Source organism: Actinoplanes sp. NPDC051537, from assembly GCF_055586105.1.
On sequence record NZ_JBVJIU010000015.1, the window covers coordinates 220937 to 278396 of the forward strand.

A 57460-nucleotide genomic window follows, 5' to 3' on the forward strand; every position below is an offset into this window, starting at 1 on the left:
ACGGGGTGGGGAACGGTCACAGAGACAGTGAGTGGCCACACTGAGCCCGGCCACGCAGCGCCCGGGCCATGGCCGCCCAGCCCAGCCAGGGCGAGACGGTGGGTGACGCTTTGAGACCGGTCATTCAACGCCCGGGCCGCGCTGAGAGTGAGCGCCCCAACTCAAGCCGGACCACGCGGCGCCCGGGCCATGGCCGCCCAGCCCAGCCAGGCGAGACGGTGGGTGGCCGCACTGAGCCCGGCCGCACTGAGCCCGGCCGCACTGAGCCCCGGCCACACGGCGCCCCGGTCGCCCAGCACTTCGCAGCCCAGCCACCGCGATCCGCGCCGCCCCTGTGGGCAGCCGGCAAAAAGTGTCGTAGCCGGCCGTTAGCGTTGCCCCACCCAGTGAACGGGGTGGGGAACGGTCACAGCGGCAACCGGGGTGGCAGAGAGCCGACGCTACCCCGCGATCGCGTTGTGCACGGCCACGCGGTGAACGTCGGGGTTGGACCACGACCAGTTGGGGTGGGCGCGGTTCGTCAGCAGGACCACCACCATGCGGCGGGCGGGCACCACCAGCAGCGACGTCCCCGTGAAGCCGGTGTGGCCGAAGCTGGTCGGGGACGCCAGTTTGCCCATGAACCAGGGCTGGTTCATCTCCACGCCGAGGCCGTGGTCGGCCGAGCGGCCGGGGCGTTCGGCGTCGATGGCCGGCTTGCCCTTGTTGACGTCGGTGAGCATCTGCTTGACCACGTCCGCCGACAGGATGCGGCGGCCGTTGTGGGTGCCGCCGTTCAGGAGCATCTGGCCGATCACGGCCACGTCCTGGGCGGTGGCGAAGACGCCGGCGTGGCCGGCCACGCCGCCGAGGATGTTGGCCACGTCGTCGTGGACGGTGCCGCGCAGCAGGCCGCGGGAGGTACGGGCGTCGGTGGCCACCAGGCGCTGCTTGGCCGACGCGGGCACCCACTTCAAGGGCTGGAAGCCGGTGCTCTCGAGGCCCAGTGGCGTCGTGAGGTTGTCGCGCAGGGCCTTGTCCAGGGACTTGCCGGTCATCTTCTCGACCAGGCGGCCCAGCACCATGAGGCCGACGCTCGAGTAGCGGAACGTGGTTCCGGGCACGCCGCCGGCGACCAGGGGCGTGGACATGACCGACTTCCAGCGGGCGGCGTTGGTCGCCATGCCGGTGACCTTGGCGCCGACCGGGAGCGCGGAGGTGTGGGCCAGGAGCATGGCGACGGTGACCCTGTCCTTGCCGGCGCCGGTGAAGTCGGGCAGGTACCGCTGGACCGGGGCGTCCAGCGCGACCTTGCCCTGGTCGACCAGCTGCAGGGTCAGGATCGCGGTGTAGACCTTGGTGAGCGAGGCCAGGTCGAAGATCGAGTCGGTACGCATGGCCACGCGCTTGGCGGCGGGCAGGTCCACGGGGCCGGCGCCGTAGCGCAGGGCGTGGCCGACCGACGTCGTGAACTGTGGCTTGCCGTCCTGGGCCACGAGGGCGACCGCCCCGGCGTACCCGGGATGCTTGGGGTTGTCCTTGGTCGGCTTGAGGTATTTGGTCAGCGTTTCGGTGACTCGGACGCCGTACGGGAACGCGTTGGCCTTCGCCGAGGAAGCCGGGGACGCCGAGGAAGCCGGGGACGCCGATGAGGAGGACGGCGCCCGTAAGGCTGAGGGGGGCGTGGAGGCGAGCGGCTCGGTGTCCCCGACCGGCGAGGCCCAGGTCGGCGCCGCGGAACCGCCCGATCGGCCGCATCCGGTGAGCACGGCGGCGGACGCGGCGAGACCGCTGCTCAGCAGCGTGCGGCGGGCGAGAGTCACGGCGACGATGATGACATGGCGCGGCGGTTCTGTCCTCTCGTGCCAGGATGAAGCCATGGTCAACAGTCCGGTGGCGTTCGTGCTCGGTGGCGGCGGTGTGCTCGGCGCGGTCGAGGTGGGCATGCTGCGTGCGCTGTTCCGGGCCGGCTTCCGCCCCGATGTCGTGGTCGGCACGTCGATCGGCGCGGTGAACGGCGCCCTGGTCGCGGCCGACCCGAGCGAGGCCATCACCGACCGGCTGGTCCGGCTCTGGACCTCGCCCGAGGCGGCCACGGTCTACGGCGACTCGATCGGCCGGCAGATGCGCCGGTTCGCGGCCCGCACCCACCTGCACTCGCCGCTGCCGCTGCGCCGCCTGCTGGAGAGCGAGCTCGGCGAGCACACCACGTTCGCCGACCTGAAGATCCCGTTCCGCTGCTGCGCGGCCAGCATCGAGCGCGCCGCCGAGCACTGGTTCGACAGCGGCCCGCTGGTCGACGCCGTGGTGGCCTCGTCGGCCGTGCCCGGCCTGCTGCCGCCCATGGAGATCGGGGGAGAGCACTATGTGGACGGTGGGATCGTCAACTCGATCCCGATCGGGGAGGCCGTCCGGGTCGGCGCCAAGCTGATCTTCGTGCTCCAGGTGGGCCGGATCGAGCGTCCGCTCACCGTGCCCCGCCGGCCGTGGGAGGTGGCTCAGGTGGCGTTCGAGATCGCCCGGCGGCACCGGTTCGCGCGCGAGGTTGCCTCGCTGCCCGACGATGTACGCGTGCACGTGCTCCCCAGCGGCGGCGGCGAGGGCCGCGACGACAGCCCGTGGGCGTACCGCGACATGGCCGCGGTCGGCCGCCGGATCAGCCGCGCCTACACCGCGTCCCGCCGATATCTGCACGCCAACGTGAACCCGCTGCCGGGCGGGCACTGATGCCGCTGCCGCCGGTCTGGGTCCGCCGGCTGATCCTCGCGCCGGCGGTCGTGCTGCTCGCGGTCGGCCTGCTCACCACGCTGCCGGTCTGGCTGCTGCTGGCGCTCGCCGCCTCGCCGCTGGTGCCCGGCCACCTGCGGGTGCCCCGGCTGGTCTTCCTGGCGATCGTCTACGTGGTATGGGACGCGGCCGCCCTGGTCGCCCTGGCCGTGCTGTGGGTGGCCTCCGGCTTCGGCTGGAAGATCCGCAACCCGGCCTTCCAGCGCGCCCACTACGTGCTGACCGGCCGGTTCCTGGGCGTGCTGTTCTGGCTGGCCCGCTGGTCGCTGCACCTGACCGTGGACGTGGTCGGCACCGACCCCGACACGGCCATCCCGGGCCGTCCCGAGATCGTGGTGAGCCGGCACGCCGGCCCCGGCGACTCGTTCATCCTGATCCACGGGCTGGTCAACTGGTTCGACCGCGAGCCGCGGATCGTGCTGAAGGCGACCCTGCAGTGGGACCCGACGATCGACGTGCTGCTCAACCGGCTGCCGAGCCGGTTCATCTCGCCCGGGCGGTCGGCCGCGAAGAACCTCGAGCAGGAGGTCGGCGAGCTCGCCGACGGCCTGGACGACAACGACGCCTTCGTGATCTTCCCGGAGGGCGGCAACTTCACGCCCCGCCGGCGGATCAAGGCGATCGCCTGGCTGCGGGCCCGCGGACTGTCCGACATGGCCGAGCGGGCCGAGAACCTGCGTAACCTGCTGCCGCCGAAGCCGGGCGGCCTCTCCGCGGCGATCGACGCGGCGCCGGACGCCGGCGTGATCTTCGTGGCGCACACCGGGCTCGACCGGATGATGACAGTCGCCGACATGTGGCGCGAGCTGCCGATGGACAAGCAGCTGATCATGCGGTTCTGGAGCGTGCCGCCCGAGGAGGTGCCGGCCGACGAGGAGGAGCGAGTGGTCTGGCTGTACGACTGGTGGGCCCGGATCGATTCGTGGATCGAGGAGAACCGGCCGGCGGCCCGTCCGCTGAGCACGGACTGGACCGCCCGCCGGCGAACTCAGGAGCCGAGCGAGCTGTAGAAGCTGTCCGGCGCCTCGGTGATCTCACTGGCGGCCGGCGCGGTGATGGTCACCGGCTTGCCCCAGTTCGCGTACGTCACCTGCAGCGGCTCGCCCTGGGGCAGGTCGATGGTGAGCGTGGAGAGCCGGCCCTGGTCGTCGAGCGTGGCCGTGAACGGCACGTTCTGGACCGGTGCGGCCGAGGCCGCGGAGGCCGCGACGGTGATCTGGCCGAGGCCGGCGAGACCGGCCGCCTTCGACAGGTCGACCGAACCGGAGTAGTTCGTGTCGCTGGTCGCCTTGACGTCGGTGGTGGCCTTGATCAGGTCGGCGGTGCCGACCGGATCGATCTGGCCGGGCCGCAGGCCGATGTTCGCGTTCGCCGGCAGGCGGGAGCCGTCCAGGTGGGTCCAGGTGCCGGCCTTGGTGATCCCGGGCACCTGGGCGTACAGGTCCTGCCCGATCAGCAGGGTCTTGATGTTGATCTCGGCGTTCGGGCCGCTCGCCGTGAGCGCCGCCGACGCCTTGCCGTTCGGCGCGTCGATGTCGCCGGTCAGCTTGAAGCCGGAGCCCGAGGAAGCGGTGAGGGTGAAGCTGGTCTGGTCGAGCTGCTCGACCGCGGCGGAGAGCTTGGCCGCCGCCGCGGGGTCGGCGGAGCTGCCGGCGCTGGGGGTCGCGCCGCTGCTGGGAGCCGTCGACGATGTGGCGGTGTTGTTGTCACCGCACCCGGCCACCGCAAAGGCGACCGTGGCCATCGTCGCGAGACCCAGCCCGGCGAGCCGTGGTGTCCGCATTTCCCGTCCTCCCTGACGTCGTGAAGAGCCAACGGCTGATCGACTTGAATGTCCCCAAAGCCCCCGGTGGGCAAACGACGCCTGGTGACGCGGCATTATGGGGGAGGCAAAATAGGGAGGTCACGTGAGATTCGAGGTCAGCAAGGTCCTCGACGCCATCGAGGCGCGGCTGAGCACCGATCCGGCGCTGGCTCGCGCGGTGGTCGACCTGTCCGAGATCGTGCGCTATGCCGACCTCGACGGCGGCCGGCCGGCCAGCTCCGTGCGTCTGGGCCTGGTCGTCGACGCCCTGTCGGCGTACCTCGCCGAGGAGAATGTGCCGGTTTACGTGGTCTCCCCGCGGGGCCTGCTGTCGGACACCGACCTCACCTCCAACGAGCGGATGGTCATCCGCCGCTGGGCCGACGACGGCAAGGTCGAGGTGGTGCCCGTGCTCGACGACCGGGTCCTCGAGGTGGCCGAGCTGCTGGGCGTGCCGGTGCTCACCCGTACGCGTGGTGATCAGTTCCGCTCCCGCCGCGCCTGGATCGACGAGCCCGGCCGTCTGCTCGCCGCGATCGCCGGCGAGGGTGGCAACCCGGTGCTGGTGTCCCGGGTGGGTCGCGGCGACCCCGCCAAGCAGTACGACCGCTCGCCGATGGGGGAGCGCATGCTCGCCCGGGTCTGGGCCTGCCCGGAGTCCAACTGCACGAGCTTCGGCCAGGGCGGCGACCCGGACAGCCCGTTCGCCGACATGCGCACGTTCACCAGCCCGGTCGCCCAGCCGCCGCCGTCCATCCGGTCCGGCGCGCCGACCTGCCCGCGGCACGGCGCCAAGCTGCGCGACGTCGGCCCGCGCCCGGCGGTCGAGGTGTTGTCGGTACGCGTGGACGGCGTCGTCCGGCAGCGCTTCGTCGTCTCGACCGAGGCGCCGGTCGTGATCGGCCGGGCCCCCGAGGGCGGCAAGGGCGTCATGCTCGGCCAGTGGCTCACCGAGGACGCCCGGAAGTGGATCAGCCGCGGCCACGTGCGGCTCTCGCTGCACCCGGACGGCACACTGACCGCGCAGGACGTCAGCACCAACGGCACCGGCATCCGCCCGGGCGGCTCGCTGGACGACGACGAGCGCATCACGCTCGGCCGCAACGAGACCCGCGTGCTCGCGGCCAACGACGTGGTCGAGCTCTACGCCGGCGTGAACGTGGGCCGCTCGAAGCTGTGGGCCACCGGCGGCGTCGTCCAACCCCAGTCGGTGATGGGCGAGGCGCCGACGATGGCCCTGCGCAAGTTCGAGCGGTAGCTACACCAGGATCGCGGCGAGCTGGGCCACCGCGTGGTCCAGCTCCTCGCCGGTGACCACCAGCGGGGGCGCGAGGCGGATGGTCGAGCCGTGCGTGTCCTTGGCCAGCACGCCGCGCGCCGCGAGCCGCTCGCAGGCCTGACGGCCGGTCATCAGCGCCGGGTCGATGTCGACGCCGGCCCACAGCCCGCGCCCGCGCACCGCCACCAGACCCTTGCCGACCAGCGCGTTCAGCCCCGCGTGCAGGCGCTCGCCGAGCTCGGCCGAGCGGCGCTGGAACTCGCCGGTGGCCAGCAGCCGCACGACCTCGACGCCGACGGCGCAGGCGAGCGGGTTGCCGCCGAAGGTCGACCCGTGCTCGCCGGGCTTGAGCACGCCGAGCACGTCCCGGTTCGCGGCGACCGCCGAGACCGGCACGATGCCGCCGCCCAGGGCCTTGCCCAGCACGTACATGTCGGGAACGACGTCCTCGTGCTCGATCGCGAAGGTCTTGCCGGTACGCCCGAGGCCGGACTGGATCTCGTCGGCCACGAAGAGCACGTTGTGGTCGTCGCAGAGCGCCCGCACGCCGGCGAAGTAGCCCTCGGCCGGCACCAGCACGCCCGCCTCGCCCTGGATCGGCTCCATCAGCACGGCGACCGTGTTCGGCGTGATCGCATCGGCCAGGGCGGCCAGGTCACCGTAGGGAACAATCACAAATCCCGGGGTGTACGGGCCGAAGTCGTCGCGCGCGTCGGGATCGGTGGAGAAGCTGACGATCGTCGTCGTACGCCCGTGGAAGTTGTCCGACGCCACGATGATCTCGGCCTGGTTGTCGGCCACGCCCTTGACCCGGTAACCCCAGGCCCGGGACACCTTGATCGCCGTCTCGACCGCCTCGGCGCCCGTGTTCATCGGCAGCACGAGCTCCTTGCCGCACAGGTCGGCCAGCTCGTGGCAGAACTCGGCGAACTGGTCGTGCACGAACGCCCGGCTGGTCAGCGTGACCCGGTCGAGCTGGGCGTGCGCGGCCGCGATCAGCCCCGGGTGCCGGTGGCCGAAGTTCAGCGCCGAGTAGCCGGCCAGGAAGTCCAGGTAACGGCGACCGTCGACGTCGGTGACCCAGGCGCCCTCGGCCTCGGCGATCACGACCGGCAGCGGGTGATAGTTGTGCGCCGTCCACCGCTCGGCGTCCTCGAGCGCCCCGGGCGTACGCATGTCCACGCTTGTCATCCCCGCACCTCCAACGTGCAGCACTTGGGTCCGCCGCCGGCCTTGCGCAGCTCGGAGACGTCGACCCCGACGGTCTGGTAACCGGCCGCGCTGAGCTCGGCGGCCAGGTGGGTGGCCTGTGTCGGCAGGACAACCGTACGGCCGTCGCTCACCGCGTTGAGGCCCAATACCGCGGCGTCCTCCTCGTTGGCGATGACCGCGTGCGGGTACAGCTGCCGCAGCACGGCCTGCGAGCCGGGGGAGAAGGCCGACGGAAGGTACGCGACGTTCGTGTCGTCGAGCACGCAGAGCGCCGTGTCCAGGTGGTAGTAGGCCGGGTCGACGAGCTGGAGCGTGATCACCGGGCGGCGCAGCACCTCCTGCGTCTCGGCGTGCGAGGCGTGCGCGGTGCGGAAGCCGGTGCCGGCGAGCAGGATGTCGCCGGCGAGCAGGATGTCGCCCTCGCCCTCGTTGGTGTGCTTGGGCTCGGTGACCGCGAAGCCGCGCTCGCGGAACCAGGCGGCGTAGGCCGGGGCCTCGTCAGCCCGCTCGGCGTCCCGGAACTGCACGGCCAGCACCCGGCCGTCGACCACGGTCGCGCCGTTGGCGGCGAACACCATGTCGGGCAGGCCGGGCAGCGGCTCGATCAGCTCGACGGTGTGGCCGAGGTCGAGATATGTCTGCCGGAGCGTCTCCCACTGCCGGATCGCGAGCGCGTTGTCGTAGGGCGCCGTGGGGTCCATCCACGGGTTGATCCGGTACGTGACCGCGAAGTGGGTGGGGCGGCACATGAGGTATCGGCGCATGACTGAAACGCTAGGGCCGGGTGATGTCACGGAACCATGGCTCAACCCTGCGTGCCGCTTTCGAATCTTGCGTGCTTCTTAAATTCAACGGCGATTTCTTGCGTACGCGAAGGGCGGCCCACTTGGGGCCGCCCAATCCCGCTTTCCCGCCGTCAGAAGCGGTTCACGGTGTGCGCGTCGAGCCACTCGCGGAGCGCCGGCACGTTGTTGGTGTCGGTGCCCAGCCAGGTGAGCGAGCCGGTCAGGGCCAGCACGCCGAGCACGATCGCGCCGAGCGCCAGCACCATGCCGATCAGCGCGTCGGTCTTGCCGGCCACGTGCCGCTTGCCGGTGGCGTGGATGCCGCTCAGCGAGAGGACCAGCGCCAGGCCGGCCACGCCGATGCCCCAGCCGAGCAGCGGCCCGGAGAGCACCAGCAGCACCGAGGCGGCGCCGAGGATCAGGCCCAGGGTGGCGAGCAGGCTGGCCCGCGGCTTCGGCCCGGTGACGACCGGCGTCCGCTCGGTCTCTTCCTTCGTCTCATCTTTCGGAAAAACCGGACGGGAGACCGTCGAGGGCGGGGGCGGCGGCGGGACGGTGCGGTCCGCGCGCGCCGGCGCCGGCGGCAGTTCCTCGGTGATCGGCTCGTCGTGACGGGCCCGGACGGCGTCGCGCTGCGCCTTGTCGGCCTCGCGCCGGGCAGTCTCGGCGTTGGCCGCGGCCTCGCGCCGGGCAGTCTCGGCATTGGTCGCCGAGGCGGCGCTCGCCGTAGCCGGGCGTTCCGCCTCCGGTGTGTCGGTCTCGGTCTGGCGGGAGAACGTCGGGATCCTCACGTCCAGCACCTCCTTGACGATTCGGGGGATGAATCGCCTATACCCCGAACGCCGTTCGCGCACACACCGTGGCTGACCGCCCGGCTCACGCGCCGTTCTAGGCCGGGAGCGACACCACGTCGGAGGCCTTGTTGATCACGTGGTCGACGAGGCCGTACTCCTGGGCCTGCTGCGCGGTGAACCAGCGGTCGCGGTCGGCGTCGCGCTCGATCTCCTCGGCGGTGTGGCCGGTGTGGAACGCGATCCGCTCGTTCATCACGGTCTTGACGTGCAGCATGCTCTCGGCCTGGATGGCGATGTCGGCCGCGGTGCCGCCGATGCCGCCGGAGAGCTGGTGCATCATCACCCGGGCGTGGGGCAGCGCGTACCGCTTGCCGGCGGTGCCGGCGCAGAGCAGGAACTGACCCATCGAGGCCGCCATGCCGAGGGCGATCGTGGCCACGTCGTTCTTGATGTACTGCATCGTGTCGTACACCGCCATGCCGGCGCTGATCGAGCCGCCCGGCGAGTTGATGTAGAGCGCGATGTCCCGGGTGCTGTCGTTCGAGGCCAGGAGCAGCATCTGCGCGCAGATCCGGTTGGTGACCTCGTCGTTGACCTCACTGCCGAGGAAGATGATGCGCTCCCGAAGGAGCCGCTCGAAGATCTGGTCATCGAAGGAAGCGCCGCCGCGCATCGTCAACTCGTCAACACTCATGACCCCAGCTTTCCGCAGATGAGCGCCGTCACCCAGCATTTTCCCTCTGGGCATAACCGCGGTTACCGTTGCTCCCCGTGCCAGAGGGACACACCATTCACCGCCTTGCCGGGCGGCATCGAGAGCTGTTCGCCGGGCGGACGCTCACGGTCTCCAGCCCGCAGGGACGCTTCGCGGCGGGGGCGGCGCTGATCGACGGGCGCCGGTTGCGCGACACCGAGGCGTACGGGAAACACCTGCTCCACCACTACGACGGCGACCTCAGCGTGCACGTCCACCTGGGACTCTACGGAAAGTTCAGCGACGGCGAGCCGCCCGTGCCGCCGCCGGTCGGCCAGGTGCGGATGCGGGTGATCGCCGACGCGCACTGGCTCGACCTGCGCGGGCCGACCGCGTGCGAGGTGCTCGACCCGGCGCAGGCCCAGCTGCTGCGCGACCGGCTGGGCGCCGACCCGCTGCGTGACGACGCCGCGCCGGACGTCGCCGGCGGCCGGGTGCGCGCGAGCAGCAAGCCGATCTTCGCCCTGCTGATGGATCAGTCGATCGTGGCCGGTTGCGGCCTGATCTACGCGAACGAGGTGCTGTTCCGGGCCGGCCTCGCGCCGACCACGCCGGGTCGCGCGACGACCCCGGACCAGTGGGACTCGCTCTGGACGGACCTGCGCGCGCTGATGAAGGAGGGCGTGGCCCGCGGCCGCATCGACACGGTGCACACGCGGCACACGCCCGAGGCCATGCGGCGGGCGCCGCGAGTCGACCGGCACGGGGGTGAGGTCTACGTCTACCGCCGGCCGGGCCAGCCGTGCCTGGTCTGCGGGACGGCGGTGGCCCGGGGGCCGTTGGCCGGCCGAAACCTGTACTGGTGCCCGGTCTGCCAGAAATAGCGCGGGCGACGGGGTTACTGGGCGTCCGCGGCGGCGTCGCCGTCGGTCGGGGGCGGCGCGGGCGCCGACGGGGTGACCGTGGCGTTCGGGTCGGGAGTGGCCGGCGTCGAAGCGGGGGTGGTCGGCGCGGTGGTCGGGGCCGTCGTCGCGGGCGTCGCCGGCCGGGCCGGGATGCCGAGCGTGAAGGTGTCCTTCAGCCAGGGCAGCAGCTTCTCGTACGCGGCGATCGTGTCGGGCTGGTTGAAGTCGTGCGAGAGGATGATCGACCCCGGTCGCACGTGCTTCTTGATCTCCGCGATCACGCGCTCGGTGTGTGCGGCGTCGGTCTCGCCGGTCTTGTGGTCCCAGTCGGCCGGGTCGACCTGCCAGTAGAGCGAGGTCATGTCGTCCGTCGCGGCCACGCCGACCAGGCGGTCGGTGAAGTTGCCGCCGGGCGCCCGGAAGAACGGGATCTTCGCGTCCGGCACGGCGGCCCGGATTGCGGCGTTCGTCCGCTCCAGGTCGGCCTTGATGTCCTCGGGCTTGTCCTTACCGATGGTGAGGCTGTGGTCCCACGTGTGGTTGCAGAGCGTGTGCCCGGCGGCCACGATGTCGCGCACGATCTCGGGGTGTTTCTGCACCTGCTGGCCGACCAGGCAGAACGTCGCCTTGACCTGGTACTTGGCCAGCAGCGCGAGGATCCGCGGGGTCTGCACCGCGTCGGGGCCGTCGTCGAAGGTGAGCGCCACCGCGGCCGAGCCCGTCGTGCGCAGCGAGTTGCCGGGGCCGGCGCCCGGGATGTGGCGCTCGGAGGGGGCGGTCGCCTCGAGGACGGGGACGTTGCCGCCGGTGGCGGGGGCCGGCGCGGTGGAGGCCGGCGCGGCGGGGGCGTCGTTGGCCTTCGAAGATTTCTGCGAGGCCTTCTTGCTGCCGCCGGACGGGTTCTTCTTGGTCTGGGTGGAGTGGACGCCGATGGCCCGCTGGGCGGCCGCGTTCACCGCGCCGACGCCGTCACGTGCGCGGGCGCCGGGCACCGCGATCAGCAGCAGGCCGAGCGCGACCAGCGAGGCGAGCAGCACCTGCTGGCGCTTCTTGCCCATCAGCAGCCAGGACTCGATCGGCAGCGTGCCGGGCGCGCGGTGGCTGCCGGTGAGCGGCGGCCGGGTGCCGGCCGGGGCGCGATGGGCGGCGTGGCGAGCGCGGGCGGCGCGCCGGGCAACGCTGCGAGGCGCCGCGGCAAAAGAGGCGGCGGAAGAGGCAGCGGAAGAAGCGGCGCGGGAAGCGGGGGCGGCGGGACGATGGTGCCGCGCCGACCGCGGTCCGGGCACCCAGGCGCCGTCCTCGAGCAGGGTGCTGACCCGGAATTCCGGGGCCGATCCGCGAGTGTCCGCGAGCGACTCGGAGCGGCGATGACGGCCGCCCGCCTCGGCGACGTCGCCGGACGCCGGGCTCGGGGATCGGAGGGAATGCGGCGACATGGTGCATCTCTACCGTGTCGCAAGATCTGGCGCGATACCAGATTGGTGAACTCATCCCTACGGTGTGTAGTAACGCCTGATGGCGATCCGTGACCGTGAATTCACAAAACGGCCTACATCGACGCGTGTACGGCGTCCGTCGCCTTCCGGGCCGCGATCAGCACCGGGTCCCACACCGGCGCGAACGGCGGGGCGTAGCTGAGGTCGAGCGCGGTCATCTCCTCGACCGTCATCCGGTTCCACACCGCGACGGCGAGCGCGTCGATCCGCTTGGCCGCCTCGGTCCGGCCGACGATCTGGGCGCCGAGCAGCGTGCCGGTGCGGCGCTCGGCGATCAGCTTGATGGTCATCGTGGACGCGCCCGGGTAGTAGCCGGCCCGGCTGGTCGACTCGACGGAGGCGGTCACGAACGCGTACCCGGCCTTGCGCGCTTCGTTCTCGGTGAGGCCGGTGCGCGCCACCTCGAGCTCGCACACCTTGGTCACCGCCGTGCCGATCACGCCGGGGAACGTGGCGTAGCCGCCGCCGATGTTGATGCCGGCCACCCGGCCCTGCTTGTTCGCGTGGGTGCCGAGCGGGACGTGCACCGGCTCGCCGGTCAGCAGGTGATGGGTCTCCACGCAGTCGCCCGCGGCCCACACGCCCTCGACGTCGACCACGCGCATCCGCCGGTCGGTCTTGACGCCCCCGGTGCGCCCGACCGGGAGTCCCGACTTTTCCGCGAGCGCGCTGTTCGGGCGTACGCCCAGGCCCAGCACCACGATGTCGGCCGGTAGCGTGCCGACCGGGGTGACCACCGCCCGCACCCGCCCGTCGCTCGTCTCGATGCCCTCGACGTGGGCGTTGGTGACCACCTCGATGCCCTGCTCGCCGATCGCCTTGCGGACCAGCGCCCCCATGTCGGGGTCGACCGTCTTGCCCATCGGCTCCGGCGACTTCTCCAGCAGCGTCACCTCGAGGCCGCGAATCTTCATCGCCTCGGCCATCTCGACGCCGATGTAGCCGCCGCCGATCACCACGGCCCGCCGCGGCGCCGGGTGGCCGGCCAGCCAGTCGTGGATCGCCGCGCCGTCGTCGAGCGTCTGCACGCCGAAGATGCCGGCGGCCGGAAGCTGGGCCCACTCCGGCGTCACCGGGGACGCTCCGGCCGCGTACACCAGATGGTCGAAGCTCTCCCGCACCTCGCCGCCGCCGGCGAGATCGTGCGCGACCACCTCGCGCCGGTCGAGGTCGATGCCCACCACCTCGTGCCGCAGGCGCACGTCGATGCCGGACTTGCGGTGCTCCTCGGGCGAGCGCGCGACGAGCGCCTCGCGCTCGGCGACCGCGCCACCGATCCAGTACGGGATGCCGCACGCCGAGTAGGAAGTGAAATGTCCGCGCTCGAACGCCACGATCTCGAGCTTGTCCGGGCCGAGTCGCTTGCGGGCCTGTGACGCAGCCGACATGCCCGCCGCGTCCCCGCCGATGACCACCAGCTTCATCCGGCGCACCCCCGCCTCTCGCTGCCGCGGTTCAGCCTACCCACGGGCCGTTGTTCCGTGCTCGGGTTGCCATTGTTTCCCTATCGTTCCGCTATCACGCGGCGATTGTCCGTTTCGGACACTATCCGCGAGCCATCGGTAGCTGTAAATTACCGGCGGCGGAAGCGGCACTACGAACGTCGATGTGTCGCCGACTTCTTCACGGGGGTGGAAGATGCTGCGTGGCCCGCTCCGGCCTGCACACCGTAAGGATCGAAAGCGCACACTGTTCCTTGCTGTAGGGCTGTCCTTCCTGCTCACGGCCTGTTCGGCGCAGGAGGGCACGACCGCCGTCCAGCTGAACCCGCGGAAGCTCACGCTCGTGGCGCACGTGGCGAACAAGCCCGCGCCGGTGCAGCGGTGGGGCGACGCGTCGGGCCTGAACCCGGTGGTCGACGGGCCGAAGGACACGTTCAAGCCGCCCTCCGAGAAGTCGAAGTACCCGCCGGTCAAGCCGCCCGAGCCGCCGGCCAACGTCGCGCGCAACGTCGCGGCGCCGGCGGCCAAGGCGCGCGGGTTCCGCACCGACGGCAGCAGCAAGGAGCTCACCGCGCGGCGCGGGGCGCACGAGCGGACGTACGCGAACGCCGACGGCACCGAGACCACCGAGTTCTCGGCCACCCCGCTCAACTACCGCAAGGCCGACGGCAGCTGGGCCCCGATCGACTCGACCCTCACCCGCGACCCGGCCGGCGGCTGGCGGCGCGGCGCCGACTCGGTCGGCCTGTGGCTCGCCGACCGGGCCGACGCGTCCGAGCTCGTGCGGGTCACGCTGGCCGGCGGCGGCGTGCTGGCCTACGGGGCCGAGGGCGCCCGGCCGGTGACCGCGACGGTCAAGGGCGACACCGCCCGCTACGCCGGCGTGTGGCCCGGCGTCGACGTCGAGCTGACCGCGCAGCCGGGCGGCGTCAAGGAGACACTGGTCCTCGCGAACGCGCAGGCCGCGAGCGCGTACACGTTCCCGCTGAAGCTCACCGGCCTGACCGCCGCCGCCGACGGCAGCCAGGTGCTGCTGCGCGACGCGGCCGGCGCCACGGTGGCCACCATCCCGGCCGGCCACCTGGTCGACGCCAAGGGCGCGGTCTCCACCGGCGTGCGCTACGAGTTGGCGAACAAGAACACCCTGCGCGTCGAAGCCGACCCCAAGTGGCTGGCCGACCCGGGCCGCGCGTTCCCGGTGCGGCTCGACCCGCCGGTGCTGGCCACCGGCGCCGCCTCGGAGAGCCTGGTGGTCAGCGAGACCGGCACCCGCGGCGGTGGCGACACGCTGACCGTCGGCAGCCGGGACGGCAACAGCTCGGCCTCGTACCTGAAGTTCGGCGGCCTGGTGTCGTCGCTCGCGCACGAGTCGATCTACAGTGCCCAGCTCTCGGTGGTGTCCTACGAGGCGCCCTCGTGCAAGCCGCGCGCGCTCACCGTCAACCCGGTGACCGAGTCGTGGAGCTCGAGCACCACCACCAAGTACCCGGGCCCGTCGGTCGGCGCGGCGCTGGCCACGCAGTCGTTCGCGCAGGGCTACGTCGCCTTCGGCCAGGCGGCCTCGGCCTGCCCGGTCACCGGCACCGTGTTCGACCTCGGCAGCAAGGGCCGCGACCTGGTGCAGGGCTGGGTGGACGGCAAGGCCAACAACGGCATCTCGCTGCGCGCGCCGGTCTCCGACAACAGCGCCTGGAAGACCATCGCGGGCCCGAGCAGCGCCAACCCGCCGAAGCTGTACGTCACGCACAGCCCGTACAACGCGAAGTACTCGATCCCGAACCCCACGCCCCAGCCGCCGGTGCTCCAGAACCAGGGCGGCAAGGTCAAGGTCACGGTCACCAACAAGAGCGCGATGGACTGGACCCCGGCCGGCTTCCAGCTGGTCTACCGGGTCTACAACGCGAAGACCGGCGCCCGGGTCGGCCAGTACGTGGCGGCGCCGCTGCCCGGCAACGTGGCCCGCGGGGCGACCACGACGATCGAGGCGACGATCCGGGCCCTGCCGATCGGCGACTACCTCATCGACTTCAGCATGGCGACCACGAGCGGCAAGGTCTTCACCGACGAGCTCGTCCCGCCCGCCCGGATCGCCCTGAGCGTGCAGAACATCCCGCCCGTGGTCGGCGAGCTGTTCCCGCCCAACGGCTACCAGTCGCCGACCCTGCGGCCGCAGCTCTGGGCCCAGGCCGTCGACATCGACGCGCCGCCGAAGCAGACCCTGCAGTACAAGTTCGAGTACTGCTCGGTCAGCACCACCGGCACGCCGACCGGCTGCACGCAGTCGGCGTACCAGGCCAAGCAGTCGTTCATCGTGCCCGCCTCGGTGTTCAAGTGGAGCACGCCGTACGTCTGGCGGGCCTACGTCAAGGACAACACCACCGAGGTGATCAGCGGCTACTCGACGCTGGTGACGGCCGCGCCGCAGCCGGAGATCACCTCGCGGGTGGCAAACGCGCCCTACGGCCAGAGCGACCGCGAGTTCGACCCGGACATCGGCAACTACAGCACCGCGGCCGTCGACGCCACCGCCGCCACCGCCGGTCCGGCGCTGAGCATCACCCGCAGCTACAACAGCCTCGACCCGCGCCGCGACCTGACCTTCGGCGCCGGCTGGATGTCGCAGCTCGACCTCAAGGCCGCGGCCGACGCCGACGGCTCGGGCAACGTGCTGGTCACCTACGCCGACGGGCAGCAGGTGCGGTTCGGCCGCAACCCGGACGGCACGTTCGCCGCGCCGCCCGGCCGCACCGCCCAACTGTCCATCGTGAACAGCGCGTACGTGCTCAAGGACCTCAAGGGCACCACGTACACGTTCCGCTCGGGCGACGGCAAGATCTCGACGATCGCCGACAAGTACAGCCGCGTGCTGGAGTTCGTCTACGACTCCACCGGCCACCTGCTGCGGATGCAGGCGCGCAACAACACCACCGCCACGCCGACCCGCAAGCTCGCGGTCACCTGGAACACCGCCGGCACCCACGTGACCGGCGTGACCACCGACCTCAACACCACCTGGTCGTACGAGTACACCGGCGACCTGCTCACGAAGGTGTGCGCGCCGGGCGGGACGATCTGCACCACCTACACGTACGCGGCCGGCTCGCACTACCGCAGCAGCGTGCTCGACAGCGGCCCGGACTCGTACTGGCGGCTCGGCGAGAAGGCCGGCGCCGACGCCGCGGCCAGCGAGATGCTCAACAACCTCGGCAAGGACGCCGGGGTCATCAAGAACGTGACCCTCGAGCAGGCCGGCGCGCTGCCCGGCACCGACGACACGGCCGCGCTGTTCAACGGCGCCACCTCGGTCGCCGAGCTGCCCAAGGGCGTGGTCAAGCGCAGCCACGACACCGCCGTCGAGCTGTGGGTCAAGGTCACGCCGAGCCAGACCGGCGGCCCGCTGATCGGCTACCAGGACACCGCCGTCGACACCACGCCCACCCTCGGCGTGCCGGTGCTCTACGTCGGCTCGGACGGTCACATCTACGGCCAGTTCAAGACCACGGCGAGCGCGCCCGCCCCGATCGACGGCATCGTCGACGTGCGCAACGGCGCCTGGCACCACGTGGTGCTGTCGGCCTCGGCCGACACCCAGACGCTCTACGTCGACGGGGTGAGCCGCGGCACCAAGCTCGCCAGCGCCGGCACCCTCGACCCCGGCGCGCTGACCTACAACCAGGTCGGCGCCGGCTGGGCGACCACGCCGACGGCCTGGAAGAACTGGGGCTCGACGTCGGCCAAGCGCTTCTTCAACGGCAGCCTCGACGAGGTCGCGATCTACGGCCACCCGCTGAGCGACCAGCAGGTCAAGTCCCATTGGCAGTACGGGACCGCGCAGGCCGACCAGCTCAGCAAGACCACCCTGCCGAGCGGCAAGACGTCGTCCGAGGCGACCTACGACACCGCGGCCGACCGGGTCGCCGAGTACACCGACGGCAACGGTGGCGCCTGGAAGATCGGCAAGCCGACCGTCTACGGCAACGACACCGACCTGCGCCGCGCGGTCGAGGTGCGCGACCCGGCCGACCGCCAGTACCTCTACGAGTACGACGCGCTCGCCGGCCGCCTGCTGCGCAGCGCCTCGCCGCTGGGCATCGACACCCGGCCCGAGGACAAGCCGCTGCCGGCCACCCCGTCGCCGACCCCGACGCCCACGCCCACGTGCGTGACGCCGGACCCGAGCTACCCGACGTTCTGCACCACGATCCCCGGCGACTCGCCCGGCCCGATCTTCACCGAGAACGAGCTGACCGGCTCCGTGATCCGGTCCTTCGGCTACGACGAGAAGGGCCGGCAGAACCAGGTCGTCGACGAGAACGGCAACGTCCTCACGATGACGTTCGACGACCGGGGCAACGTCACCTCGCGCAAGACCTGCCGCAAGGCGAACGACTGCCAGACGTCCTACACCGGCTACACGACGCCGAACGCGAGCAACCCGTTCGACCCGAAGAACGACCTCCCGGTCGAGACCCGGGATCCGCGGTCGAGCAGCGCGACCGACAACGCGTACCGGACGGTCACCGCCTACAACAACGCTGGCGACGTCTACACCGAGACGCGGCCCGACGGCGCGATCACGACGAACCTCTACACCGGTGGCAACGAGATCGCGTACGGCAGCACCACCGACACCGTCCCGGCCGGCCTGACCTCCACCACCACCGACGTCGCCAACAAGGTGGCGCGGTTCCGGTACACCGCGGCCGGCGACCTGGCCCTGGTCACCTCGCCGACCGGGCTGGTGACCGAGTACACGTACGACAAGCTGGGCCGCAAGATCACGGAGAAGGCGACCTCGGACAGCTTCCCGTCCGGCGTGGTCACCACGTTCACCTACGACGACTTCGGCCACAACCTGACGACGACCGGGCCGGTGACCGTGAACGCGGTCGACGGCAGCCGGCATCAGGCGGTCACCACCAACACGTACGACGTGGACGGCAACGTCGTGCGCACGTCGGTGAAGGACGCGCTCGACGCGACCGAGCCGGAGCGGGTCACCACGATCGAGTACGACGAGCACAACCACCCGACCCGCACGGTCAACCCCGAGGGCGACGAGCAGACCGAGGGCTGGGACAAGTTCGGCAACCGCACCTCGGTCGTCGACGGCAACGGCAACCACTACGAATACGCGTTCACCGCCCGCAACAAGCTCGCCGAGGTCCGCCTGTACGACTGGGACGACGACGGCACGAAGACCAGCAACGGCGACTTCGTGGTGGTCAACTCCTACGCGTACGACTACGGCGGCCGGATGGCCGTGCAGATCGACTCGATGGGCCGGCGCACCGAGTACACGTACCTGGGCGACGACAAGCTCGCCAAGGTGGTGCTCAAGAACTTCCACAACCCGGACGGCAGCACCCGCGACTACGTGCTCGAGGACAACACGTACGACGCCGCCGGCAACCTCACCAAGTCGGTCATCGACAACGGCACGCACACCACCACGAACAGCTTCGACAAGATCGGCCGGACGGCGACGACCGCGTTCGACCCGACCGGCCTGAACCGGGCGACGGCCTACCAGTACGACGTGCTCGGCAACGTCACCCGCACCACCACGACCGGCAACACGTCGAACGTCCCGTGGCTGGTCGAGTCCGGCGCCACCAACGTGGTCTCCAACGTCTACAACGACAAGGGCCAGCTCGAGCAGGAGAAGGAGCTGGACGGCACGGCGAGCCGGACCACCGCGTACACGTATGACCAGCGCGGCCTGACGCTCACCGTGACCGACCCGCGTGGCGGCACCACCACGTTCAAGTACGACGAGAACGGCGACCGGGTCTCCTCGATCGCCCCGTCGGTGAACGTGGAGAGCGGCGGGAACCCGGCCCAGGCGGCGAACCCGACGGTCACGACCGGTTACAACGCCTTCGGCGAGGCGGTCGCGGTCAAGGACGCGCTGGGCAACGTCGCGCACTCGAAGTACGACCGGATGGGCCGCGTCGTCGAGTCCGACGGTCCCGTCTACACGTCGCCCACCGGCCCGGCCGTCTCCGCGTCGCCGGTCATCAAGACCGACTACGACGCGCTCGGCAACATCGTGTCCACCACGGACGCCAAGAACCACGTCACGAACTACACCTACGACCGGCTCAACCGGGTGCTGCGCAAGGACGAGCCGGGCGGCACCGACGCCGAGCGGCTGACCACCGCCTACACGTACACCCGCACCGGGAAGTTGCTCTCCACCGTCAGCCCCACCGGGATCCGGGCCGAGGCCACCTACGACGACCTCGACCGGGCGGTCACCACCACCACCTTCGAGCGCAAGCCGGTGGCCCGGACGCTGACCACCACCACGACGTTCGACGACGCCGGTAACGCCATCCAGGTCACCTCGCCGTCGGGGCTGGTCAGCAAGGCCACCTACGACGCGGCCGCCGAGCAGCTCAGCGTCACCGACCCGACCGGCGTCACCACCCAGCAGGGCTACGACGGCTTCGGCAACGCGGTCCGCCAGAGCGACGGCGCCGGTCGCACCACGCGGCACGACTTCAACCGCTACGGCGACCAGGCCGCCGAGATCAACCTCGCGCCGGACGGCACCGAGCTGCGCCGCGAGACCTACGACCACGACGACAACGGCAATGTCACGGCGGTCACCGACGCGCTGAAGAAGACCACGAGGTTCGAGTACGACGCGCTCGATCAGCTGGTCAAGCAGGTCGAGCCGACCTCGGCCACCACGTCGATCACCAGCTCGTTCGGCTACGACGCGGCCGGCCACCGGACCCGCTACACCGACGGCAACGGCAACGCCTCGTACTACGGGGTGAACAGCCTCGGCCTCACCGAGAGCGTGACCGAGCCGGCGACCACCGCGCAGCCCGCCCTGACCGACCGGCGCTGGCTGGTCGCGTACGACCTGAACGGCAACGCCACCGCGATGCTCGCGCCCGGCGGGGTCGCCCGCAGCCGCACCTTCGACGCCGCCGACCGGCTCATCGCGGAATCGGGCAGCGGCGGCGGGACCACGGCCGCCTCCCGCGGGATCACCTACGACGCCGAGGGCCGGACCACCGTCGTCACGGCCGGCGGGACCTCGGCCAACACGTTCGGCTACGACGACCGCGGCCACCTGGTGTCGGCCGCCGGCCCGTCCGGGAACAGCACCTTCGGCTACGACGACGAAGGCCAGCTGACCAGCCGGAACGACGCGGCCGGCGCGGCGACGTTCGGCTACACCAAGGGCCGGCTCACCACGATGGCCGACGGCGCGTCCGCGGTCACCCAGACGCTCGGCTACGACGCGTCCGGCGTGGTGAAGAGCATCGACTACGGCGCCGGGCGCGTTCGCGGCTACGGCTACGACAACCTCGGCCGGCTCACCACCGACACGCTCAAGAACAGCGCCGGCGGTACGGTCTCCTCGATCACCTACAAGTACGACCTCGGCGATCGGGTGATCGGCAAGGACACCGCGGGCACGGCCGGGGCCGGCAGCAACACGTACGGGTACGACGACTCGGGCCGCCTCACGTCCTGGACGTCGGGCTCGGGGACGATCGGGTACGCGTACGACGACGCCGGCAACCGCACCAAGGACGGCGCCAAGACGGCGACCTACGACCAGCGCAACCGGCTGCTGAGCGACGGGGACTTCACCTACGCCTACACGCCGCGCGGCACGATGGCGTCCCGTACCAGCTCCGGCCTCGTCGACACGTACTCGTTCGACGCGTTCGACCGCATGGTCGGCGCCGAGGGCCAGACCTACGTCTACGACGGCCTGAACCGGGTGATCAACCGGAACGGCGCGCTGTTCGCCTACTCCGGCATCCAGCAGGACCCGGTCTCCGACGGCACCGAGAAGTACGGCCGATCGCCGGACGGCTCGCTGCTCGCGGTCTCGTCGACCGGCGGCGGCGTGAAGCTGACCATCTCCGACGAGCACGACGACGTGGTCGGGTCGTTCGACTCGGGCAGCTCGCTCGCCTCGCTGGACAACTCGGCGGCGTACGACCCGTTCGGCAAGAAGACGGCCACCGTCGGCAGCCAGGCGAACGTCGGCTTCCAGGGCGACTGGACCGACCCCGACACCGGCCAGATCGACATGGGCGCCCGCTGGTACGAGCCGGACACCGGGGCGTTCCTCTCCCGGGACACGGTCACCTACACGACCGGCGACTCGGTGCTGGCGAACAAGTACGCGTACGCGGCCGACGACCCGCTGGGCAACAACGACCCGACCGGCAACTGGCCGTCCTGCGGCTGGTGCCACAAGGCGCTGAACAAGGTGGCCTCGGTCAGCAGCACGGTGTGGTCCGGCGTGCAGACCGTCTACCACGCGACGACCAGCGCCCTCTCGTACGCCGGCAACTGGCTCTACGAGCAGGGCAAGTCCGCGCTGTCCACGCTGAAGCGGGGCTGGGACTACGCGTACAACGCCACCAAGAACTTCATCAGCAACGTCGGCGCCAGCATCAAGAACACCTGGAACAACACGATCAAGCCGAGCCTGCAACGGGCCAAGGACGCCCTCAAGGCCAAGGCCGTGGCCGCCTACCAACGCGGTAAAGCGGTCATGCAGCAGGCCCGGGCGGCGGTCAGCTACGCCGCACAGCACGTGTCGCTCAAGAGCGTCGGCGCGATGGTGAAGTCGCAGCTCAAGAGCCTCAAGGTGGTCATCTCGACGAGCATCGCGCCGAAGCTGGTGGCGAGCTTCAGCAACGTGACGCAGGACCTCGGCATCAACTCGTTGCTGAGCGGCGCGGCCGCGGCCGGCAACATGCTCATGTCCGGCTTGTCGAAGGCCGGCGACTGGGTCGCCGACCACAAGGCCGAGATCATCGGCGGCCTGGCCGGCGCCGTGGTCGGCGTCGGCTGCGGCGCCCTGATCGGCTGGACCGGTGTGGGCGCGATCGGCTGTGGCTTCCTCTCCGGCGCGGCCGGCTCCCTGGTCACCGACCTGGTGGCGGGCGGCAAGGGCTGGAAGGAGATGGCCGCCGACGCCCTGATCGGCGGTGTCACCGGCGCGGTGATGGGCCCGCTGAGCTCGGTCGGCGGCGGCGCGGTGAGCAGCGGCGCCCGCGTCGCGGTCACCGGCGCGGCCAAGGAGGGCCTGGAGATGGGCGCCTCGTCGGCCGCGCGCACGGCGGCGACCCGCGAGGCCGGCGCGGCGGGCGAGGCGCTGGCCGCCCGCTCGGCCGGATCGGCCGGCCGCGAGGCGGTCGAATCGACCGGCGCCAGCAGCAAGGGCCTCGGCTCCAAGCTGGAGGAGGCCGCCGAGAAGTGCAACAGCTTCGCCACCGGCACCCTGGTGCTGATGGCCGACGGCTCGACCAAGCGCATCGAGGACGTGAAGGTCGGCGACAAGGTCCGCGCCACCGACCCCACGACCGGGCGCACCGAGACGCGGGCCGTCACCGCGCTGATCATCGGCGTCGGTGAGAAGCAGATGGTCGAGCTGACCGTCGACGCCGGCGGCGGCAAGACGGCGTCGATCAACGCGACCGAGGGCCACCCGTTCTGGGCGCCCGACCTGAACCGCTGGGTGGACGCCGGCGACCTGAAGCCGGGCGACCTGCTCCAGACCGGCGCCGGCACCTACGTGCAGGTCACCGCGACCAGGCACTGGACGGCGACGCAGAAGGAGGTCCGCAACCTCAGCGTCGATGGCCTGCACACGTACTTCGTGCTGGCCGGGGCCACCACCCTCCTCGTCCACAACGACATTGCTCAACGCAAGTGCGACATCCCGCGGCTCAAGACGCGGGCGCAGGAGACGAACGAGTCGCTCAAGGACCCGATCGCCCAGCGCAACCGGGACACCGTGGCGCTGAGCACCGAGAACGGGCCGGACGTGCTCGCCTCGGGCGTGCGGGACATCAGCCCCCGGCAGCGGGCGACGCTCGGGCTGAGCGACGTCGAAGCGCGGTTGGGCGGGCAGCACGGCGAGGTGACCGCCGTCGAGGTGGCGAAGGAGCTCGGCCTGCAACCGCGGGCATTGGCCAGCCACCCGCACGACATTTGCCCGGCGTGTAAGCAGTACCTGGAGGAAGAAGGCTTCCAGATACTTGGTGACGGCAAGACCGCGGTGATGCGGGACTTCGAAGGTCACTGACGACGTGGAGGTCGGACATGGACGTGAATGAGCAGCTGCGGGCGGACCTGAGCGGTCTGGACCGGTGGCAGAGCGCGGTGTTCGCCGCGACGTGCGCGGAGGTGCTCCTCCCGGCGTACGCGCGGTTCACCGAGATCGAGGAGGTCGGCGACGCCGAGCTCGTCCGGACGTCGCTGGACACCGTCTGGGGCCTCCTCGACTCGGGCCGCACCGAGCGGGACGACGACTCGGAGCTGCCGACCGTCGACGAGGTGCTCGACCTTCTGCCCGAGGAAGAGGACTGGAACGACTGGGCGCCGCAGGCCGAGAACGCCATCCGGGTCCTGGCCTACCTGATCTCCATCGTGGATGGCGGCGACGCTCCGGCGGCCGCGGCCGAGGCCGCGTACCAGGTCGAGGAGGCCGTGGACGAGCTCGCCAACCGGGAGTCGGAGTCGGAGTCGGAGTCGGACTCGGAGTCGGACTCGGACTCGGAGTCGGACTCGGACGTCGGCTCCGAGGACCTCGTCGAGAACGAGACGCAGCGCCAGGCCGCCGTCGTCCGGGCGCTGCGCGAGAACGAGCCGGGGAACTACCGCATCGCCTCGGCGTTGCGGCAGTCCGCGCGCGAGAGCGCCCTGGGGGGCGCCGAATAGCGGGCGCCTTCATGGCGTCCGTCATCACAGGGGAGGGTCAGTGGTAAGTCTGGGATGGGGCCGTGCGCTGCGCGGCCTCGCCGTAGCGGTGAGCGTCGTCGCGGGGACGGCGATCATCGCTCCGGTAACGGCGCAGGCGGCGATCTCGCCGGATGCGGCGGTGGAAATCAAGGCCGGGCACAGCAACAAATGCCTCAATGTTGATCACGGCTTGACCGCCGACGACACCAAAATCATCCAGTACAACTGCAGCGCGTCGTTCACCAACGACAAGTTCCGGGTCGTGCCGAAGGGCACCGGGACCTACCAGATCATCGCGCAGTTCAGTGGCAAGTGCCTCAACGTGTACAAGAACGCGCTCGTCGACAACACGCCGGTGCACCAGTACACGTGCAGCGACACGGCCAAGAACAACCTCTGGAAGTTCGTGCCGGTGGCCGGCAACACGACGTACCGGATCCAGTCGGTCGCCAGCAACAAGTGCCTGAACGTCTACCAGGCGTCCCAGGAGATCAACGCCGCGGTGAACATCTACACCTGCGGCACGGTGGCCACCACGCTGAACGACCAGTTCTACTTCCCGCCGGCCACCTCGGCCTCGATCACCGCGCTGCCCACGACGGTGTCGCCGGTGGCCGCGGCTCAGGCCGGCGTGAACACCGCCGCGGTCGGCGCGCTGGTCTACAGCTTCGTCGACACGCTCGGCACGCTGTGGCGCGGCTACCAGAGCGACCCCGAGACGTTCAGCCCGGTCTGGCAGGCGGTTCCGGGCAACGAGCGCTTCACCGGCCACGTCTCGGTCAACAAGCAGGCCGACGGCCGGGCGCAGATCTCTGCGCGCAACGCCACCGACGGTGACCTCAACCTCATGACGCAGAGCGCCAAGGACGCCAACACGTGGTACGGGCTGGGCGACGCCGGCGGTTCGACGTCCTCCGACCCGGTGCAGGGCGTCATGCCGGACGGCAAGCTGGTCGACTTCGAGCTGGTCAACGGTCAGCTGTGGCGGTCGCCCCAGGACGGCACCAACTTCCCGTACGGCGCGTGGCGGTACATCGGCGGCAGTGGCCTCACCGGTGAGCCGGCCCTCGCGCAGACCCGTGACGGCCTGCGTGTCTTCGCCCTCGACGGCAACGGCACACTGCAGACCGCGACGTACGCCGCCGGCGTGCTCAGCGACTGGACCAGTCTCGGCGGCACCGGCCTCAACGGAAAGCCCGCCGTCGTGATCCGCCCCGGTTACGCGGTCCGGATCGTGATCCGCTCCGCCGACGGCACCATCGTCACGAAGGCGCAGAACGACGACGGCACCTTCCAGGCCGACTGGACGCCGATCCCCGACCTGGTCGCCGCCGGCGCTCCGGCCGCGGTGATGGACCCGACGACGGGCAAGGTCGGCATCGTGGCCCGCGCCGCCGACAACACGATCTACTTCGCCGGCGAGACGGGTCAGAACACCGGCGTCTTCGGGGCCTGGGTGCAGCCGTACGCGACCCAGGTCATCACCGACCCGTCGGTGGTGGTCTACGACAAGACCAGCGGACGTGGCTGGGCGTACATCGTCCGCGACGCCAACAACAAGGTGTACGCGGTGACCGCGGGCGAGGTGCCGGGCGGCAGCCTGGCGGCGGCCCGCAAGTCGGCGGCCGGGGACGCCCCGCAGTTCACGCAGCACGCGTTGCCCGCGCTGCCGACGAAGTAGCGCATAGGTGAGCAGAGCTGCAATAGCTCTGCTCACCTGGGGTAAGCGCCTGGTGGTGCGTATAGGTGAGCAGAGCTGCAATAGCTCTGCTCACCTGGAGTAAGCGGCCGGTGGTGCGCATGGGTGAGCAGAGCTGCAATAGCTCTGCTCACCTGGGGTAAGCGGCCGGTGGAACGTATAGGTAAGCAGAGCGACAATCGCTCTGCTTACCTATCGCGGGCTTTACCCCTCGCCGCGGGTTGTCCGGGCCAGCCAGTCGACCACGTCCGCCACCGAGCCGCGCTGGGCCAGAATGGCTCGCTGGCGGGCGGCGCCGGTGCCGTGTGCGCGCAGCCGTCCCATCAGGACGGTGGCCATCTCCAGGTCGCCGTGTCGGTCGAGCTCCGGGCGCACGTAGTCGAACAGCTGCCGCATCAGTCGCCAGGCCGGGCGGGGCTCGCGGGTGGCCAGGTCGATCGCCACGCCCTCGAGGCCGTCGTGTGCGGCCCGCCAGTGTGCGGCCACCAGCAGCGGATGCGACACCCGCGGCGCCTCCACGCCGGCCCGCACCTCGCGCAACAGGGACGCGACCAGGGCGCGGGCCAGGGCGGCGAGCAGCATCGCGTCGTCGAGGGTGGGGGTGACGTCGCCCATCCGGATTTCCACCGTCGGGTAGTTGGCGGACAGCCGGGCGTACCAATAGAGCATGCCCTCGTCCAGCATCGCGCCGGTTGCCTCGAGGTCGGAGACGAGCGTCTCGTACTGCTCGACCGACTCCAGGTAGGGCGCGGGTCCCACGGTGGGCCACCGCTCCCACATCATCGAGCGCCAGCTCGCGTAGCCGGTGTCGTGGCCGGCGAACAGCGGCGAGTTCGCGGTGGCGGCCTGGAGGATCGGCAGCCAGGGCCGCAGGTGGTTCAGGACCTTCAGGCCGGTTTCCGGGTCGGGGATGCTGACGTGCACGTGCGTGCCGCACATGCCCTGACCGGGGGAGAGGTCGCCGAACCGTTCCCGCATGCGGTGGTAGCGGGGGCTGTCGACCAGGCGCATGTTGGGTCCGGCGGCCGGCCCGGCGCCGACGGCCAGCAGGCGCGCGCCGGCTCGTTCGGCGGCGTCGGCGACCGTACGGCGGAGATCGCGCATTGCCGCATGCAGGCCGTGCAGGTCGAGTTGCGGCGGGCTGGCCACCTCGATCTGGCTGCGCAGGTACTCGTGCTGCACCGACTCGCGCAGCTCCTCGGGTATCAGGTCGACGACCTGCTCGACCGCCTCCACGCCGCGCGGTTCGACCGCGTCGACGAGCAGGTACTCCTCTTCGATACCGAGGGTGAGGAGGTCCTGGGACTCGGCCTCGTCGGCCAATTCCTCGGAGATCGTGGTCCCGCCGGAAGCCGCGTCCATGCGAGAGCAGTTACCCGCCGATTGCTGCACAGAAACTGTTGCCGGGTCGCGCTAGCGTTGGCTCATGCTGCTGGAGGGTTTGTGGGCGCTGGCCGCCCTGCTCGACCCGACCCGGGCCGGTGCCCCGGCGCAGCTTGTGCTCGGCCTCGCGCTGGTCGCCGCCGTCCTGATCGTCGCCGCGACCGCCGCCCTGCCGGTCCCCGCGCTGTTCGCCCCGCCGGCGGTGCGTGCCTTCGCCCGCCGTGCCCGGGTCACCGCCCGCCCTCGCCTGGCCGATCCGGATGCCGCCGGCCGGCCGCGGTCCCGAGCTCCCTCGGGTGCCCCCGCGGCAGCATAAGCGCCGTTTGCTCCGAAAACGCCGTTTGGCTGTCGCCTTCGTGTCCTTTTTGTGTGGATCGAAGGGGTATCCGTGTCCATTTTCGCCATTCCCGGCGCTGCCATCGAAGCTTTGTCCCACCTGTTCGTCCCGTCCGTCGGCGGGGTCGCCGCCGCGCTCGCCATCGTCGTGTTCACGCTGCTCGTGCGGCTGCTGATCAGCCCGCTCACCTACCTCCAGGTCCGCGGGGAGCGCCGCCGCGCCGTCCTCGCCCCGCAGATCGAGAAGCTGCGCGCGAAGCACGGCGACGACCCGATGGCGCTCGCCACCGAGACGCTCGCCCTCCAGCGCGCCAACGGGATCAGCCCGTTCGCCGCCTTCCTGCCCGGCCTCGCCCAGGCGCCGTTTTTCATGGTCATGTACCACGTGGCGCTGAACGCCCCGGCCGGCTCGCTGCTGGGGGTGCCGCTGAACGCGCACCTGGCCGCGGGGCTGCCGGTGTTCGCCGTGCTGATCACCCTGGCCGCCGCCCTGGCGTGGTGGTCGTCCCGCCGCATGTCCCGCGTATCCGCCGCGAGCACCGGGCCGGCCGCCGGCACCGGGCCGGCCGCCGGCACCGGAAAGGCGATGGTCAAGGTCATGCGATACATGCCCTATCTTTCCGTTCTCGCGGTCGCCTGGATGCCGCTCGCCGGGGGCCTCTACCTGGTCACCTCCACCGCCTGGACCGCCCTTGAGCACGCCATATGGCGCCGCCCGGTAACAACGGGCAATCGTTGAGCGCCAATGTTGACAAGCCTCGTTAACAAGCGTGAAATGCCGCTGAGAGCGCTCTCACGCCTCCTCACCCCCCTATGGAAAGGCGTACTCCGATGGCATCTCGCACGAGAAGACGACTGCGGCTGGCGCTCGCGGTCGCCACCGCCTCCGTCGCGGTCGCCGGGACCGCGGTCTTCACGATGGACGCCAACGCGGCCGTCCCCGGCGCCCCGGCCGGCATGACCACCGTCTTCAGCGACGACTTCACCGGCTCGGCCGGCACCGGCCTGAACACGGCGAACTGGCTCTACGACATCGGCACCTCGTACCCGGGCGGCGCGGCCAACTGGGGCACCGGTGAGGTCGAGACGATGACCAACTCGACCGCCAACGTCTACCAGGACGGCGGCGGCAACCTGGTGATCAAGCCGATCCGCAGCTCGTCGGGGCAGTGGACGAGCGGCCGGGTGGAGACCCAGCGCACCGACTTCGCGGCGCCGGCGGGCGGGAAGATGCGCATGGAGGCGCGCATCCAGCAGCCCAACGTGAGCGGCGCGGCGGCGGCCGGCTACTGGCCCGCCTTCTGGGCGCTCGGCGCGGCGGCCCGCCCGGTCGGCGCGACCAACTGGCCGAGCATCGGCGAGATCGACATCATGGAGGACATCAACGGCCGGTCGTCGGTCTTCTCCACGCTGCACTGCGGCACCGCCTCCGGCGGTCCCTGCAACGAGACCACGGGCCTGGGCTCCGGCGAGCACGCCTGCTCCGGCTGCCAGACCGGCTTCCACACCTACGCGGTGGAGTACGACCGCAGCGTCTCGCCCGAGCAGCTGCGCTTCTACCTCGACGGCAACAACTACTTCACGCTGAACTCGTCCCAGCTCGACGCCACGACCTGGAACAACGCCACCCACCACGGCTTCTTCATGATCCTGAACGTGGCGATGGGCGGCGGCTTCCCGGCGGCGTTCGGCGGCGGACCCACCGCGTCGACCCAGTCCGGCGTGCCGATGCTGGTCGACTACGTGGCCGTCTACCAGTCGTCCGGCGGCACGACCACCCCGCCCACGACGTCGCCGACGACCACCCCGCCGACCGGGGGCACCCGGGACGCGTACGCGCGGATCGAGGCCGAGTCGTTCAACGCGCAGTCCGGAACCCAGACCGAGACGAGCTCCGAGGGTGGCCAGGACGTCGGCTACATCGCCAACGGTGACTGGCTGCAGTACAACAACGTCAACTTCGGATCGGGTGGCGTGAAGGACTTCGTGGCCCGGGTCGCCTCCGGCGCCGGGTCCGGCGTCAGCGGTCTGGTCGAGGTGCGCGTCGACAGCCGCAGCAACGCCCCGATCGGCAGCTTCGCGCTCGGGAACACCGGCGGCTGGCAGACCTGGACGTCGATCCCCGGCAATGTCTCGAACGTGTCCGGCACACACACCGTGTACCTGACCTTCACCAGCGGCCAGCCGGCCGACTTCGTCAATGTGAACTGGATCCAGTTCCGCAAGTAAAGACGCAGGTCGATGGGCCGAAGGCGTGACCTGCGCGTTCGGCCCATCGGCGTGCGCAAGAACAGGAACAAAAGATTTAAGGATGTTTAAGGTCCCTCCCCTCTGGACTTTTACTGTTAACAGTCCTAATGATTGACGTACATCACAGCAGGGCGATGAAGGGGACGGCGATGAAGCGCTCCAGATCGGTGGTCCTCGCGACCGTGGCGGCCCTCGCCGCCGGTGGCGCGGCGGTGTACTTCGGCGGGAGCGCGAGCGCCGCGGCGGCCTGTGCGCCGGCGTGGAGCGCCACGGCCGTCTACGTGGGCGGCAACAGCGCCTCGCAGAACGGCCACAACTACAACGCCAAGTGGTGGACGCAGAACGAGTCCCCGGCCACGCACTCGGGCCAGTGGGACGTGTGGGCCGACGCGGGTGCCTGCGGCGGAAGCACGCCGCCGACCACGCAGCCGACGACGGCGCCCCCGACGACGACCCCGCCGACGACCCCGCCGACCACGGTTCCGCCGTCGAACGGGACGCTCCCGAAGCACTTCCTCACCGGCTACTGGCAGAACTTCTACAACGGCGCGGCCGCCCTCAAGCTGGCGAGCGTCCCGGCCAACTACGACCTCATCGCGGTCGCCTTCGCCGACGCGACGAGCACCCCCGGTGCGGTCGGCTTCACTCTCGACCCCGGCCTCGCGGCCCAGGTCGGCGGCTACACCGACGCCCAGTTTAAGGCCGACATCGCGACCCTCCACTCGCGCGGCAAGAAGGTCATCATCTCGGTCGGCGGCGAGAAGGGCTCGGTCAGCGTCGGCGACTCCGGGGCGGCCACGAACTTCGCCAACTCGGTCTACAACCTGATGACGACGTACGGGTTCGACGGCGTCGACATCGACCTCGAGAACGGGCTCAACTCGACCTACATGGCGCAGGCTCTCCGCAGCCTCCGCACCAAGGCCGGCGCGAACCTGATCATCACGATGGCGCCGCAGACCGTCGACATGCAGAGCACCGGGTCGTCGTACTTCGCGCTGGCGCTGTCCATCAAGGACATCCTCACCGTGGTGCACACCCAGTACTACAACTCGGGCTCGATGCTCGGGTGCGACCAGATGCAGGCGTACTCGCAGGGCACCGAGAACTTCCTGACCGCGCTCGCCTGCATCCAGACCCAGGGCGGCCTGCGCCCCGACCAGGTCTCCCTCGGCCTCCCGGCCAGCTCGCAGGCGGCCGGCGGCGGCTACCAGTCACCGGCGAACGTCAACGCCGCCCTCGACTGCCTGGCCCGGGCCACCAACTGCGGCAGCTTCAAGCCGCCGGCGACGTACCCGGGCATCCGCGGCGCGATGACCTGGTCGATCAACTGGGACGTCACCAACGGCAACTCGTTCGGCAACACCGTCAAGCCCCACCTCGCCACCCTCCCCTAACCCCCCTCGGCAGAAACAGGGAGTCCCCGTGAAACTCGGCAGAAAGCTGCTGGTCCTCGGCTCGGTGACCGCCACCGGCCTGGCCGCCGCGATCATCCCCATGATGGCGTCGAACGCCGCCACCGCGTGCGCGGCCGCCTGGTCCTCGAGCGCCGTCTACGTGGGCGGCAACTCGGCCTCGCAGAACGGCCACAACTACACCGCCAAGTGGTGGACGCAGAACGAGTCCCCGGCCACGCACTCCGGCCAGTGGGACGTGTGGGCCGACAACGGCGCCTGTGGCGGCACCACGACCCCGCCCACCACGACGCCGCCGACCGGGCCGACCACGAACCCGCCGACCACCGGCACCAAGATGGCGTCCGCGCCGTACGTCTACCCGGGCTGGGGCAACCCGCCGGCGCCGTCGACGGTCACCAGCGCGACCGGCATCAAGGCGTTCACGATGGCGTTCGTGCTCGCCAGCAACGGCTGCAACCCGGCCTGGGACGGCGAGGGTGGCCTGACCGGCGGCGTGCACGCCAGCTACATCGCGCAGATCAAGGCGGCCGGCGCCGACATCGTCCCGTCGGTCGGCGGCTACAGCGGCAACAAGCTCGGCCCGAACTGCACGACCACGGCGGCGCTGGCCGGCGCGTACCAGAAGATCATTGATGCCTTCAGCCTGAAGTCGATCGACATCGACATCGAGAACACCGACGAGTTCGAGAACACCGCGGTGCAGGACCGGGTGCTCGGCGCTCTGAAGATCATCAAGCAGAACAACCCGTCGGTGAAGACCATCCTGACCTTCGGCACCGCGACGACCGGCCCGACCTACTACGGCACCCGGCTCGTGCAGCAGGCCAAGGCGCTGGGCGCGAACATCGACATCTTCACCCAGATGCCGTTCGACTTCGGCGGCGGCTCGGACATGTACGGCAACACCGTGAACGCCTCGGAGGCCCTGAAGAACCTCCTCAAGTCGACGTTCGGCTACACCGACGCGCAGGCGTACTCGCACATGGGCATCTCCGGCATGAACGGTCTCTCCGACCAGCAGGAGCTGACCTCCACCGACACCTGGACGCGGATCCGCGACTACGCCAAGAGCAAGGGCTTCGCGCGGTTCACCTTCTGGGCGGTCAACCGGGACCGTGGTTGCGCCGGGGGCGGCGTGGTCTCGAACTGCTCCGGTATCGCGCAGGCCGACTGGGCCTTCACGAAGATCAGTGCAGGTTTCTAGTCCTGGTTGATGGACGCGCGGTCGCTTCGGCGGCCGCGCGTCTTTTTAATGATCCACCAGGCCACCGCACCGACGAAGAACGCGCCTACCGCGTAGTCGAACCAGTGGCTGTACTTCTCCACGTCCCGGTAGCGCTCGCCGAGCAGGTATCCGGCCATGATGAACAGCGCGTTCCAGACCCCGCTGCCGAGAGCGGTGAAGACCACGAACTGGCCGAGCGGCATGCGATTGGCGCCGGCCGGAATCGAGATCAGCGACCGTACGACCGGAGCGCAGCGCCCGAACAGGACGGCGCTCTTCTCGTGCCGCTCGAACCACCGGTCGGCCTTGTCCAGATCGGCGGCGTCGACCAGCGGGATGCGGTCGAGCCAGCGCCGCAACCGTTCCTCGCCGAGCGCGTAGCCGAGCCAGTACAGCGCGAGCGCGCCGGCCACCGACCCGGTCGTGGCCGCGATCAGCACCAGGACCAGCCCGACCCGGCCCTCGGCGGCGAGGTAGCCGGCCAGCGACAGGACGATCTCGCTGGGTATGGGCGGCACCAGGTTCTCGAGCGCGACGAGCAGGCCCACGCCCACCTCGCCCAGGGCGTCGATGACGGAGGCAACCCACTCGGTCAGTCCCATCGTCAACTCTTACCCGCCTCGCGGGCGGTTTCACGTGCCGCCCGCGGTGGCAATTAACCGGGCATGACTGACCGGTGGTACAAGAAGGCTGTCGTCTATTGCCTGGACATCGACACATACGCCGACTCGGACGGGGACGGCGTCGGCGACATCCGTGGCCTCATCGGCCGGCTCGACTACCTGGCCCGGCTGGGAGTCACCTGCCTCTGGCTGAACCCGATCCATCCCACGCCCGGCCGGGACGACGGCTACGACGTCTCCGACTTCTACAACGTCGACCCGCGGCTCGGCACCCTCGGCGACTTCGCCCAGCTGCTGCACGAGGCCGGCAACCTCGGCATCAAGGTGATCATCGACCTGGTCGTGAACCACACCTCCGACCAGCACCCGTGGTTCCAGTCCGCCCGGTCGACGCCGGAATCGCCGTACCGCGACTGGTATGTCTGGGCCGAGAGCGCGCCGCCGGACCGTCACCAAGGCATGGTCTTCCCCGGCGAGCAGGGCGAGACGTGGAGCTTCGACCGCACCGCGAAGGCCTGGTACTACCACCGCTTCTACAAGTTCCAGCCGGACCTGAACATCAAGAACCCGGCGGTCCGCGAGGAGATCAAGAAGATCTGCGCGTTCTGGCTCCAGCTCGGGGTGTCCGGGTTCCGGATGGACGCGGTGCCGTTCATCATCGAGGAGACCGAGCCGGGCAACCCGAACTCGCCCAAGGACATGGACTACCTGACCGACCTTCGCCAGTACCTCCAGTGGCGCAAGAGCGACGCGGTGCTGCTGGCCGAGGCCAACGTCGAGCCCGACCAGCTCGTCACCTTCTTCGGCGACGGCGGCGGCTCGAACAACCGGATCCACATGCTCTTCGACTTCATGCTCAACGGCCAGCTGGTGCTGGCCCTGGCCCGGCAGAACCCGGAACCGGTGATCCAGGCGTTGCGCGAGACGCCGAAGTTGCCGCCGGGCGGCCAGTGGGCCACCTTCCTGCGCAACCACGACGAGATCGATCTGTCCCGCCTCACCGCCGACCAGCGGGACCAGGTGTTCGCCGAGTTCGGGCCGGACGAGAACATGCAGCTCTACGGGCGGGGCATCCGGCGCCGGCTCGCGCCGATGCTGGGTGGTGATCGCCGGCGGCTGGAGCTGGCCTACTCCCTCCAGTTCACCCTGCGGGGCACCCCGGTGCTGCGGTACGGCGAGGAGATCGGCATGGGCGACGACCTCTCGCTCAAGGGCCGCGACGCGATCCGCACCCCGATGCAGTGGTCCGACCTGCCCAACGGCGGTTTCACGACCGGTGACCCGATCCGCCCGGTGGTGACCGACGAGAAGTTCGGCTACCAGGCGGTGAACGTCACCCGGCAACGCCACGATCCGACGTCGCTGCTGTCCTGGTTCGAGCGGATGATCCGCACGCTGCGCGAGGCCCCCGAGGTCGGCGCCGGGTCGTGCACCCACGTCGACGTCCCGGCACCCGAGGGCGTCCTCGTGCATCGCGCCGACGACCACACCGGTACTATGCTGTTTTTGCACAACCTGTGCACAAAGGATGCGGTCGTCGATCTCGGCTCCATCTATGCCGAGGCCGAGTTCCCGAACGACATTCTCGCCGACCGCGAGTACCCCGACCTGGGAAAGTTCACCGAGGTGCCGATCGCCGGGCATGGCTATCGGTGGATCCGGCTGCGCCGCTGTTCGTGAGCCGGGTTAGAGTCGGCCGTCGGTGCAGAGATCACTGGAGGCCGCCATGTCGCAGTCCGCTCCCACCCGCGTCGCCATCGTCACCGGGTCCGCCCGGGGCATCGGCGAGGCCACCGCCCGCAAGCTCGCCGCGGACGGGATGGCCGTCGCCGTGGTCGACCTCGACGAGGGCGCCTGCGCCAACACGGTGACCGCGATCCACGACGCCGGCGGCACCGCGCTCGCCGTCGGCGCCGACGTGTCCGACCCGGTCCAGGTCGCCGCCGCCACCGAGCGGGTCGTCGCCGAGCTCGGCGCGCCCACGGTGCTGGTCAACAACGCCGGCGTGCTGCGCGACAACCTGCTGTTCAAGATGACCGAGGACGACTGGGAGACCGTGATGGCGGTCCACCTGCGCGGCGCGTTCCTGTTCAGCCGCGCGGTGCAGAAGCACATGGTCGACGCGGGCTGGGGCCGGATCGTCAGCCTCTCCAGCACCTCGGCGCTGGGCAACCGCGGCCAGGCCAACTACTCGGCGGCCAAGGCCGGCATGCAGGGCTTCACCAAGACGCTCGCGATCGAGCTCGGCCGCTTCGGCATCACGGCCAACGCGGTGGCGCCGGGCTTCATCGTCACCGACATGACGGCGGCCACGGCCGCCCGGGTCGGGATGGAATTCGCCGATTTCGAGAAGGCCGCGGTGAGCCAGATTCCGGTCGGCCGCGCCGGACGTCCCGAAGACGTCGCGAACACCGTATCCTTCCTCGTCAGCGAGGGCGCCGGCTTCGTCTCGGGGCAGGTCATCTATGTGGCCGGCGGTCCTCGGGACTAGGTTGGGGTCCGGCTTGTCGAGAGGCGCTACAAAGAGATGATGAACAGACGCATGAGCTCCCGTAGCGTCTCGCTCACCGGCACCTTCCTGATGCTGGCCGCCGGTGGCGCCGCGGCCTGCGACAGCGGCAAGCAGTACCACGACGAGGGCTTCTACTGCGCCGACGCGAACGGTGTGATCGTCGACGAGGACTACTGCGACGACAACCACTTCTACGGCGGCGGCATCGTGCCCTATTACATCTGGCACTCGTCGGGTTACCGGGCGGGCTACCCGATCGGCTCGCGCCTGCCGTCCGGGGGCACCAAGTTCGCGTACAACGACAAGGCCTCTCGTTCCTCGTTCGGCCTGCCCTCGACCGGAAAGATCGGCAACGGCACGGTCAAGACCAGCGTGGTGGGCAAGGGCGGCAGCGGCAGCAAGTCGTCCGGCAGCCACAAGTCGGGCGGCAGCTGACCGTGCGCCGCGTTCCCTACGGTCCGGTCCGCGACGGGTGGAAGCTCACCAACTTCAGCCTCGGACTGACCTACAACGACACCGAGCTGCCCGACGGGACGATGATCTCGTACTGGCAGGAGGGTCCGTACTACGACTTCACGGCGGCCGAGATCGAGGAGCTCGAGGCGGCCACCGCGACCCTGCACGCGATGTGCCTCGAGGCCGGCGACTGGATGGTCAAGCAGTGCCCGCGGCGCACCGTCCAGGGCCGCAAGGACGGTTACTTCGCGTCCATCTGCAACCCGTCGACCTGCTTCCTCGCCAAGATCGGCATCCCCGAGTACGCGCACGAGCAGATCATCCGGACCTGGTTCGACGGTGACGCCGAGACCTGGACGCACTACGACAAAGACCCCGACATGCGGCTCCCGATGGAGACGCCGGACTACTCGCCGAGCGTCTACGGCCGCTTCGACCTCTGGTACAACGGCGCCGGCACCACGCCGAAGCTGCTCGAGTTCAACGCGCAGACGCCGACCTCGCTGGTGGAGAGCGCGGTCATCCAGTGGCACTGGGTCGACCAGACCGGCGTGACCCAGCACCCGTGGCGTCAGTGGAACTCGATCCACGACCGGCTGGTGGGCTGGGAGGCGGCCGACGGCGAGCCGGCCAACCCCGGCGCGTGGCGGCGCAACATCGACAAGTTGCGCGAGGCCCGCACCTGGCTCCCGTCCAAACCGAAGATCTTCTTTGCGTACGAGACGAGCGAGGCCTCGGGCGAGGACCGGATGAACGTCGCGTACCTCATGTCCACCGCCGAGGAGGCCGGGTACCCGGTCGAGCTGATCGCGATGAGCCAGATCGGCTGGGACGTGGCCGGCGACCGGGTGCTGTTCGTGCCGGCGCCGGGCGAGGAGAGCAAGGCCCAGCCGATCGACATCATCTTCATGCTCTACCCGTGGGAATGGTTCTGGCACGAGGAGGGCGGCAAGGGCTTCTTCCGCAACATGGCCGACCCGACGAAGCACGGTACGGTCTGGATCGAGCCGCCGTACAAAGCCGCCTTACTGGGAAATAAGGCGATTTTGCCGGTCCTGTGGAAGCTGTTCGGCGACGACCCCGAGCGTTCGCGCTACCTGCTGCCGTCCTACTTCGCCGGCTCGTCCGGCGCGGCCACGCTGAAGTCCTACGCGAAGAAGCCGGTGTGGGGCCGGGAGGGCGGTTCGGTCACGCTGGTGCGCGACGGCGAGACGATCACCGACAACCCGTCCGAGTACGGGGCGGACGGGCTGTTCGTGGTGCAGCAGCTGTCCGAGCTGCCGTCGTTCGACGGCCTCGAGGGCACGGTCCACCCGGTGATCGGCTCCTGGCTGATCGACGGCGAGCCGGCCGGCATGGGCATTCGCGAGGGCCTCGGCGTCGACGGCCTGGTCACGAAGGACCGTTGCTACTTCGTCCCGCACGCCGTCGAGTCGAACGCCTAAGCCTCCCCGACCGCCTTCGGGCGGTGGCGCCAGATCCACCACAGGCCGATGAAGGGCAGCACCAGGGGCACGTAGCCGTAGCCGCTGCCGTATTTCGACCACACCGTGTCGTCCGGGAAGGCCACCGAGTCGGCGACGCTCAGGGTGCCGACGATCAGGACGCCCAGGAGCTCGACGCTGCAGCTGACCAGGGCGATGCGGCGGCCGCGCTCGCCGCCGATGGCCAGGCCGATGGTGGCGGCGATGTAGACCAGGCCGGCGAAGGCCGACAGCAGGTAGGCCAGCGGCGCCTCGGAGAACTTGGTGATGATCTGCACCAGGGCGCGGGCGCTCGCCGAGAGGGCGAAGACGCCGTAGACGAACAGCAGCACGCGGCCGAGGCCGGTGTTGAGCGCGGCGTCGGCGGGACGCGTGCGGGCGGGCGAGTCAGGCAACGGTCACCGACGCAATCTGCTGCAGGCGCAGCACGAGGACCGGCAGCACCAGGCAGGCGACGCCGAGGATCAGGTTGCCCCAGCGGGTCGGCTCCATCCGGGCCAGGTAGAGGGCGACGGGGGCGAACGCGATCGTGGTGATCAGGTAGCCCGCGAAGGTGGCCGTCTCGGCGGGGCGCGAGCCGTCGAACAGGCCGACGACGGCGACCACGACGAGGACCGCGACCAGCACGCCGAGCGCGGCGGTGGCGATGAGATCGGCGCGGCTCGGCGCGCGGTTGAGCGCGGCGCGGAGCAGGAACCACGCCGCCAGCACGAGGGCGACGACGATCGTCGCGACCGACAGGGGACCGTTCACCCGGCACAGCGTACTGATCGTCTGCGGCCTGGTAGCTTGCGGACCATGCGCTTCGGACTCTTCGGCACCGGACCCTGGGCACACATGGCACACGCCCGCGCGCTGGCCGAGCACAAGGATGTCGACCTGGTCGGGGTCTGGGGCCGCAACCCGGGCAAGGCGCGCCTGCTGGCCGAGCAGCACGGCGCTCGCGCGTACGGCGAGATCGAGAAGTTGATCGAAGACGTCGACGCGGTCGCCATCGCCCTCCCGCCGGACGTGCAGGCGCCGATCGCCCTGCGCGCCGCCCGGGCCGGGAAGCACCTGCTGCTCGACAAGCCGGTGGCGTTCACCACCGCCGAGGCCGACGAGATCGTCGCGGCCGTGGCCGAGCGTGACCTGGCCTCGCTCGTCTTCTTCACCCGCCGGCTCATGCCGGAGACCGTGCGGTTCGTGGCCGACGCCGTCGCGACCGGCGGCTGGGTCGAGGCCTCGGTCGACCACCTCGGCTCGATCTTCCAGCCGGGCGACCCGTTCGGCGAGTCGCCGTGGCGCAAGGAGAGCGGCGGCCTCTGGGACGTCGGCCCGCACGCGGTGGCCCTGCTCCTGCCGATCATGGGTCCGGTCACCGAGGTCACGGCGCTGGCCGGCCCGCGCGACATCACCAAGGTCATCCTGCGGCACGCGAGCGGGGCGGTGAGCTCGCTGACCCTCGCCGTCGACGCGCCGCCCGCGGCCGCCCGCGAGGAGGCGCTGATCTCCGGCGAGGCGGGCGTGCGCCGCCCGCCGGCGACCGAGTGGGACCCGGTTCAGGCGCTCTCGCTCGGCCTAGACGAGCTGATCGGCGCCGCTTCCGGCGGGCCGAAACCCGAGCTCGACGTGCGGTTCGGCGCCGCGGTGACCGCCATCCTGGTGGGGTGCCAGGAGGCGATCACCAGCGGCCGTACGGTGTCTGTCTGAGCGATCGCGTCTTCAGGGGACGATGCGTTCGATTGTCGCGGCGCCGTCCCGCTCGATCTCCCGGCGGGCCCGTTCGATGTTCTCCGGCGTCGGGTCACGGCCCTCGGCGACGGCCACGTCCTCGGGATCCCATTGCTGATCTGCTCCCGTACGCAGGTGCGGCGCCTCGCCGGGTTGCAGGAACTCGGGGTTGTCGCGGTCGGCGCCGCCCCCGGTGATGAAGGCGTCCACGGCCACGTCGTCCTCGATCGCGTCCGCCACCTCCTCGGTCTCCTCGAGCGGGCGAATCTCGTCAGTCATGATCCCTCCAGGGTTGGCCTCATACCCGTCTTACCCCGCCGTGCCCATCGTGACCATGGGGCGGAAACGGACGATCATGCCGTCGCCGGTCAAACTGAGCGCTAACTGGACAGGGCCTGCGCGTTACGGATGGACGCTTAGTAGCCGGACGATTACCTTTTCGTTTCGGCACGTGAAAGGTCGGTCCGATCCCCGGGTGGGCAAGACACCCGGGCGATGGTGATCGTCCGGTCGTGTTGGTGAGGGGGAGACGCGTGACGAGCCTGTCCGACGCCGAGCGGGATGCGTGTGACGTGATGCAGGCGCTGGCCGGTCTGGCCGCCCTGCTGCGCAGGCCGGCGACCGATCTGCCCGGCCTGGACGGGTGCGATCTGGGGGTCGAGGAGGCGCGCAGCTTGCTGCTGGCCATAGCCGAGGACGGCGGCGAGGCGGCGGCGCGCGTGGTGTCATACCTGCGCGAGCAGCGCGGCGCCGGCGACGGCGAGCTCGCGGCCGTTCCCCGCCACCTGGGCCCGTGGCGCGAGTGGGTGCCGTCGCGGGGTCACCTGTTCGGGGTGTCGGCCGGCCTCCAGCGTCCCAACGGCGTGCCCCAGCCCCGCCGCAGCGACCCCGGCGAGTAGCGCGCTCAGAAGTCTCGCCGCAGGGTGTCGGACGGGGGCTCGCCGAAGCGCGCCCGATAAGCCGACGCGAAGCGGCCCAGGTGGGCGAAGCCCCAGCGGTGCGCGACGGCCGCCACCGTCTCCCGGGTCGGATCGCTCCGCCGCAGTGTCTGGTGCGCCCGCAGCAACCGCTCCTGCTGGAGGTACGCCATCGGGGCCGACCCGAGGTGCCGCCGGAAGCCCTCCTGGAGCGACCGCACGCTCATGCCCGCGATCGCGGCCAGGTCGGCCACCGTGAACGGGCGCTCGGGCTCGTCGTGGATGGCGTCCACCGCCCGCCGGACGGCGCGCGGCGGCCCGGGGATGGCCGGCCCGGTCAGCTCGGCCAGATATTTGTGCGGCACGCTCAGCAGCAGGCCGCTCAGCACGCTGCTGCGCAACTGCTCGGCGATCAGCGGCTGGTAGATCAGGCTCAGCTTGTGCTCGAGCTCGTCGTGCAGCAGCTGAACCAGGCGGCTCCAGCTGTGCCCGGGGCCGGTCGAGAGGTCGACGACCGGCGGCAGCTCGATGGGTCCCTCGAACGGGCGACCCAGCAGCCCGGCCAGCTCCTGCTCCAGCGCGTCCCGGTCGATCTTCACGGCCAGCTCGGTCGAGTTGGCGTCGTGCACGGTGTAGACCGGGTAGCCGGGGCCGAAGACCACGCCCGTGGAGGGGCCGGCGACGACCTCGTGCCCGGCGTGCCTGGCCTGCATGCGGCCGCGTGTCGGGATGCTCACGTGGTAGGCGTCGAGCTCGGCGGCGACGAGGCTCACCGGGCCCGCGAAACTGAGCTCCCCGACCGTCAACGGTCCGAGTTGGATCACTTCCATGCCCAGGCCGAACCCGTCCGCGCCCGCCGGGGTGCCGACTGCAACAGGGTAGTAGAAACGATTTAGCAACGAGCGGGCCTGATCGATATCTACGCTGTTGAAGTGGACTATGTCGGGCGCTTCGGAGTACGTCGTACCGGAGCTCGGGTATACGTCACCCATACCGCAGCGGACTCCATCGCATACCGTGAGTATTCGGCCCCGATACGTGGAACGTCAACGTTCCCGCCACGCGCTGACCGTTCCAGCACATTCAGGCCATATGAACTACTCTGGCGTTCCGCGCCTACGTGGCGTAACTTGCAGACCAGCGGATTGTTGTAGGAACGCGGTTGGAGTGCGGCGCCCGGGCAGGCGTCCGACCCCTCGTGCAAGGCCCTTGATCGAGCCTTGCGAAGGCCCCCTTCGGGTGTGCCGGCGAGCAGTCCTCCTACGCGCGGTAGGCCGGCGTCGGCCCGCTCGACGCCAGGAAGAGGGCAGCCGTGTATCTGCCGATCACCACCCGTCAGTTGGCCGACGGCACTGTCGAGATCGCACCCAGTGGCGAGATCGACCTGGACAACGCTCACGTGATGCGGGACGCCGTCAACGACGTCCTGACCAGCAGCACGCCGAGCAAGGTCTGCCTCGACCTCCAACGCGTGATGTTGATTGACAGCATCGGGATAGGGATCCTGGTCGCTTGCTTCCACACGGCCGCCGCGAGCGGCGTGAAGCTGGTGGTCAACCACCCCAGCCCGACGGTCTATCGCCAGCTCTGGGTCTCGGGGCTGGTCGGCCTGCTGGGCTGCGCCGAGCCGCCCTCCCCGCGCACGTCGGTGGGTCTCCGGCCGTCCTAGTCGCCGGCTTTGGTTGAATGCGGCACGTGACCGTGCTGCGTTCGATCGTGCTCTTCGTGCTGGCCGCGATCGCCGAGATCGGCGGCGCCTGGCTGGTCTGGCAGGGCGTCCGCGAGCACCGCGGTCTGCTCTTCGCCGGCGCCGGCGTGGTCTCGCTCGGGGTGTACGGCTTCGTCGCGACCCTCCAGCCCGACGCGCACTTCGGGCGGATCCTGGCCGCGTACGGCGGGGTCTTCGTCGCGGGTTCACTCGTCTGGGCGATGGTCGCCGACCGATTCCGGCCGGACCGATACGACCTGATCGGGGCGCTTTTGTGCCTCGCGGGGGTCGCGGTCATCATGTACGGCCCGCGCGGAGCCTGATTTCCGGGCCGGCGGGGAGAGCGGCCGACCGAAAATCATCGGCGGGCGCAGAGCCCGCCGAGAGCGACCCGGTTACGGTTCGCGTTGACTGATCTTGATGGCGAAGCCGTCGGGCGTACCGACGAGAAGCTGGTCCCCGAAATCCTGGTCACTGGTGACCTCGGCCACCGGGAAGCCGGCCCGGTGCAGCCGCCGCTCCAGCAGCTCGAGCGGCAGAACGGCGCCGAAGTGCAGGTCGACCCCCGTCTCGCCGTCGGCCAGCAGCACGATCTGCACCGTGCCGAGCTGGAGCAGCACCCATTTCTCGCGGGCGTCGCCGTGGACTATCGCGGCCCCGAGCTGCTCGTAGAACGCGATCGAGGCGGCCATGTCGCGGACGTGCACCATCGGCCGCAGCTGAAGGCCCGGGTCGGTGCGCACGATGGTCATGGCTCTCCTCTCACGTCGTGTCCGCTGTTCAACGACCGATCAGTCGTTGAGCTGCGTGTGTTCGATCTCGGTCATGGCCGCGGTCAGGAACGGCGGCGCCGGGCGAGGGCCGAGCAGGTCGGCGATCAGCAGGGCAGCATGCCGGGCGAGCACGTCGGGCGAGGGCGGGGCGGCGCCGTCCTCCTCGGTGACGCCCAGCGCCCCGGCCAGCAGCAGCAACACCGTGTGCGGGTCGACGTCGTCCTGCCACTCGGCGGCGGCGCGCACGCAGTGCTCCAGGACGTCGCGCACGGCCTCGCCGTCGAGCCCGCCGGGGTGGCCGTCCTCCAGCAGCAGACGCACGACCGTGCCGAGGATGAGGCCGGTCTGTGCCGGGTCGAGCCCCGCGAGAACGCCCACCGCCGCCGCCAGCGCGTCGTCGTCGCGGCGCTGGGCCGCGTCGACGGCGGCCGTGGCCGCGGCCGCGATCGGCCGGGCCGGGGGCGGGAGATGCCGCCAGTTGTGATCCATGGGGTGACCCTAGCGACGCCGATCCTGGCAGGCTGTGCGCATGAGCTCTCCCTTGCGTGATGCGATCACCGCCCGGGTCGACCGCGGCGAGTTCCCCGGCGTGGTCGCGCTGACCGCCCGCGGCGACGACGTCACCGTCCACACCGTCGGTGTCACCGAGTTCGGCGGCGACGTCCCGATGCGGCGCGAGACGCCGTTCCGCATCGCCTCGATGACCAAGCCGGTGATGGCCGTCGCGACCCTCATGCTCGCCGAGGACGACCGGCTCGACCTCGAGGAGCCGGTCACCAAGCTGCTGCCCGAGCTGGCCGGTCAGCGCGTCCTGAGCCGCCCCGACGGGCCGCTCGGCGACACGGTCGAGGCCACCCGCACGATCACCGTGAAGGACCTGCTCACCCTGACGCTCGGCTTCGGCATGATCGTCACCGGCGACGGCATCGACCCGCCCGTCCCGATCGTCCAGGCCTGGCGTGACCTCGGCCTCGTCCTCGGCGACCCCGACCCGCGCACGCCGCACGATCCCGACGAGTGGATCCGCCGGTTCGGGTCGCTGCCGTTGATCCATCAGCCCGGCGAGTACTGGATGTACAACACCGGCACCAGCGTTCTCGGCGTGCTGCTGGCCCGGGCCGACGGGCGGTCGCTGCCCGAGCTGCTGGGCGAGCGCGTCTTCGAGCCGCTCGGCATGCGCGACACCGGCTTCTGGCTTCCCGCCGGGCGCGCGGCCGAGCTGCCGCGTTGTTACCGCACCGACTTCGCCACCGGCAAGCTGACCGAGATCGAGACCGGGCCCGAGGTGTGGAGCGAGCCGCCGGCGTTCCCGTCCGGGTCGGGCGGCCTGGTGTCCACGGCCGACGACTTCCTGACGTTCGGCCGCATGCTGCTCGACGGCGGGGTGCACGGCGGCACCCGCCTGATCTCCGAGCAGTCGGTGGCGGCGATGACCCGCAACCACCTCACGCCGGCCCAGATCGAGGGCGGCGGCATGCTGCTCGGCGGAAGCGGCTGGGGATACGGCATGGCGGTGACGGTCGAGACCGACGAGGTCTCCGGGCCGGGGCGGTACGGCTGGTCGGGCGGGTACGGCACGTCGTGGTTCAACGACCCCTCGGCGGAGCTGGTCGCGATCGTGCTCGGCCAGACCGGCGACCTGTTGTGGAACGGGGCGCTTCAGGAGTTCAACAAGCTGGCGTACGCGGAGGGAGGCGCGCGATGACGACGCTCGACGTGGTGACGGCCTGGGTCGGCAACTACCGCAAGGCGTGGGAGTCGAATGACCCGCACGACATCGGCAACCTTTTCGCCGAGGACGCCGCGTATTTCACCGAGCCCTACGCGAAACCCTGGCTGGGCCGGGAAACGATCGTGAAGAAGTGGCTCAGGCGGCGCGACGAGGCCGGCACCACCTCGTTCGAGTGGCACCCCCTGATCATCACCGAGGACCTCGCGATCATCGAGGCCACCACCTCCTATCCGAAAAAGACATTCAGCAATATGTGGGTGCTTCGGCTGGACAATCTCGGGCAGGCCCGGCAGTTCACCGAATGGTGGATGCAGCACCCGAAGAACGGCTAATCGGCGGCGACCGGGAGATGCAGGCGGGTCCCGGCGCAGTCGATCGTGTGGTCGGACGGGCGCAGCACCGGGCCGTCGCCCGGGCGGGCCCAGCGCGGGAAGGCGCCGCCGGAGATCTGCAGGCGCAGGCGGTGGCCGGCCCGGAGGCGGTGGAAGCACGGGTCCAGCTCGAGCGTCAGGCGCTGCGGCTCGCCGGCGGGAGCGCCGGGGTCGAGGCGGCGCATGGCGTCGGTGAAGTTGTGCGAGCGGCCGCGCTCGTCGACGTCGCAGAGGCGGACGAAGACGTCGGCCGGCGGCGGGTCGACGGCGATCGTGAGGTCGAGCGCGGGGCGGCCGGCGACGTCCACGGCCGTGGGCAGCGGGTCGGTGGTGAAGGTGACCACGTCGGGGCGGCTCTCGAGCGGGCGGTTGTCCTTGACGCCCATCGAGCCGGTCAGCGTGCGGCCGCCCAGCGTCGGGGTCGGGTCGGCCGGGTCGTAGCGGAAGTGGACGGTTTCCGGTCCACCCGCGGGCGGCACGGCGTCCATCGTCAGGGTGCGGTCGGCGTGCGGGCGGAACACGGCGGGCACGGTCGCCGGGGGCCAGGACGGCAGCTCGTGCCAGCGGGACTCGCCCGTGCGGTGGGCGCGGACCGGGTACTTGCGCGCCGCGGGGCCGTCGGCCAGGTGCTGGTCGAGCCAGGCCAGCGTCTCCCGGGCGACCATGGCCAGGCCCTGCGTGCCGATCTCCAGGTGCGTCCAGGGGCCCACGGTCAGGCCCACCTCGACACCGCGGGCGTGCAATCGCTCGTACTGGCGAAGGGTTTGATCTAGGAAAAGGTCCTGCCAGCCGCCGACCAGCAGCACCGGCGCGGTGACCTCGTCCAGCGCCCGGCCGGCGCGGTAGGGCTCCCACCAGGGATCGTCCCCGGACGGGTGCGCGAGCCACTCCCGGTACCAGGGCGCGCGGCCGCGCAGCACCGGATCGGCGGCCCGGTCCAGCGGCAGGCCCTCCAGCGCCGGACGCACGCGGCGACCGGCGGCGGCCATCGAGGCGACCCGGCGCAGGTAGCCGCCGTCCTCCTGATGGGCGATCTGGTCGCTCCAGCCCAGGAAGTCGCCGAGCGTGAACGCGCCGGTCCCGTAGACGGCGTCGCGGAAGTCGTGCGGCCCGACGTAGACCACGGCCGCGCGCAGCTCGGGCGGGGGCTCGCGCAGGGCGCTCCACTGTGTCCAGCCGAGGTAGGAGCCGCCCAGCGTGGCCAGGCGGCCGTCGAACCAGGGCTGGTCGCGCAGCCAGGCGACGGTGTCGGGGCCGTCGGTCGTCTCCTGGGCCATCGGGCGGAACGTGCCGCCCGAGCCGAACGTGCCGCGGACGCTCTGGATCACGACGTGGTAGCCGCGGGCCGCGTACACCCGGCCGTTCAGCACCGAGGTCGGCAGGCCCCGGCCGTAGGGGCCGCGAACCAGGATGGTGCCCCGCGGCGTACGGCCGAGGGGCTCGTAATGATCGCCGAGCAGAACCACCCCGTCGCGCATCGGCGTGCGCACCGGAGAGATCCGGTAGTCGTTGCGCGGCGCCGGAAGGCGCAGCACCCGGTTGATCGCGGCATCGGCCGCCCGCCGCGCCAGAGCGCTGTCCACAAAGCCCCCTTGATCAATTCTTGGAAAGGTATGCCGGGCCCCGCCGGAAATGAAATGTGAATGGCATTCGAGTGGTGACGGATGTGCGCTTTTCCGTTCGGACGGGCACACTGCTGCGGTGGAGGTTCGGCAAACGATCGGCGGCCGCTACAAATTGCTCGATGAACTGGGCAGTGGTGGCATGGCCGTGGTGTGGCGCGCCCGGGACGAGGTGCTCGGGCGTCCGGTCGCGGTCAAGCTTCTCGCCGGACGCTACTCCGATGATCCGCAGTCGCGTGCCCGCATCCGCGACGAGGCGCGCGCCGCGGCGACCCTGTCCCATCCCAACATCTGCCAGGTCTACGACTACGGCGAGGCGGCCGGGACCGGCACGCCGTACGTGGTGATGGAGCTGGTGAACGGCCCGACCCTGCAACAGCGGGTGTCGGGCGGCAAGGTGCCGCCGCGCACGGTCTTCCGCATCTGCGGCGAGGTGGCGGCCGCGCTGGCCGCCGCCCACGAGCACGGCCTGGTGCATCGCGACATCAAGATGGCCAACATCATGGTCACGCCGGCCGGGGCCAAGGTGGTGGACTTCGGCATCGCGGCGGCGGCCGGCCCGGCGTCGCCCGAGGAGATGCTGGTCGGCACGCCCGCCTATCTCGCACCCGAGCGGCTCACCGGCGACCTGATCGTGCCCGCGTCGGACGTCTACGCGCTGGGTGTGCTGCTCTTCCGGCTGCTGGCCGACGAGTCGCCCTGGTCGGTGGAGAGCACGACGCAGATGTTGCGCGCCCACGTCTACCAGGATCCGGCGCCGCTTCCCGAGCAGCCGGGCGTGCCGCGCGCGGTGGTCGAGCTGATCGACCGGTGCCTGCGCAAGGATCCGGCGGCGCGGCCGAGCGCGGCCGAGGTGTCGGCCATCCTGGGCGATGCGGCGGAGGCCGCACAATTTCCCGATCCCGTACGCGGTGAAGCCCGCGACCCCTACGCTCGCATCCCGAAGCCCGCCGACGGCTCGGGCGACGCGCTCGACGAGGAGACGTCGGTTTGGTCGAGCGCCGATCGAGCGGGCGCGGAGGGCCGCGCGGCGGGCGGTGGTGGTGCGGGCGGTGGTGGTGGCGCGGCCGATGGCGGCGCGGGCGGTGGTGGTGGCGCGGCCGGTGGTGGCGCGGCCGGTGGTGGCGCGGCCGGTGGTGGCGCGGCCGGTGGTGGCGCGGCCGGTGGTGGCGCGGCCGGTGGTGGCGCGGCCCGTGGTGCTGGCGCGGCCCGTAGCGGGCGGCGGCCCGTCAACGTGAGGCCGGACGTGGATGCGGAACGGGCCGCCAACGCCGGGCCCGCGATCGGCGGCCGCGGCGGTCTCGCGCAGGCCGGCGGGGTGAGCGCGCTCGGGCCCCTCGGCTCCGGCGCGACGGGCCCCGCCGCGCGTATAGGTGAGCAGAGCAAGGGCACTGCCGCGCGTATGGGTGAGCAGAGCAAGGGCACTGCTGCGCGTATAGGTGAGCAGAGCAAGGGTTCCGCCGCGCATATAGGTGAGCAGAGCAAGGGCACTGCCGCGCGTATAGGTGAGCAGAGCAAGGGCGGGGGCGAGGCGCAGCCGGGCGTGCCGGTTCGGAGCGGGGTCCGGCGCAACGCGGGCCACGGGGGCGGCAAAGGGCCGCGGGGCGCGGCCAACCGCCGGCGGGGACCGGCCACCGAGACGGTCACGGGGGCGGGCTGGTTCGAGGCCGCGGAGGGCGGCGATCACGGCGTACGGGATCGGTGGGAAAAGCTCTTTGCCGAGCGGGGACGGGTGCTGCTCGCCGGGGCCATCTTCGCCATCGTGATCGCGGCCCTCGTCGGCCTCGCGCTCGGCGGGCACTCCGGGGTGGACGGTTCCCGGCCCGAGGTCGCGGTTACCCAGACGGCCGCGCCCACGGTGAGCAGCGGGCTCGGCGTTCCCACGGTGACCAGCGGCGGCGCCGGCACGCAACCGGCGACCACGGGCCAGCCGGTGCGACCGCCGGTGGCCGGCAGCGAGCCGATCGCCTCGATCAGCACCGGTGGGCCGGCGGCGTCCGGATCGCCGAGCGCCGGCGACGGCTCGCCCAGCCCGTCGTCGTCCGGCTCGGCGGCGCCCGAGGGCAAGCGGCTCGACTCGCCCGGCGGCTTCGTCTACGCCCAGTGCGGGAACGGCAAGGCGACGCTGACCTCCTGGGGCGCCAAGCCCGGCTACTCGGTGGAGAAGGTCGAACCGGGCCCGGCGCTGGCCCCGGTGGCGGTCTTCGCCAACGGCAAGAACCGCTACCGGATGAGCGTCACCTGCGTGGCCGGTCAGCCGACGCCCGTCGTGCTGCCGCTATGACGCGGCCGCGAGCAGCGCGTCGGCCACCGCCGTACGGGTGTTGAGCAGCGCCCGCCCCTGCCGGTGGGTGACCACGAGCCCGGCCGCCCGCAGCGTCGTGAGGTGTTGCGAGACGCCGCCGGGGGTGAGGCCGGTGCGGCGGGACAGCTCGGTCGTCGAGAGCGGCGTGCTCATCTCGGTGAGCAGCCGGGCCCGGCCGCGCCCGAGCAGCGCGGTCAGCGCGTCCGGCTCGCGGGACGCGCGCTCCCACAGGGTGGCCACGCCGCGCGCCGGATAGGCCAGCTGCGGCACCTCGCCGTCCGTCACGGTCAGCACCGACGGCCAGACGAAGACCGACGGGATCAGCACCAGGCCGGCGCCGTCCGGCACGTCGGGGGCGCAGCAGTGCGGCTGGTCGACGACGAGCCGGCCGGACCGCCACGTCACGGCGGGATGCAGATCGTCGAGGATGGCGGCGCTGCCGTTCTCGGCCAGGCGCCGGGCTCGGCGCTGCACCTCGGCGCCGAGCAGGGCACGCATCCGCGGCCAGTCGGGCGCGATCGCCACCGCCCAGTACGCCTCGATCTCGTCGGCAAGCAGCGCTAGTCCGGCGGCGGGGTCGTCATAGAGGTCCGGCGCCGAAGAGCCGGCCAGGTCGAGCTGCGCGCGCACGACGGCCGGCGGGGTGGCGCGGAGCCCGGACAGCTCGCGGGACAGGTCGGCGTCGAGCCCGGCGGGCGGCGGCGTCAGGAAGTCGGGCGTGTAGCCCCCGCTCGGCGCGACCAGGCGCCAGAGCAGGCCGTTCTCGTCGACCCCGGCCCGCGCCCGATCGGCCCAGCGCCGGTGCACGGCCGGGACCCCGGGGTCGCGCAGGATGCGGACGCTCGCCAGCACCTCCCAGAGGCAGGACACGGCGAGGCGGATGCGGGTCGCGGCCGCCGCCGACAGGCCGATCGTGGCCAAGGAAACTCCCGTGGATTTAGCTGCCGCTGAAACTCTAGGCCGCGGGCCGCCGGAAGCGAAGACTGTGGCGGTGACCGAACAAGCAGCTCTTCTCCGATCCCTGCACGTCCCCGGCCGCCCGCTGGTGCTCGCCAACGCCTGGGACGCGGCCAGCGCACGCATCGCCGAAGCGGCCGGCGCCCCGGTGGTCGCCACCACCAGCGCCGGCGTCGCGTGGAGCCTCGGCGCTCCGGACGGCGACGCCCTCGACCGGGACGCGGCCGTGGCCGCCGTCCGCCGGGTGGTGGCCGCCGTCTCCGTGCCGGTGACCGCCGACATCGAGTCGGGCTTCGGCGACGATCCGGCCGGCGTGGCCGAGACGATCCGCGGCGTGGTGGCCGCGGGCGCGGCCGGCGTGAACCTCGAGGACTCGGTGCGGCCGGTCGGCGAGATGGTGGCCCGGATCGAGGCGGCCCGCGCCGCGGCGCCGCCCGAGGACCTGTTCATCAACGCCCGGATCGACACCTTCCTGCGCGCCGGCGGCGACTTCGCCGACACGGTGGCGCGGGCCGACGCCTACGTGGCGGCCGGGGCCGACGGCATCTTCGTGCCGGGCGCGATCGACCCCGAGGTGGTCGGCGCGTTGGTCGCGAAGATCGCGGCGCCGGTGAACATCCTGGTCTGGCCGGGCGCGCCGACGGTGGCGGAGCTGGCGAAGCTCGGCGTGGCCCGGGTGAGCCTGGGCTCGGGGGTGGCCGAGGCGGCGTACGCGGTGATGCGCCGGGCCGTCGAGGAGGCGCTCACCACGGGCACGTACACGTCGATCGCCAAGGCCATCGACTACGGCGAGCTGAACGGGTTGATCCGGGGCGGGAACTAGGCCCGCCCCGGGTCGCTACTCCGCGTACCGGGTGGGCGGGAACGGGTTGTCGGCGCTCAGCGGCGTCGTCTCGCCCTCCGCCTCCTGGCGCGCGGTGACGCTCTCGATGTCCTGCTCGTCCCCGTCGAAGGCGGGGTCGAACGGCACCGGGTCGTCGGTGGCCGGCGGCACGTCGTTCGGGTCGTAGTCGGACACTCCGGCGTCGGCGCGCTCGGCCGCCGTGCGGCGGGCCAGCTCGTCGTCGTCGAGGTGTGCCGGCGTGCCACCGTGGAACCGGCGGTCGCGCTGACCCTCGGCCGCCTCGGTGGTGAGATCGTCGTCAGCCATGTCGGGCTCCCTTCCGGGCCTCAGCATTACCCGTGCCGCCCAGATCTACCACGATGACGTCGATCACGCCTCGACCGGAAAGTGCGAGCCGAGGAAGCGCAGCAGGGCCGCGTTGAACTCGGCCGGGCGCTCGAGCCCGGGCAGGTGGCCGGCGCTCTCGACGACGACCAGCTCGCTGCCGGGGACCAGCTTCTCGATCAGCTCGGCCTCGGCGACGGGCGTGAAGACGTCGCCGTCGCCGACCAGGATCAGGGTCGGAACCCGTACGTCCGCAAGAGATTGCTGGTAATCGGGACGCTCGGCGCGACCACGCAGCGCCGCGGCCGCGCCCCGGGGATCGGTGGCGAGCATCATCCGCTTGACGTGGCCGGCCACCTCGGGCATCCCGCTCACGTGCCGCGGCAGGATCATCTTGTCCAGCGACTCGGTCGCGTAGCCCACCATGCCCTCGGCCAGCAGCCGGTCGGCGAGCGCGTTGCGGTAGGCGTGCCCCTCCGGCGTCTCGCCCACCGGGGAGGTGTCGGCGAGCACCAGCCCGGCGACGCGGTCGGGGTAGCGCAGGTGGAAGTCCATGGCGATCTGCCCGCCCATCGACACCCCGCCGACCACGACCTCGCCCACGCCCCGGCGGTCGAGCTCGGCGAGCAGGTCGGCGGCGAAGTCGGACAGCAGGGTCACCTCGCCCACCGGGGCCGGCTCCCGGCCGTACCCCCGCAGATCGGGCGTGATCACCTCGTAGCCGGCCTCGCGCAGGGCCGAGGCCTGCGGGTCCCAGAGGGTGTGGTCGAAAGGGTGGCCGTGGACGAGCAGGATCGGTAGCGGCATGGGTTCGACGCTGCCGGTCGGGAGCCGCCGCGGCAACGGCCACCTGGGAGAAAGCGGCTCGGGCGGCGCGGCCACCCACTGCCTCGCCGCCCGAGCGACCCTCATTGTGCCAAGTATCGGTGACTTTCCGAAACTCTCGGCTGAAATTCGATCGTTGACGCCACGCGGCGCCGCGTGTTTATTCACGAGATGGATCTGGCTGAGTGGCTGGCCGCCGCGGTCTCGTCCCACGCGTCATGGGCCGAGGCCTTCGGCCCGTACGACGCGCATCCGGCCCTGGCCGTCGACGATGCCCGGTTCGCGGCCGCCTTCGAGCAGCTCACCGCCCGGCTGACCGACAACTACCCGTTCTTCCATCCGCGGTATGCGGGCCAGATGCTCAAGCCGCCACATCCCGCCGCCGTGGCCGGCTACGTCGCGGCGATGCTGATCAACCCCAACAACCACGCCCTCGACGGCGGTCCCGCCACCGCGGCGATGGAGCGCGAGGTGGTCGAGCAGCTGGCCACGATGTTCGGCTACGGGACGCACCTCGGGCACCTGACCACCAGCGGCACGATCGCCAACCTCGAGGCCCTGTTCGTGGCCCGCGAGCTGCATCCGGGCCGGGGCATCGCGTACAGCACCGAGGCGCACTACACGCACGGCCGGATGTGCCGGCTGCTGGGCATTCCCGGGCACGCGGTCCCGGTCGACGACCTGGGCCGCATGGACCTCGACGCCCTCGAGGACCTGCTGCGCGGCGGCGAGATCGGCACGGTCGTCCTGACCGCCGGCACCACCGGCCTCGGCGCCATCGAGCCGATCGACGCGGCGCTCGCGCTACGCGACCTCTATGACGTCCGCATTCACGTCGACGCCGCCTACGGTGGTTTCTTCACCCTGCTGGCCGGCACCCTCGGCATTCCCGCCGCCCCGTGGCGGGCCGTCGGCCAGGCCGACTCGATCGTCGTGGACCCGCACAAGCACGGCCTCCAGCCGTACGGCTGCGGCGCCGTCCTGTTCCGAGACCCGTCGGTGGGGCGTTTCTACCTGCACGACTCGCCGTACACGTACTTCACCTCGGACGAGCTGCACCTGGGCGAGATAAGCCTGGAGTGCTCCCGGGCCGGCGCCGCCGCGGCCGCCCTGTGGCTGACCTTCCAGCTGCTGCCGCCCACCCGCTCGGGCCTGGGCGAGGTGCTGGCGGCGGGCCGCCGCGCCGCGTTGCGCTGGGCCGACCTGATCGAGGCCTCCGACCACCTACGCCTCTACCAGCCGCCGTCGCTGGACATAGTCGCCTACTTCCCGGCCCGGGATTCCCTCGCGGCGATCGACGAGGCCAGTGCCCGAATTCTCCACGAGGGCATGACCGACCCGCAGGATCCCGTCTTCCTGAGCACCTTGCGCATGGACGCCGCCCGCCTGACCCGCCGCCACCCGGACGTAACCGCCGACGCCGACGGCGCCCGCATCTTGCGCAGCGTCTTGATGAAGCCCGAGTCGGAGCCCTACGTAGACCACCTGCACGAGCGAGTCGAGCAGTTGGCCAGCCGCCCACCACAGACCCGGCGCATTATCTGAAGGCGCGACCACGCACGATCCCTCGAAGGCGAAGCCGAGAGCACGTGGGGTCCGGGGCGCCGAGAGCACGTGGGGTCCGGGGCGCCGAGAGCACGTGGGGTCCGGGGCTCGGCCCCGGAGCTGGAATAGCACCATTTCCCAGTGCGAGCATTCCGCGCACATAGATACCCCGAAATGGTGCCCCCGGCAGGATTCGAACCTGCGCTTTCGCCTCCGGAGGGCGACGCTCTATCCCCTGAGCTACGGGGGCTCAGTGGTTCCAGAGCCTAGCAGGCCCCCAGGAACCGCTGCCAACCGGGTTAAGACGTCCCCTGGATCTTCTTGAGCAGGTTGTCGATCAGGGTGATCTCGCCCTGCTGGGCGGTGACCATCGTGCCGGCCAGCCAGTCGACGTCCTTGTTGTCGCTCAGGTTTATAGCCTCCTGGGCCATGTGGATGCCGCCCAGGTGGTGCTGGCGCATGAGCGTCAGGTACTGCACGTCCAGGTCTTTGCCGGTCGCCTTGCGCAGCGTGGCCATCTGCTCGGGGGTCGCCATGCCGGGCATCAGGCCGTTGACCACCGAGCCGGCCGAGTCGGGCATCCAGGCCATCGGCTCCTGGGAGCCGGTCGGGCTGAGGTTCCAGTCGCGCAGCCAGGCCTGCATGTAGCCGATCTGGCCGTGCTGGGTCAATGCGATGTCGCCGGCCAGGGTGACGATCTCGGGGTTCGCCGAGTTGGCGTGGGCGATCATCGACATCTCCACGGCCTGGGCGTGGTGGGTCGACATGTCACGCAGGAAGCCGGCCTCGACCGAGTCGTCGCCGGGGGTGGACAGGCGCGGCACCAGCACGCCGAGCGCGCCGCCGAGCAGGAGTCCGACCACCAGCGCGGCGGCCACCAGGAACCAGGCCCGGCCGCCGCGGCGGCCGGGTGCGCCGTTGACCGGGGCGGCGGCCGGAGCCGCCGCGCCCGAGTCGGTGGTGACGGTCATCAGCCGCCCGTGCCGGTCGCGGCCGCGGTGACCGGGCCGGTCGTCGTGTTGCCGCTGGAGCAGGCGGCGCCGGGCTCCATCGAGGCGACCAGTCGCGCGTCCTTGATGAACGCGTCAATCCGGCTGTCGTTCACGTCGTCGACCTTGAGCTGGTAGCCCCAGACCTGGACCGAGACGTTCTTGTCGAGGTTCGCGTACGGCGACATGAGCATGTAGTCCTTGCCCTGGACCTTCTTGGCCAGGACGGCCACCTGGTCGGCGGGCAGGCCCTGCTTGTACGTCACCCAGACCGCCCCGTGCTCGAGACTGTGCACGGCGTGCTCGTTGGCGATCGGCGCGGCGTACACGTCACCCATGCAGTTCTGCCAGGTCGGGTTGTGCGCGCCGCCGACCGGCGGGTTGGTCACGTAGGTGAGCGTGCCGTCCTTGTGGTCGCGGGCCTCGAGCGCCGGGTTCTTCTGGGCGCGGTAGTTGACCACGCCCTTGATGTCGGCGACCTTGTCCTCCCAGCTGCGGGAGCCCTTGACGACGTAGACGACGCCGATGACAACCACCGCGACGAAGAACGCGACGACCGCGCCGATCATCACCATCGGGCCCCAGCTGCGGCTGCCGGCGACCTTGACCGGCGTGACGGGCTTGCGGCCCTTACCGCCGGGAGTGGCCTTCTTCGCGCCGGGAGTGGCTTTCTTCGCGCCGGACTTGGACGCGGGCGGCTTGCCCTGGCCGGATGTCTTTCCGACCTTGACGGTGGACGGGACCCGCTCGGGGCCCGGCGTACTCATGCTCATCGTGCCTCGTCGATTCGTAAGAAGCGGAAGGGCGGGGCTCGGGTGGCCGCCGAGTGCGAAAGTCTACCCCCGATAGCATGGCTGGGTGACTCCCGCCAACCTTGCTGCCACCGTTCTCTCAGCCGCTCGTGCCGTGTTCGAGACCCGCGGGCTCGATGTCGCCATGCTGCCCGGGACGACGACGGTGGAGCGACCGCGCAACCCCGAGCACGGCGACTATGCCTCCACGCTAGCCCTGCAGCTGGGCAAAAAGGCCGGAGTGGCGCCGCGCGAGCTGGCCGCCGCGCTCGCCGAGGAGCTCGGCCGGCAGCCGGGCGTCAAGTCGGTGGAGATCGCCGGCCCGGGCTTCCTGAACATTCGGCTCGACGCGGCCGCGGCCGGCGTGCTGGCCCGCGACATCGTGCTCGCGGGCGAGAAATACGGACATACCGACACGCTGAGCGGCGAGCGGATCAACCTCGAGTTCGTCTCGGCCAACCCGACCGGGCCGGTGCACATCGGCGGCGTCCGCTGGGCCGCGGTCGGCGACGCGCTGTCCCGCCTGCTGCGGGCGGCGGGGGCCGAGGTCGGCACCGAGTACTACTTCAACGACGCCGGCTCCCAGATCGACCGCTTCGCGAACTCCCTCTACGCGAGCGCGAAGGGCGAGCCCGCCCCCGAGGACGGTTACGGCGGCGACTACATCGCCGAGATCGCCACGGCCGTCCGCGCCGAGGCGCCCGACGTGCTCGAGCTGGGCGAGGCCGAGGCGCTCGAGACGTTCCGCCGGGTCGGCGTCGCGCTGATGTTCGCCGAGATCAAGCAGTCGCTGACCGAGTTCGGCGTTCGCTTCGACACCTACTTCAACGAGAAGGACCTGCACGACCGGGGCGAGCTCCAGGAGGCGCTCGACCGGCTCCGCGAGCAGGGGCACATCTTCTCCGCCGACGGGGCGACCTGGCTGCGCACGACCGAGTTCGGCGACGACAAGGACCGGGTTCTCCGCAAGTCGGACGGCGCCTGGACCTACTTCGCGGCCGACTGCGCGTACTACCTCGACAAGCGCAAGCGCGGCTTCGACCGCGTCGTGATCATGCTGGGCGCCGACCACCACGGCTACATCGGGCGGATGAAGGCGATGGCCGCCTGCTTCGGCGACGACCCGGAGAAGAACCTCGAGATCCTGATCGGCCAGCTGGTCAATCTGGTGCGCGACGGTGAGCCCGTACGGATGAGCAAGCGCGCCGGCACGGTGGTGACCCTGGAGGACTTCGTCGACGCGCTCGGCGTGGACGCCACGCGGTACGCGCTCGCCCGCTACTCGTCCGACTCGCCGATCGACCTCGACGTCGAGCTCTGGACCAGCGCCACCCGGGAGAACCCGGTCTACTACGTGCAGTACGTCGCGGCGCGGACGGCCAGCATCGCGCGCACCGCGGCCGACGCCGGACTGACCCGGGGCGAGCCGGCCGGGTTCCAGCCCGAGCTGCTCTCCAGCGATCGGGCGAACGACCTGCTCAAGGCCCTCGGGGAGTACCCGGACACGATCATCCGCTCGGCCGAGCTGCGCGAGCCGCACCACATCGCGCGCCTGCTCGAGAAGATCGCCGGCGCGTACCACCGGTGGTACGACGAGCCCGAGTCCCGGGTGGTGCCGAAGGGCGAGGAGACGATCACCGACGGGCACCGGGCCCGGCTCTGGCTCAACGACGCCACCCGTACGGTGATTGCGAACGGTTTGGGCCTGCTCGGGGTCTCGGCCCCCGAAAGGATGTAGGACATGCGAGCTCATGAGGCCGGGGCGCTGCACGGCGACCTCGGTTACCGGGGGCCGGCCTGGTTGCGTACGCCCGAGGATGTGAACGCCCTCGTGCCGCAGCTCTGGCCCCGCACCGTGAGCCGCACCGAGGCCGGGTCCTTGGAGATCGGCGGCGTGAGCGTCGCCGACCTGGCGGCCGAGCACGGCACCCCGGCCTACCTGCTCGACGAGGTCGACCTGCGGTCGCGCTGCCGGGAGTTCGCCTCCGCGTTCGGCGACGCCGACGTCTACTACGCGGGCAAGTCGTTCCTGTGCAAGGCGGTCGTGAAGGTCATCGCCGAGGAGGGTCTGTTCCTCGACGTCTGCTCGGGCGGCGAGCTCGCGGTGGCACTGAAGGCCGGCTTTCCCCCGGAGAAGATCGGCTTCCACGGCAACAACAAGTCCATGTCCGAATTGTCGCGGGCACTGGAGGCGGGCGTCGGACGCATCGTCATCGACTCATTCGACGAAATAACCCGCTTAACGGATTTGTCCGAAAAATATGGCAAAAGGCCCAAGGTGCTCGTGCGGGTCACGGTCGGTGTCGAGGCTCACACCCACGAGTTCATCGCGACCGCCCACGAGGACCAGAAGTTCGGCTTCTCGCTGGCCGGCGGCGCGGCCTTCGCGGCCGCGGTCCGGATCCTCGACGAGGACAAGCTCGACCTCAAGGGCCTGCACTCGCACATCGGCTCGCAGATCTTCGACACCAGCGGCTTCGAGGTCGCGGCCCGCCGGGTGCTCGAGCTCCAGTCCCAGATCCGCGACGCCCGCGGCGTCGAGCTGGAGGAGCTCGACCTGGGCGGCGGCTTCGGCATCGCGTACACCACGCAGGACGACCCCTCCACGCCCGGTGACCTCGCCAAACGCATCAACAAGATCGTCGAGGGCGAGTGCGAGGCGGCCAACCTGCGCAAGCCGCGGCTCTCGGTCGAGCCCGGCCGCGCGATCGTCGGCCCGTCCGTCTTCACGCTCTACGAGGTGGGCACGG

At 70.9% G+C, this 57460-nt stretch carries 49 protein-coding genes and 1 tRNA gene (1 of these 50 only partly in view); 27 read left to right on the forward strand and 23 right to left on the reverse strand.

Annotated features, from left to right (window positions below):
- Window positions 1-440 precede the first annotated feature (440 nt).
- The gene (locus tag ACZ6TB_RS33645) at window positions 441-1802 is read right to left on the reverse strand and encodes a serine hydrolase domain-containing protein (protein WP_465561370.1); all 1362 of its coding nucleotides are present in this window, start codon (window positions 1800-1802) and stop codon (window positions 441-443) included.
- A 55-nt stretch (window positions 1803-1857) separates the two neighbouring features.
- On the opposite strand from ACZ6TB_RS33645, the gene ACZ6TB_RS33650 reads away from it, so the two are divergent.
- Entirely contained in the window at window positions 1858-2706 is an 849-nt protein-coding gene (locus ACZ6TB_RS33650) for a patatin-like phospholipase family protein (RefSeq protein WP_465561373.1), read from the forward strand.
- Window positions 2706-3776 (forward strand): 1-acyl-sn-glycerol-3-phosphate acyltransferase, encoded by a 1071-nt coding sequence (locus ACZ6TB_RS33655; protein ID WP_465561375.1) that lies wholly within the window; start codon window positions 2706-2708, stop codon window positions 3774-3776. The genes ACZ6TB_RS33650 and ACZ6TB_RS33655 overlap by 1 nt, the downstream gene beginning before the upstream one ends.
- On the opposite strand, the gene ACZ6TB_RS33660 is transcribed toward ACZ6TB_RS33655, so the two are convergent.
- A complete protein-coding gene (locus ACZ6TB_RS33660) occupies window positions 3755-4549 on the reverse strand; it encodes an LppX_LprAFG lipoprotein (RefSeq protein WP_465561378.1) in 795 nt (264 codons plus the stop codon). The genes ACZ6TB_RS33655 and ACZ6TB_RS33660 overlap by 22 nt on opposite strands.
- Window positions 4550-4673: 124 nt before the next feature.
- On the opposite strand from ACZ6TB_RS33660, the gene ACZ6TB_RS33665 reads away from it, so the two are divergent.
- On the forward strand, window positions 4674-5828 hold the full coding sequence (locus ACZ6TB_RS33665; protein ID WP_465561381.1) for an FHA domain-containing protein: 1155 nt from the start codon (window positions 4674-4676) through the stop codon (window positions 5826-5828).
- Here ACZ6TB_RS33665 and rocD read toward each other — a convergent pair whose 3' ends face one another.
- The 4 genes from rocD to ACZ6TB_RS33685 form a co-directional block, all read right to left on the reverse strand.
- Window positions 5829-7040 carry an ornithine--oxo-acid transaminase gene (gene rocD, locus ACZ6TB_RS33670; RefSeq protein WP_465561384.1) on the reverse strand — a complete coding sequence of 404 codons (1212 nt, stop codon included), beginning with the start codon at window positions 7038-7040 and terminating at the stop codon, window positions 5829-5831.
- Window positions 7037-7825 carry a dimethylargininase gene (gene ddaH, locus ACZ6TB_RS33675; RefSeq protein ID WP_465561385.1) on the reverse strand — a complete coding sequence of 263 codons (789 nt, stop codon included), beginning with the start codon at window positions 7823-7825 and terminating at the stop codon, window positions 7037-7039. Before ddaH ends, rocD begins: the two co-directional genes overlap by 4 nt.
- A 152-nt stretch (window positions 7826-7977) precedes the next feature.
- Window positions 7978-8637: a hypothetical protein gene (locus ACZ6TB_RS33680; protein ID WP_465561388.1), complete on the reverse strand. Its 660-nt coding sequence runs from the start codon at window positions 8635-8637 to the stop codon at window positions 7978-7980.
- Between the two features lie 97 nt (window positions 8638-8734).
- The gene (locus ACZ6TB_RS33685; RefSeq protein ID WP_465561391.1) at window positions 8735-9334 is read right to left on the reverse strand and encodes an ATP-dependent Clp protease proteolytic subunit; all 600 of its coding nucleotides are present in this window, start codon (window positions 9332-9334) and stop codon (window positions 8735-8737) included.
- Between the two features lie 77 nt (window positions 9335-9411).
- On the opposite strand from ACZ6TB_RS33685, the gene ACZ6TB_RS33690 reads away from it, so the two are divergent.
- Window positions 9412-10218, forward strand: a complete 807-nt coding sequence (locus ACZ6TB_RS33690) for an Fpg/Nei family DNA glycosylase (RefSeq protein ID WP_465561393.1) — start codon at window positions 9412-9414, stop codon at window positions 10216-10218.
- A gap of 14 nt (window positions 10219-10232) precedes the next feature.
- Here the strand turns inward: ACZ6TB_RS33690 and ACZ6TB_RS33695 are convergent, their stop codons facing one another.
- Window positions 10233-11675 carry a polysaccharide deacetylase family protein gene (locus tag ACZ6TB_RS33695; protein ID WP_465561396.1) on the reverse strand — a complete coding sequence of 481 codons (1443 nt, stop codon included), beginning with the start codon at window positions 11673-11675 and terminating at the stop codon, window positions 10233-10235.
- Between the two features lie 113 nt (window positions 11676-11788).
- On the reverse strand, window positions 11789-13159 hold the full coding sequence (locus ACZ6TB_RS33700; protein ID WP_465561399.1) for an FAD-dependent oxidoreductase: 1371 nt from the start codon (window positions 13157-13159) through the stop codon (window positions 11789-11791).
- Between the two features lie 361 nt (window positions 13160-13520).
- Between ACZ6TB_RS33700 and ACZ6TB_RS33705 the strand changes: the two genes are divergently transcribed.
- From ACZ6TB_RS33705 to ACZ6TB_RS33715, 3 genes are read left to right on the forward strand one after another with little or no spacing between them, the layout of a single operon-like run.
- The gene (locus ACZ6TB_RS33705) at window positions 13521-23252 is read left to right on the forward strand and encodes an RHS repeat-associated core domain-containing protein (RefSeq protein WP_465561402.1); all 9732 of its coding nucleotides are present in this window, start codon (window positions 13521-13523) and stop codon (window positions 23250-23252) included.
- 17 nt (window positions 23253-23269) lie between these two features.
- A complete protein-coding gene (locus ACZ6TB_RS33710; RefSeq protein ID WP_465561404.1) occupies window positions 23270-23887 on the forward strand; it encodes a DUF416 family protein in 618 nt (205 codons plus the stop codon).
- A gap of 40 nt (window positions 23888-23927) precedes the next feature.
- Window positions 23928-25589, forward strand: a complete 1662-nt coding sequence (locus ACZ6TB_RS33715; protein ID WP_465561407.1) for an RICIN domain-containing protein — start codon at window positions 23928-23930, stop codon at window positions 25587-25589.
- A gap of 222 nt (window positions 25590-25811) precedes the next feature.
- Here the strand turns inward: ACZ6TB_RS33715 and ACZ6TB_RS33720 are convergent, their stop codons facing one another.
- Window positions 25812-26969: a carboxylate-amine ligase gene (locus ACZ6TB_RS33720; RefSeq protein ID WP_465561409.1), complete on the reverse strand. Its 1158-nt coding sequence runs from the start codon at window positions 26967-26969 to the stop codon at window positions 25812-25814.
- A 64-nt stretch (window positions 26970-27033) separates the two neighbouring features.
- On the opposite strand from ACZ6TB_RS33720, the gene ACZ6TB_RS33725 reads away from it, so the two are divergent.
- The 5 genes from ACZ6TB_RS33725 (at window position 27034) to ACZ6TB_RS33745 (ending at window position 32198) form a co-directional block, all read left to right on the forward strand.
- On the forward strand, window positions 27034-27306 hold the full coding sequence (locus ACZ6TB_RS33725) for a DUF6412 domain-containing protein (protein WP_465561412.1): 273 nt from the start codon (window positions 27034-27036) through the stop codon (window positions 27304-27306).
- 72 nt (window positions 27307-27378) lie between these two features.
- A complete protein-coding gene (locus ACZ6TB_RS33730) occupies window positions 27379-28065 on the forward strand; it encodes a YidC/Oxa1 family membrane protein insertase (protein ID WP_465561415.1) in 687 nt (228 codons plus the stop codon).
- A 92-nt stretch (window positions 28066-28157) separates the two neighbouring features.
- Window positions 28158-29555 (forward strand): carbohydrate-binding protein, encoded by a 1398-nt coding sequence (locus ACZ6TB_RS33735; protein WP_465561418.1) that lies wholly within the window; start codon window positions 28158-28160, stop codon window positions 29553-29555.
- 170 nt (window positions 29556-29725) lie between these two features.
- Window positions 29726-30973, forward strand: a complete 1248-nt coding sequence (locus ACZ6TB_RS33740; protein ID WP_465561421.1) for a chitinase — start codon at window positions 29726-29728, stop codon at window positions 30971-30973.
- 28 nt (window positions 30974-31001) lie between these two features.
- Window positions 31002-32198, forward strand: a complete 1197-nt coding sequence (locus ACZ6TB_RS33745) for a carbohydrate-binding protein (RefSeq protein ID WP_465561424.1) — start codon at window positions 31002-31004, stop codon at window positions 32196-32198.
- Here the strand turns inward: ACZ6TB_RS33745 and ACZ6TB_RS33750 are convergent.
- Window positions 32195-32821: a DedA family protein gene (locus ACZ6TB_RS33750; protein WP_465561427.1), complete on the reverse strand. Its 627-nt coding sequence runs from the start codon at window positions 32819-32821 to the stop codon at window positions 32195-32197. The genes ACZ6TB_RS33745 and ACZ6TB_RS33750 overlap by 4 nt on opposite strands.
- Window positions 32822-32884: 63 nt before the next feature.
- Between ACZ6TB_RS33750 and ACZ6TB_RS33755 the strand changes: the two genes are divergently transcribed.
- The 4 genes from ACZ6TB_RS33755 to ACZ6TB_RS33770 are packed head-to-tail and all read left to right on the forward strand — an operon-like array spanning window position 32885 to window position 37255.
- Window positions 32885-34522 (forward strand): alpha-amylase family protein, encoded by a 1638-nt coding sequence (locus ACZ6TB_RS33755; RefSeq protein WP_465561429.1) that lies wholly within the window; start codon window positions 32885-32887, stop codon window positions 34520-34522.
- A 46-nt stretch (window positions 34523-34568) separates the two neighbouring features.
- The gene (gene fabG / locus ACZ6TB_RS33760; protein WP_465561513.1) at window positions 34569-35333 is read left to right on the forward strand and encodes a 3-oxoacyl-ACP reductase FabG; all 765 of its coding nucleotides are present in this window, start codon (window positions 34569-34571) and stop codon (window positions 35331-35333) included.
- A gap of 51 nt (window positions 35334-35384) precedes the next feature.
- On the forward strand, window positions 35385-35789 hold the full coding sequence (locus ACZ6TB_RS33765) for a hypothetical protein (RefSeq protein WP_465561432.1): 405 nt from the start codon (window positions 35385-35387) through the stop codon (window positions 35787-35789).
- Between the two features lie 2 nt (window positions 35790-35791).
- Entirely contained in the window at window positions 35792-37255 is a 1464-nt protein-coding gene (locus ACZ6TB_RS33770) for a glutathionylspermidine synthase family protein (RefSeq protein WP_465561435.1), read from the forward strand.
- Here ACZ6TB_RS33770 and ACZ6TB_RS33775 read toward each other — a convergent pair.
- Both ACZ6TB_RS33775 and ACZ6TB_RS33780 read right to left on the reverse strand, forming a co-directional pair.
- Complete coding sequence (locus tag ACZ6TB_RS33775; RefSeq protein WP_465561438.1) at window positions 37252-37689, reverse strand: hypothetical protein; 438 nt, start codon at window positions 37687-37689, stop codon at window positions 37252-37254. The genes ACZ6TB_RS33770 and ACZ6TB_RS33775 overlap by 4 nt on opposite strands.
- The gene (locus ACZ6TB_RS33780; protein ID WP_465561441.1) at window positions 37682-38047 is read right to left on the reverse strand and encodes a hypothetical protein; all 366 of its coding nucleotides are present in this window, start codon (window positions 38045-38047) and stop codon (window positions 37682-37684) included. The genes ACZ6TB_RS33775 and ACZ6TB_RS33780 overlap by 8 nt, the downstream gene beginning before the upstream one ends.
- A 45-nt stretch (window positions 38048-38092) precedes the next feature.
- Between ACZ6TB_RS33780 and ACZ6TB_RS33785 the strand changes: the two genes are divergently transcribed.
- Window positions 38093-38986, forward strand: a complete 894-nt coding sequence (locus ACZ6TB_RS33785) for a Gfo/Idh/MocA family protein (protein ID WP_465561444.1) — start codon at window positions 38093-38095, stop codon at window positions 38984-38986.
- Between the two features lie 12 nt (window positions 38987-38998).
- On the opposite strand, the gene ACZ6TB_RS33790 is transcribed toward ACZ6TB_RS33785, so the two are convergent.
- Window positions 38999-39286 carry a hypothetical protein gene (locus ACZ6TB_RS33790; RefSeq protein WP_465561447.1) on the reverse strand — a complete coding sequence of 96 codons (288 nt, stop codon included), beginning with the start codon at window positions 39284-39286 and terminating at the stop codon, window positions 38999-39001.
- 254 nt (window positions 39287-39540) lie between these two features.
- Here ACZ6TB_RS33790 and ACZ6TB_RS33795 point away from each other — a divergent pair, with 254 nt between their 5' ends.
- Window positions 39541-39906, forward strand: a complete 366-nt coding sequence (locus ACZ6TB_RS33795) for a hypothetical protein (protein ID WP_465561449.1) — start codon at window positions 39541-39543, stop codon at window positions 39904-39906.
- A 5-nt stretch (window positions 39907-39911) separates the two neighbouring features.
- On the opposite strand, the gene ACZ6TB_RS33800 is transcribed toward ACZ6TB_RS33795, so the two are convergent.
- Entirely contained in the window at window positions 39912-40916 is a 1005-nt protein-coding gene (locus ACZ6TB_RS33800; protein ID WP_465561451.1) for an AraC family transcriptional regulator, read from the reverse strand.
- 320 nt (window positions 40917-41236) lie between these two features.
- Here ACZ6TB_RS33800 and ACZ6TB_RS33805 point away from each other — a divergent pair, with 320 nt between their 5' ends.
- Both ACZ6TB_RS33805 and ACZ6TB_RS33810 read left to right on the forward strand, forming a co-directional pair.
- Window positions 41237-41593, forward strand: coding sequence for an STAS domain-containing protein (locus tag ACZ6TB_RS33805; protein WP_465561452.1), 357 nt, complete (start codon window positions 41237-41239; stop codon window positions 41591-41593).
- Window positions 41594-41619: 26 nt separating this feature from the next.
- Entirely contained in the window at window positions 41620-41955 is a 336-nt protein-coding gene (locus ACZ6TB_RS33810) for a YnfA family protein (RefSeq protein WP_465561454.1), read from the forward strand.
- Window positions 41956-42027: 72 nt separating this feature from the next.
- On the opposite strand, the gene ACZ6TB_RS33815 is transcribed toward ACZ6TB_RS33810, so the two are convergent.
- Both ACZ6TB_RS33815 and ACZ6TB_RS33820 read right to left on the reverse strand, forming a co-directional pair.
- Window positions 42028-42384, reverse strand: a complete 357-nt coding sequence (locus tag ACZ6TB_RS33815; RefSeq protein ID WP_465561456.1) for a VOC family protein — start codon at window positions 42382-42384, stop codon at window positions 42028-42030.
- Between the two features lie 39 nt (window positions 42385-42423).
- Window positions 42424-42894 carry a hypothetical protein gene (locus ACZ6TB_RS33820; RefSeq protein ID WP_465561458.1) on the reverse strand — a complete coding sequence of 157 codons (471 nt, stop codon included), beginning with the start codon at window positions 42892-42894 and terminating at the stop codon, window positions 42424-42426.
- Between the two features lie 40 nt (window positions 42895-42934).
- Here ACZ6TB_RS33820 and ACZ6TB_RS33825 point away from each other — a divergent pair, with 40 nt between their 5' ends.
- Both ACZ6TB_RS33825 and ACZ6TB_RS33830 read left to right on the forward strand, forming a co-directional pair.
- Entirely contained in the window at window positions 42935-44110 is a 1176-nt protein-coding gene (locus tag ACZ6TB_RS33825; RefSeq protein WP_465561460.1) for a serine hydrolase domain-containing protein, read from the forward strand.
- Window positions 44107-44469 (forward strand): nuclear transport factor 2 family protein, encoded by a 363-nt coding sequence (locus tag ACZ6TB_RS33830; RefSeq protein WP_465561462.1) that lies wholly within the window; start codon window positions 44107-44109, stop codon window positions 44467-44469. The genes ACZ6TB_RS33825 and ACZ6TB_RS33830 overlap by 4 nt, the downstream gene beginning before the upstream one ends.
- Here ACZ6TB_RS33830 and ACZ6TB_RS33835 read toward each other — a convergent pair.
- On the reverse strand, window positions 44466-46091 hold the full coding sequence (locus ACZ6TB_RS33835) for a CocE/NonD family hydrolase (protein WP_465561464.1): 1626 nt from the start codon (window positions 46089-46091) through the stop codon (window positions 44466-44468). The genes ACZ6TB_RS33830 and ACZ6TB_RS33835 overlap by 4 nt on opposite strands.
- A 118-nt stretch (window positions 46092-46209) precedes the next feature.
- Between ACZ6TB_RS33835 and ACZ6TB_RS33840 the strand changes: the two genes are divergently transcribed.
- Window positions 46210-48414, forward strand: a complete 2205-nt coding sequence (locus tag ACZ6TB_RS33840) for a serine/threonine-protein kinase (protein ID WP_465561465.1) — start codon at window positions 46210-46212, stop codon at window positions 48412-48414.
- Here ACZ6TB_RS33840 and ACZ6TB_RS33845 read toward each other — a convergent pair.
- Window positions 48409-49356, reverse strand: a complete 948-nt coding sequence (locus tag ACZ6TB_RS33845) for an ArsR/SmtB family transcription factor (protein ID WP_465561467.1) — start codon at window positions 49354-49356, stop codon at window positions 48409-48411. The genes ACZ6TB_RS33840 and ACZ6TB_RS33845 overlap by 6 nt on opposite strands.
- A 70-nt stretch (window positions 49357-49426) precedes the next feature.
- On the opposite strand from ACZ6TB_RS33845, the gene ACZ6TB_RS33850 reads away from it, so the two are divergent.
- Entirely contained in the window at window positions 49427-50215 is a 789-nt protein-coding gene (locus ACZ6TB_RS33850) for an isocitrate lyase/PEP mutase family protein (RefSeq protein ID WP_465561468.1), read from the forward strand.
- A 15-nt stretch (window positions 50216-50230) separates the two neighbouring features.
- Here ACZ6TB_RS33850 and ACZ6TB_RS33855 read toward each other — a convergent pair whose 3' ends face one another.
- Window positions 50231-50542 carry a hypothetical protein gene (locus tag ACZ6TB_RS33855; RefSeq protein ID WP_465561470.1) on the reverse strand — a complete coding sequence of 104 codons (312 nt, stop codon included), beginning with the start codon at window positions 50540-50542 and terminating at the stop codon, window positions 50231-50233.
- 63 nt (window positions 50543-50605) lie between these two features.
- Window positions 50606-51367, reverse strand: a complete 762-nt coding sequence (locus tag ACZ6TB_RS33860) for an alpha/beta fold hydrolase (protein ID WP_465561472.1) — start codon at window positions 51365-51367, stop codon at window positions 50606-50608.
- A gap of 189 nt (window positions 51368-51556) precedes the next feature.
- Between ACZ6TB_RS33860 and ACZ6TB_RS33865 the strand changes: the two genes are divergently transcribed.
- Window positions 51557-52930: a pyridoxal phosphate-dependent decarboxylase family protein gene (locus ACZ6TB_RS33865; protein ID WP_465561474.1), complete on the forward strand. Its 1374-nt coding sequence runs from the start codon at window positions 51557-51559 to the stop codon at window positions 52928-52930.
- Between the two features lie 175 nt (window positions 52931-53105).
- On the opposite strand, the gene ACZ6TB_RS33870 is transcribed toward ACZ6TB_RS33865, so the two are convergent.
- From ACZ6TB_RS33870 to ACZ6TB_RS33880, 3 genes are all read right to left on the reverse strand, one after another.
- Window positions 53106-53180, reverse strand: a tRNA-Arg gene (locus ACZ6TB_RS33870).
- A 49-nt stretch (window positions 53181-53229) separates the two neighbouring features.
- The gene (locus tag ACZ6TB_RS33875; protein ID WP_465561475.1) at window positions 53230-53901 is read right to left on the reverse strand and encodes a DUF305 domain-containing protein; all 672 of its coding nucleotides are present in this window, start codon (window positions 53899-53901) and stop codon (window positions 53230-53232) included.
- Complete coding sequence (locus tag ACZ6TB_RS33880) at window positions 53901-54692, reverse strand: DUF3105 domain-containing protein (RefSeq protein ID WP_465561476.1); 792 nt, start codon at window positions 54690-54692, stop codon at window positions 53901-53903. Before ACZ6TB_RS33880 ends, ACZ6TB_RS33875 begins: the two co-directional genes overlap by 1 nt.
- 85 nt (window positions 54693-54777) lie before the next feature.
- On the opposite strand from ACZ6TB_RS33880, the gene argS reads away from it, so the two are divergent.
- Together argS and lysA are read left to right on the forward strand one after the other, a co-directional pair.
- Window positions 54778-56448 (forward strand): arginine--tRNA ligase, encoded by a 1671-nt coding sequence (gene argS, locus ACZ6TB_RS33885; RefSeq protein ID WP_465561478.1) that lies wholly within the window; start codon window positions 54778-54780, stop codon window positions 56446-56448.
- 3 nt (window positions 56449-56451) lie between these two features.
- Window positions 56452-57460, forward strand: partial view of a diaminopimelate decarboxylase gene (gene lysA / locus ACZ6TB_RS33890; protein WP_465561480.1) — the 5' portion only. The gene runs 377 nt beyond the window's last position; the window shows 1009 of its 1386 coding nt (coding positions 1-1009); the start codon lies at window positions 56452-56454; its stop codon lies beyond the right edge, outside the window.

Excerpts from the sequence above, each read along its gene's own strand:
- ACZ6TB_RS33650 (WP_465561373.1), top strand. The coding sequence starts at position 1,858 with ATGGTCAACAGTCCGGTGGCGTTCGTGCTCGGTGGCGGCGGTGTGCTC.
- ACZ6TB_RS33655 (WP_465561375.1), top strand. The coding sequence starts at position 2,706 with ATGCCGCTGCCGCCGGTCTGGGTCCGCCGGCTGATCCTCGCGCCGGCG.
- ACZ6TB_RS33660 (WP_465561378.1), bottom strand. The coding sequence starts at position 4,549 with ATGCGGACACCACGGCTCGCCGGGCTGGGTCTCGCGACGATGGCCACG.
- rocD (WP_465561384.1), bottom strand. The coding sequence starts at position 7,040 with ATGACAAGCGTGGACATGCGTACGCCCGGGGCGCTCGAGGACGCCGAG.
- ddaH (WP_465561385.1), bottom strand. The coding sequence starts at position 7,825 with ATGCGCCGATACCTCATGTGCCGCCCCACCCACTTCGCGGTCACGTAC.
- ACZ6TB_RS33685 (WP_465561391.1), bottom strand. The coding sequence starts at position 9,334 with ATGAGTGTTGACGAGTTGACGATGCGCGGCGGCGCTTCCTTCGATGAC.
- ACZ6TB_RS33695 (WP_465561396.1), bottom strand. The coding sequence starts at position 11,675 with ATGTCGCCGCATTCCCTCCGATCCCCGAGCCCGGCGTCCGGCGACGTC.
- ACZ6TB_RS33700 (WP_465561399.1), bottom strand. The coding sequence starts at position 13,159 with ATGAAGCTGGTGGTCATCGGCGGGGACGCGGCGGGCATGTCGGCTGCG.
- ACZ6TB_RS33710 (WP_465561404.1), top strand. The coding sequence starts at position 23,270 with ATGGACGTGAATGAGCAGCTGCGGGCGGACCTGAGCGGTCTGGACCGG.
- ACZ6TB_RS33720 (WP_465561409.1), bottom strand. The coding sequence starts at position 26,969 with ATGGACGCGGCTTCCGGCGGGACCACGATCTCCGAGGAATTGGCCGAC.
- ACZ6TB_RS33725 (WP_465561412.1), top strand. The coding sequence starts at position 27,034 with ATGCTGCTGGAGGGTTTGTGGGCGCTGGCCGCCCTGCTCGACCCGACC.
- ACZ6TB_RS33735 (WP_465561418.1), top strand. The coding sequence starts at position 28,158 with ATGGCATCTCGCACGAGAAGACGACTGCGGCTGGCGCTCGCGGTCGCC.
- ACZ6TB_RS33740 (WP_465561421.1), top strand. The coding sequence starts at position 29,726 with ATGAAGCGCTCCAGATCGGTGGTCCTCGCGACCGTGGCGGCCCTCGCC.
- ACZ6TB_RS33750 (WP_465561427.1), bottom strand. The coding sequence starts at position 32,821 with ATGGGACTGACCGAGTGGGTTGCCTCCGTCATCGACGCCCTGGGCGAG.
- ACZ6TB_RS33755 (WP_465561429.1), top strand. The coding sequence starts at position 32,885 with ATGACTGACCGGTGGTACAAGAAGGCTGTCGTCTATTGCCTGGACATC.
- fabG (WP_465561513.1), top strand. The coding sequence starts at position 34,569 with ATGTCGCAGTCCGCTCCCACCCGCGTCGCCATCGTCACCGGGTCCGCC.
- ACZ6TB_RS33765 (WP_465561432.1), top strand. The coding sequence starts at position 35,385 with ATGAGCTCCCGTAGCGTCTCGCTCACCGGCACCTTCCTGATGCTGGCC.
- ACZ6TB_RS33785 (WP_465561444.1), top strand. The coding sequence starts at position 38,093 with ATGCGCTTCGGACTCTTCGGCACCGGACCCTGGGCACACATGGCACAC.
- ACZ6TB_RS33790 (WP_465561447.1), bottom strand. The coding sequence starts at position 39,286 with ATGACTGACGAGATTCGCCCGCTCGAGGAGACCGAGGAGGTGGCGGAC.
- ACZ6TB_RS33800 (WP_465561451.1), bottom strand. The coding sequence starts at position 40,916 with ATGGGTGACGTATACCCGAGCTCCGGTACGACGTACTCCGAAGCGCCC.
- ACZ6TB_RS33815 (WP_465561456.1), bottom strand. The coding sequence starts at position 42,384 with ATGACCATCGTGCGCACCGACCCGGGCCTTCAGCTGCGGCCGATGGTG.
- ACZ6TB_RS33820 (WP_465561458.1), bottom strand. The coding sequence starts at position 42,894 with ATGGATCACAACTGGCGGCATCTCCCGCCCCCGGCCCGGCCGATCGCG.
- ACZ6TB_RS33825 (WP_465561460.1), top strand. The coding sequence starts at position 42,935 with ATGAGCTCTCCCTTGCGTGATGCGATCACCGCCCGGGTCGACCGCGGC.
- ACZ6TB_RS33830 (WP_465561462.1), top strand. The coding sequence starts at position 44,107 with ATGACGACGCTCGACGTGGTGACGGCCTGGGTCGGCAACTACCGCAAG.
- ACZ6TB_RS33855 (WP_465561470.1), bottom strand. The coding sequence starts at position 50,542 with ATGGCTGACGACGATCTCACCACCGAGGCGGCCGAGGGTCAGCGCGAC.
- ACZ6TB_RS33860 (WP_465561472.1), bottom strand. The coding sequence starts at position 51,367 with ATGCCGCTACCGATCCTGCTCGTCCACGGCCACCCTTTCGACCACACC.
- ACZ6TB_RS33865 (WP_465561474.1), top strand. The coding sequence starts at position 51,557 with ATGGATCTGGCTGAGTGGCTGGCCGCCGCGGTCTCGTCCCACGCGTCA.
- ACZ6TB_RS33875 (WP_465561475.1), bottom strand. The coding sequence starts at position 53,901 with ATGACCGTCACCACCGACTCGGGCGCGGCGGCTCCGGCCGCCGCCCCG.
- ACZ6TB_RS33880 (WP_465561476.1), bottom strand. The coding sequence starts at position 54,692 with ATGAGCATGAGTACGCCGGGCCCCGAGCGGGTCCCGTCCACCGTCAAG.